The sequence below is a fragment of the Comamonas sp. 4034 genome (assembly GCF_050434545.1).
Classification (GTDB): Bacteria; Pseudomonadota; Gammaproteobacteria; order Burkholderiales; family Burkholderiaceae_C; genus Comamonas; species Comamonas odontotermitis.
Window position 1 is genome coordinate 342,645 of record NZ_JBNDIT010000001.1, and the last position, 55,961, is coordinate 398,605.

The 55,961-nt window shown below is 61.6% G+C and carries 52 protein-coding genes (2 of these 52 cut by a window edge); 35 read left to right on the plus strand and 17 right to left on the minus strand.

Annotated elements, in window-relative coordinates:
* Together ABIE32_RS01530 and rsmA are read left to right on the plus strand one after the other, a co-directional pair.
* Positions 1-1,129: the 3' portion of a peptidylprolyl isomerase gene (locus ABIE32_RS01530; RefSeq protein WP_224150792.1), read on the plus strand. Its footprint begins 272 nt before the window's first position; only the last 1,129 of its 1,401 coding nucleotides appear in the window; its start codon lies off the left edge, out of view; its stop codon occupies positions 1,127-1,129.
* A gap of 114 nt (positions 1,130-1,243) precedes the next feature.
* The gene (rsmA, locus tag ABIE32_RS01535; RefSeq protein WP_429013173.1) at positions 1,244-2,005 is read left to right on the plus strand and encodes a 16S rRNA (adenine(1518)-N(6)/adenine(1519)-N(6))-dimethyltransferase RsmA; all 762 of its coding nucleotides are present in this window, start codon (positions 1,244-1,246) and stop codon (positions 2,003-2,005) included.
* A 110-nt stretch (positions 2,006-2,115) separates the two neighbouring features.
* Here the strand turns inward: rsmA and ABIE32_RS01540 are convergent, their stop codons facing one another.
* From ABIE32_RS01540 to ABIE32_RS01550, 3 genes are all read right to left on the minus strand, one after another.
* Positions 2,116-2,541: a barstar family protein gene (locus ABIE32_RS01540; RefSeq protein ID WP_184711584.1), complete on the minus strand. Its 426-nt coding sequence runs from the start codon at positions 2,539-2,541 to the stop codon at positions 2,116-2,118.
* A gap of 129 nt (positions 2,542-2,670) precedes the next feature.
* Entirely contained in the window at positions 2,671-3,084 is a 414-nt protein-coding gene (locus ABIE32_RS01545) for a ribonuclease domain-containing protein (RefSeq protein WP_429013177.1), read from the minus strand.
* A 167-nt stretch (positions 3,085-3,251) separates the two neighbouring features.
* On the minus strand, positions 3,252-5,564 hold the full coding sequence (locus tag ABIE32_RS01550; protein ID WP_429013180.1) for an NADP-dependent malic enzyme: 2,313 nt from the start codon (positions 5,562-5,564) through the stop codon (positions 3,252-3,254).
* A gap of 459 nt (positions 5,565-6,023) precedes the next feature.
* Here ABIE32_RS01550 and ABIE32_RS01555 point away from each other — a divergent pair, with 459 nt between their 5' ends.
* Positions 6,024-6,626, plus strand: coding sequence for a hypothetical protein (locus ABIE32_RS01555; protein WP_429013183.1), 603 nt, complete (start codon positions 6,024-6,026; stop codon positions 6,624-6,626).
* Positions 6,627-6,772: 146 nt separating this feature from the next.
* Positions 6,773-7,141, plus strand: a complete 369-nt coding sequence (locus ABIE32_RS01560; RefSeq protein ID WP_429013186.1) for a hypothetical protein — start codon at positions 6,773-6,775, stop codon at positions 7,139-7,141.
* A gap of 220 nt (positions 7,142-7,361) precedes the next feature.
* On the opposite strand, the gene ABIE32_RS01565 is transcribed toward ABIE32_RS01560, so the two are convergent.
* Together ABIE32_RS01565 and ABIE32_RS01570 are read right to left on the minus strand one after the other, a co-directional pair.
* The gene (locus ABIE32_RS01565; RefSeq protein WP_429013188.1) at positions 7,362-8,879 is read right to left on the minus strand and encodes a CoA-acylating methylmalonate-semialdehyde dehydrogenase; all 1,518 of its coding nucleotides are present in this window, start codon (positions 8,877-8,879) and stop codon (positions 7,362-7,364) included.
* Between the two features lie 81 nt (positions 8,880-8,960).
* Positions 8,961-10,322 (minus strand): aspartate aminotransferase family protein, encoded by a 1,362-nt coding sequence (locus ABIE32_RS01570; RefSeq protein ID WP_224150798.1) that lies wholly within the window; start codon positions 10,320-10,322, stop codon positions 8,961-8,963.
* Positions 10,323-10,634: 312 nt separating this feature from the next.
* Between ABIE32_RS01570 and ABIE32_RS01575 the strand changes: the two genes are divergently transcribed.
* The 4 genes from ABIE32_RS01575 to ABIE32_RS01590 all read left to right on the plus strand — a co-directional run bounded on the left by ABIE32_RS01575 (position 10,635) and on the right by ABIE32_RS01590 (position 15,345).
* Entirely contained in the window at positions 10,635-12,242 is a 1,608-nt protein-coding gene (locus ABIE32_RS01575; RefSeq protein WP_429013191.1) for an alkaline phosphatase D family protein, read from the plus strand.
* A 195-nt stretch (positions 12,243-12,437) separates the two neighbouring features.
* Entirely contained in the window at positions 12,438-13,919 is a 1,482-nt protein-coding gene (locus ABIE32_RS01580; protein ID WP_429013193.1) for a flavin-containing monooxygenase, read from the plus strand.
* Between the two features lie 43 nt (positions 13,920-13,962).
* Positions 13,963-14,901: an alpha/beta hydrolase gene (locus ABIE32_RS01585; protein ID WP_429013195.1), complete on the plus strand. Its 939-nt coding sequence runs from the start codon at positions 13,963-13,965 to the stop codon at positions 14,899-14,901.
* 42 nt (positions 14,902-14,943) lie between these two features.
* Positions 14,944-15,345, plus strand: coding sequence for a VOC family protein (locus ABIE32_RS01590; RefSeq protein WP_429013198.1), 402 nt, complete (start codon positions 14,944-14,946; stop codon positions 15,343-15,345).
* Between the two features lie 19 nt (positions 15,346-15,364).
* Here the strand turns inward: ABIE32_RS01590 and ABIE32_RS01595 are convergent, their stop codons facing one another.
* Together ABIE32_RS01595 and ABIE32_RS01600 are read right to left on the minus strand one after the other, a co-directional pair.
* Entirely contained in the window at positions 15,365-16,231 is an 867-nt protein-coding gene (locus ABIE32_RS01595) for a methylglyoxal synthase (RefSeq protein ID WP_224150803.1), read from the minus strand.
* A gap of 143 nt (positions 16,232-16,374) precedes the next feature.
* Positions 16,375-16,923 (minus strand): cysteine hydrolase family protein, encoded by a 549-nt coding sequence (locus ABIE32_RS01600; protein ID WP_429013201.1) that lies wholly within the window; start codon positions 16,921-16,923, stop codon positions 16,375-16,377.
* Between the two features lie 131 nt (positions 16,924-17,054).
* Between ABIE32_RS01600 and ABIE32_RS01605 the strand changes: the two genes are divergently transcribed.
* Positions 17,055-18,035, plus strand: a complete 981-nt coding sequence (locus tag ABIE32_RS01605) for a LysR family transcriptional regulator (protein ID WP_429013203.1) — start codon at positions 17,055-17,057, stop codon at positions 18,033-18,035.
* A gap of 151 nt (positions 18,036-18,186) precedes the next feature.
* Here ABIE32_RS01605 and ABIE32_RS01610 read toward each other — a convergent pair whose 3' ends face one another.
* Positions 18,187-18,654: an Lrp/AsnC family transcriptional regulator gene (locus tag ABIE32_RS01610; RefSeq protein WP_429013205.1), complete on the minus strand. Its 468-nt coding sequence runs from the start codon at positions 18,652-18,654 to the stop codon at positions 18,187-18,189.
* 125 nt (positions 18,655-18,779) lie between these two features.
* Here ABIE32_RS01610 and ABIE32_RS01615 point away from each other — a divergent pair, with 125 nt between their 5' ends.
* The 9 genes from ABIE32_RS01615 (at position 18,780) to ABIE32_RS01655 (ending at position 27,137) form a co-directional block, all read left to right on the plus strand.
* Positions 18,780-19,631 carry an arginase family protein gene (locus ABIE32_RS01615; RefSeq protein ID WP_429013208.1) on the plus strand — a complete coding sequence of 284 codons (852 nt, stop codon included), beginning with the start codon at positions 18,780-18,782 and terminating at the stop codon, positions 19,629-19,631.
* 363 nt (positions 19,632-19,994) lie between these two features.
* Positions 19,995-21,062, plus strand: coding sequence for a LacI family DNA-binding transcriptional regulator (locus ABIE32_RS01620; RefSeq protein WP_429013211.1), 1,068 nt, complete (start codon positions 19,995-19,997; stop codon positions 21,060-21,062).
* Between the two features lie 115 nt (positions 21,063-21,177).
* Entirely contained in the window at positions 21,178-21,849 is a 672-nt protein-coding gene (locus ABIE32_RS01625) for an amino acid ABC transporter permease (RefSeq protein ID WP_429013214.1), read from the plus strand.
* A gap of 11 nt (positions 21,850-21,860) precedes the next feature.
* On the plus strand, positions 21,861-22,514 hold the full coding sequence (locus tag ABIE32_RS01630) for an amino acid ABC transporter permease (RefSeq protein WP_224150809.1): 654 nt from the start codon (positions 21,861-21,863) through the stop codon (positions 22,512-22,514).
* A gap of 53 nt (positions 22,515-22,567) precedes the next feature.
* A complete protein-coding gene (locus tag ABIE32_RS01635; protein WP_429013216.1) occupies positions 22,568-23,365 on the plus strand; it encodes a transporter substrate-binding domain-containing protein in 798 nt (265 codons plus the stop codon).
* A 52-nt stretch (positions 23,366-23,417) separates the two neighbouring features.
* Positions 23,418-24,173, plus strand: coding sequence for an amino acid ABC transporter ATP-binding protein (locus ABIE32_RS01640; protein ID WP_429013218.1), 756 nt, complete (start codon positions 23,418-23,420; stop codon positions 24,171-24,173).
* A gap of 158 nt (positions 24,174-24,331) precedes the next feature.
* A complete protein-coding gene (locus tag ABIE32_RS01645) occupies positions 24,332-25,138 on the plus strand; it encodes a sugar phosphate isomerase/epimerase family protein (RefSeq protein WP_429013221.1) in 807 nt (268 codons plus the stop codon).
* Between the two features lie 29 nt (positions 25,139-25,167).
* Positions 25,168-26,118 (plus strand): sugar kinase, encoded by a 951-nt coding sequence (locus ABIE32_RS01650; protein ID WP_429013224.1) that lies wholly within the window; start codon positions 25,168-25,170, stop codon positions 26,116-26,118.
* A 26-nt stretch (positions 26,119-26,144) separates the two neighbouring features.
* Positions 26,145-27,137, plus strand: coding sequence for a 2-hydroxyacid dehydrogenase (locus tag ABIE32_RS01655; RefSeq protein ID WP_377779689.1), 993 nt, complete (start codon positions 26,145-26,147; stop codon positions 27,135-27,137).
* A gap of 13 nt (positions 27,138-27,150) precedes the next feature.
* Here the strand turns inward: ABIE32_RS01655 and ABIE32_RS01660 are convergent, their stop codons facing one another.
* Both ABIE32_RS01660 and ABIE32_RS01665 read right to left on the minus strand, forming a co-directional pair.
* Positions 27,151-27,438: a hypothetical protein gene (locus tag ABIE32_RS01660; RefSeq protein WP_377779690.1), complete on the minus strand. Its 288-nt coding sequence runs from the start codon at positions 27,436-27,438 to the stop codon at positions 27,151-27,153.
* A gap of 189 nt (positions 27,439-27,627) precedes the next feature.
* Positions 27,628-27,885, minus strand: coding sequence for a DUF2061 domain-containing protein (locus ABIE32_RS01665; protein ID WP_377779691.1), 258 nt, complete (start codon positions 27,883-27,885; stop codon positions 27,628-27,630).
* Positions 27,886-28,093: 208 nt separating this feature from the next.
* Here ABIE32_RS01665 and ABIE32_RS01670 point away from each other — a divergent pair, with 208 nt between their 5' ends.
* From ABIE32_RS01670 to ABIE32_RS01690, 5 genes are all read left to right on the plus strand, one after another.
* Positions 28,094-29,647: a DUF4178 domain-containing protein gene (locus tag ABIE32_RS01670; protein ID WP_429013227.1), complete on the plus strand. Its 1,554-nt coding sequence runs from the start codon at positions 28,094-28,096 to the stop codon at positions 29,645-29,647.
* A 103-nt stretch (positions 29,648-29,750) separates the two neighbouring features.
* Positions 29,751-29,969: a DUF350 domain-containing protein gene (locus ABIE32_RS01675; protein WP_429013230.1), complete on the plus strand. Its 219-nt coding sequence runs from the start codon at positions 29,751-29,753 to the stop codon at positions 29,967-29,969.
* Between the two features lie 224 nt (positions 29,970-30,193).
* Positions 30,194-31,681: a polyamine aminopropyltransferase gene (locus ABIE32_RS01680; RefSeq protein ID WP_224152852.1), complete on the plus strand. Its 1,488-nt coding sequence runs from the start codon at positions 30,194-30,196 to the stop codon at positions 31,679-31,681.
* A gap of 52 nt (positions 31,682-31,733) precedes the next feature.
* Positions 31,734-33,449 (plus strand): FAD-dependent oxidoreductase, encoded by a 1,716-nt coding sequence (locus ABIE32_RS01685; RefSeq protein ID WP_429013619.1) that lies wholly within the window; start codon positions 31,734-31,736, stop codon positions 33,447-33,449.
* A 188-nt stretch (positions 33,450-33,637) separates the two neighbouring features.
* The gene (locus ABIE32_RS01690; RefSeq protein WP_429013233.1) at positions 33,638-34,480 is read left to right on the plus strand and encodes a siderophore-interacting protein; all 843 of its coding nucleotides are present in this window, start codon (positions 33,638-33,640) and stop codon (positions 34,478-34,480) included.
* Positions 34,481-34,573: 93 nt separating this feature from the next.
* Here ABIE32_RS01690 and ABIE32_RS01695 read toward each other — a convergent pair whose 3' ends face one another.
* Positions 34,574-37,252, minus strand: a complete 2,679-nt coding sequence (locus ABIE32_RS01695; protein WP_429013236.1) for a transglycosylase domain-containing protein — start codon at positions 37,250-37,252, stop codon at positions 34,574-34,576.
* A gap of 431 nt (positions 37,253-37,683) precedes the next feature.
* Positions 37,684-38,472 carry a 3-hydroxybutyrate dehydrogenase gene (locus ABIE32_RS01700; protein ID WP_429013239.1) on the minus strand — a complete coding sequence of 263 codons (789 nt, stop codon included), beginning with the start codon at positions 38,470-38,472 and terminating at the stop codon, positions 37,684-37,686.
* A gap of 285 nt (positions 38,473-38,757) precedes the next feature.
* On the opposite strand from ABIE32_RS01700, the gene ABIE32_RS01705 reads away from it, so the two are divergent.
* From ABIE32_RS01705 to ABIE32_RS01715, 3 genes are all read left to right on the plus strand, one after another.
* Positions 38,758-39,228 (plus strand): FKBP-type peptidyl-prolyl cis-trans isomerase, encoded by a 471-nt coding sequence (locus ABIE32_RS01705; RefSeq protein ID WP_429013242.1) that lies wholly within the window; start codon positions 38,758-38,760, stop codon positions 39,226-39,228.
* Between the two features lie 109 nt (positions 39,229-39,337).
* The gene (locus ABIE32_RS01710) at positions 39,338-39,931 is read left to right on the plus strand and encodes a GNAT family N-acetyltransferase (RefSeq protein ID WP_429013245.1); all 594 of its coding nucleotides are present in this window, start codon (positions 39,338-39,340) and stop codon (positions 39,929-39,931) included.
* Positions 39,932-40,101: 170 nt separating this feature from the next.
* Positions 40,102-40,464, plus strand: a complete 363-nt coding sequence (locus ABIE32_RS01715) for an HPF/RaiA family ribosome-associated protein (RefSeq protein ID WP_224150830.1) — start codon at positions 40,102-40,104, stop codon at positions 40,462-40,464.
* Positions 40,465-43,633: 3,169 nt separating this feature from the next.
* Here ABIE32_RS01715 and ABIE32_RS01720 read toward each other — a convergent pair.
* A complete protein-coding gene (locus tag ABIE32_RS01720) occupies positions 43,634-44,113 on the minus strand; it encodes an acyloxyacyl hydrolase (protein WP_224150831.1) in 480 nt (159 codons plus the stop codon).
* Positions 44,114-44,392: 279 nt separating this feature from the next.
* Positions 44,393-44,953, minus strand: a complete 561-nt coding sequence (locus ABIE32_RS01725) for a Spy/CpxP family protein refolding chaperone (RefSeq protein ID WP_429013249.1) — start codon at positions 44,951-44,953, stop codon at positions 44,393-44,395.
* A gap of 372 nt (positions 44,954-45,325) precedes the next feature.
* On the opposite strand from ABIE32_RS01725, the gene ABIE32_RS01730 reads away from it, so the two are divergent.
* A complete protein-coding gene (locus ABIE32_RS01730; protein ID WP_429013251.1) occupies positions 45,326-46,441 on the plus strand; it encodes a recombination-associated protein RdgC in 1,116 nt (371 codons plus the stop codon).
* 142 nt (positions 46,442-46,583) lie between these two features.
* On the opposite strand, the gene cueR is transcribed toward ABIE32_RS01730, so the two are convergent.
* The 3 genes from cueR to gstA all read right to left on the minus strand — a co-directional run bounded on the left by cueR (position 46,584) and on the right by gstA (position 48,049).
* Positions 46,584-47,078 carry a Cu(I)-responsive transcriptional regulator gene (cueR, locus tag ABIE32_RS01735; RefSeq protein ID WP_429013254.1) on the minus strand — a complete coding sequence of 165 codons (495 nt, stop codon included), beginning with the start codon at positions 47,076-47,078 and terminating at the stop codon, positions 46,584-46,586.
* Between the two features lie 2 nt (positions 47,079-47,080).
* Positions 47,081-47,275 carry a heavy-metal-associated domain-containing protein gene (locus ABIE32_RS01740; protein WP_429013257.1) on the minus strand — a complete coding sequence of 65 codons (195 nt, stop codon included), beginning with the start codon at positions 47,273-47,275 and terminating at the stop codon, positions 47,081-47,083.
* A 171-nt stretch (positions 47,276-47,446) separates the two neighbouring features.
* Complete coding sequence (gene gstA, locus ABIE32_RS01745) at positions 47,447-48,049, minus strand: glutathione transferase GstA (RefSeq protein WP_429013260.1); 603 nt, start codon at positions 48,047-48,049, stop codon at positions 47,447-47,449.
* Between the two features lie 241 nt (positions 48,050-48,290).
* Between gstA and mnmG the strand changes: the two genes are divergently transcribed.
* The 8 genes from mnmG to ABIE32_RS01785 all read left to right on the plus strand — a co-directional run.
* Positions 48,291-50,273, plus strand: coding sequence for a tRNA uridine-5-carboxymethylaminomethyl(34) synthesis enzyme MnmG (gene mnmG / locus ABIE32_RS01750; protein WP_429013262.1), 1,983 nt, complete (start codon positions 48,291-48,293; stop codon positions 50,271-50,273).
* Entirely contained in the window at positions 50,270-50,932 is a 663-nt protein-coding gene (gene rsmG / locus ABIE32_RS01755; RefSeq protein ID WP_429013265.1) for a 16S rRNA (guanine(527)-N(7))-methyltransferase RsmG, read from the plus strand. The genes mnmG and rsmG overlap by 4 nt, the downstream gene beginning before the upstream one ends.
* A 136-nt stretch (positions 50,933-51,068) precedes the next feature.
* Entirely contained in the window at positions 51,069-51,683 is a 615-nt protein-coding gene (locus ABIE32_RS01760; protein ID WP_429013268.1) for a LysE family translocator, read from the plus strand.
* 23 nt (positions 51,684-51,706) lie between these two features.
* Complete coding sequence (locus tag ABIE32_RS01765) at positions 51,707-52,480, plus strand: ParA family protein (protein WP_224150841.1); 774 nt, start codon at positions 51,707-51,709, stop codon at positions 52,478-52,480.
* Positions 52,481-52,662: 182 nt separating this feature from the next.
* A complete protein-coding gene (locus ABIE32_RS01770; protein WP_429013271.1) occupies positions 52,663-53,226 on the plus strand; it encodes an RBBP9/YdeN family alpha/beta hydrolase in 564 nt (187 codons plus the stop codon).
* An 8-nt stretch (positions 53,227-53,234) separates the two neighbouring features.
* Positions 53,235-54,152 (plus strand): ParB/RepB/Spo0J family partition protein, encoded by a 918-nt coding sequence (locus tag ABIE32_RS01775; RefSeq protein ID WP_224150843.1) that lies wholly within the window; start codon positions 53,235-53,237, stop codon positions 54,150-54,152.
* Positions 54,153-54,369: 217 nt separating this feature from the next.
* On the plus strand, positions 54,370-55,410 hold the full coding sequence (locus tag ABIE32_RS01780; RefSeq protein ID WP_395025688.1) for a peptidoglycan-binding protein: 1,041 nt from the start codon (positions 54,370-54,372) through the stop codon (positions 55,408-55,410).
* Positions 55,411-55,674: 264 nt separating this feature from the next.
* Positions 55,675-55,961, plus strand: partial view of an N-acetyltransferase gene (locus ABIE32_RS01785; protein WP_377779534.1) — the beginning only. The gene runs 343 nt beyond the window's last position; 287 of the gene's 630 nt are visible here — the first part of the coding sequence; its start codon is at positions 55,675-55,677; its stop codon lies beyond the right edge, outside the window.

Consider the following 55,961-nt stretch of genomic DNA (forward strand, 5'->3'; position numbering starts at 1 on the left):
CAGCAACGCGCTCTCTCCTTCCGCCATGCGCCGCCAGGCCCTGGAAATGCTGATCGCGCAGAAGATCCAGCTGCAGATGGCTGCCGAGCGCAACATCTCGGTGGACAGCTTCGCCATCCAGCAGGCCGAGGAAAACGTCGCCCGCCAGAACAGCCTGACCATGCCGCAACTGCAAGAACGCCTGCAGCGCGAAGGCATCGCACCCGCCCAGTTCCGCGCCGATCTGAAGAAGCAGTTGACGATCCAGAAACTGCGCGAAGTGGAAGTTGACGCCAAGGTCAAGGTCAACGACCTGGAAGTGGACCAGTACCTGCGCGAACAGAAGGCCAAGGCCGGTGTGGCCGATTCGGCGGTGCAACTGAACCTGGGCCACATCCTGGTGGCGGTGCCGGAAAACGCCAGCCCCGATGAAGTGCAGAAGCTCCAGGCCAAAGCCCAGGCTGCAGTGGACAAGATTCGCGGCGGCGAAAGCTTTGACAGCGCCGTGCGCGAATTCTCGGACGTACCCGACGGCAAGGGCGGCGGCGCCATGGGCCTGCGCCCTGCCGACCGCTACCCCGAGCTGTTCGTCAACGCCACCAAGTCCACGGCTGTTGGCGGCATTGCCGGGCCGATACGCTCGCCTGCAGGTTTTCACGTGCTCAAGGTGCTGGAGAAGAACACTGGCGAAGTACCCGCCATCGTCACCCAGAGCCATGTCCGCCACATCCTGCTGCGCCCCGGCCCCAAGCTGACCGAAGCGCAGGCGGTGGAGCGCCTTGAAGACTATCGCCGCCGTGTGATGGACCGCCAGGACACGTTTGAAGAGTTGGCGCGCCGCTACTCGGAAGACGGCAGCGCCAAGAGCGGCGGCGACCTGGGCTGGACCAACCCGCACCAGTTCGTGCCCGAGTTCGAAGAAGCCATGAATGCCTTGCAGCCCGGCGATATCAGCCAGCCCATCGCTTCGCGCTTCGGCATCCACCTGATCCAGCTGGAAGGCCGCCGCGAAGCCAAGCTGAACCAGCGCGAGCAGCGCGACCTGGTGCGCAACATCGTGCGCGAGAAAAAGCTGGAGCAATCCTTCAACACCTGGGCGCAGGAAGCGCGTGCCCGCGCCTATGTGGAATACCGCGATCCGCCACAGTAACCAACCTGGATGACCCTGCCTGCTGCTGTGGCAGTGCGGCGGTGTCATCATCGATAAAGGCCGCAGGTCTTCCCTTATTTTTCAGGCGGTGCTTTGGCACCGCTTTGTCATTGCATGAAACACATTCCCCGCAAACGCTTTGGCCAGAACTTCCTGACCGACGGCGGCATCATCGACTCCATCGTCCAGGCCATCCACCCGCAGCCCGGCCAGCCCATGGTCGAGATCGGCCCTGGCCTCATGGCGCTCACCCAGCCCCTCGTCGAGCGCCTGGGCAAGCTCACCGTGATCGAGCTGGACCGCGATCTGGCCGTGCGTCTGCGCCTGCGGCCCGAGCTCGATGTCGTCGAATCCGACGTGCTCAAGGTAGACTTTCGCGCCATCGCCCAGCACCTGGGCGTGCCCAAGCTGCGCGTGGTTGGCAACCTGCCCTACAACATCTCCAGCCCCATCCTGTTTCACCTGCTCGAACAGGTGGATGTGGTGCAGGACCAGCACTTCATGCTGCAAAAAGAGGTGATCGACCGCATGGTGGCCCGGCCCGCCACCTCCGACTACGGGCGCCTCACCGTGATGCTCCAATGGCGTTACGCCATGGAGAACGTGCTGTTTGTGCCGCCAGAGAGCTTTGACCCGCCCCCCAAGGTGGACAGTGCCGTGGTGCGCATGGTGCCGCGCGAGCAGCCTGCGCAGCTCAACCCCAAGGTGCTCGAAGAGATGGTGCAGGTCGCCTTCAGCCAGCGGCGCAAGATTCTGCGCAACACCCTGGGCAAATGGCTGGAGCAAAAAGGCTTTGCTGGCGATTTCGACCTGCAGCGCCGTGCCGAAGAAGTACCCGTGGCCGAGTACGAAGCGCTGGCGACCCATTTCTCGTGATTGAAAATGGATAGCAAAATGCGCTTGCCAGCTGTACGCTGGCAGCGTATTTCTCCCAAATAAAAACGCCCGGCTTAGCCGGGCGTTCTTGCAGGTGTAATCGTACCGTTCTACAGAAACGAGTAAAAGCAGCGAAACGGAATCTTGCGCTCTGCCCAGTACTCGGCCGCGTCCATGAAAACGTCGAGCAGTTGCTCACGCGCCTCCCGGTCAAACTTCATGGCGGTTGGAATCTGGTCCAGCACCACGACAAAGCCAGGTTGCGGGCCACTTTTGTGCAGCGGATCGGTCAGGCAGTCGTACAGCGCATCAAAGTTCTTGCCATAGTGCGGCGGGAAGTAGAACTGCATGCCGATCAACTCCAGCACATCGGCCTTTGACAAGGCATGCGCCAGATTGGCATACAAAAAATGCTGGCCCAGTGCCTGGGCCGCATCCCGCAGATCTTCCAGGCGGTAGGCGCGGATGGCCTGCACGATGTTCGGTCGCACAAAGCGCAGCGGCGTATCCTGTACCTGACGAAGTGGAGCGTCCATCTCCGTAGCTCTTTCCATTAGCATCTTGAAAAACCATGCCCCATCAGGGGTTCCATTGGCATTGTTGACCTACCCGATCCCTCAGCGCAAGCCGTTTCTTGCGGAAAAGCGACATAGGACGGTTCTGACTCACTCATTCACAATACGGCGAAAGCTGCTGTAGTGGTCGCTGGTGTAATAGCAGGTGTCCGGCACCGTGGGCACCTGGCCGCCGCAGACAATGCGGCGCGCGCCTCGGTCGCGTGAGCCCGGGGTTTTCACGGTGTATTCGCGGTAATAGCCCCGTTTTTGCCGGGGCAAAATACGTTCGCGGTTACCAAATACCACCCCATCCTTGTCGTGCGGAAAAGGGCCGCCGTCCAGAATCAATGCATAGGTCTTGCGGCCCTGAGCGGGCAGCTCTGCCAGCGCCACGGTATCCAGTCCATCACCGGAAAACATCCCACCGCGCGCCTGCGCCAAGCCCGGCGCCAGCATGACACCGGCGCTCGCCACACACACCATCACAGACCGGCGGGCTATCGAAGCCAGTGCATTCAGCATTCACGACACCTTTCAGAATTACGGGTTATCCCGAAAATTCAGCCAGCCAGTGTGACGGATTACCCCCCAAAATGCAAGAAGCCTGCCCAAAATTTGAGCAGGCATCTCAGACTTTCACCATTCAGCGGACCCGAGGCAGTCCACTGAGTGGTGTCAAATCGTTGCTATCAGCGTGCAAAATTCGCATCTGCCACTGCAATTGCCGTCATATTGACGATGCGGCGTACCGTGGCGCTTGGCGTCATGATGTGCACTGGCTGGGCAGCACCCAGCAGGATGGGGCCAATCGCGATATTGCCGCCAGCGGCCGTCTTGAGCAGGTTGTAACTGATATTGGCCGCATCGATATTGGGCAGCACCAGCAGATTGGCCCCGCCTGTCAGCGGGCTGTTGGGCATCACGTTGGCGCGTTGCTTGGGGTCCAGCGCCACATCGCCATGCATTTCGCCATCCACTTCCAGCCAAGGCGCCTGTACCCGGAGCAGGTCCAGCACCTGGCGCATCTTGATGGCGCTGGGCTGGTTGGACGAGCCAAAGTTGCTGTGCGACAACAAGGCCGCCTTGGGCTTGATGCCAAAGCGCGTCAACTCCTCGGCCGCCATGATGGTGATTTCGGCCAGCTGCTCGGCAGTCGGGTCGTAGTTGACATGCGTGTCCACCAGAAAGACTTGGCGGTCCGGCAGCAGCAGGCCATTCATGCAGGCAAAGGTGTCCACACCCGCGCGGCGGCCGATCACCTGCTCGATGTACTGCAGGTGATGCATGGTCTGGCCCCAGGTGCCGCAGATCAGGCCGTCCACTTCGCCCTTGTGCAGCATCATGCTGCCGATCAGGCTCAGGCGGCGGCGCATCTCGATCTTGGCAATCGGCACGGTCACGCCCTTGCGTTCCGTCATCTGATGATAAGTTTGCCAAAAATCACGATAACGGTGGTCTTGTTCCACGTTCACGATGTCGTAGTCCACGCCTTCCCGCAGGCGCAGACCGAATTTCTCGATGCGCTGGGCAATGATGGCGGGGCGACCGATCAGCGTGGGGCGGGCGACGCGCTCGTCCACCACGATCTGCGCTGCACGCAAGATACGCTCTTCCTCGCCTTCCGCGTAGGCAATGCGCTTTCTGGCGGCCTTCTTGGCTGCCATGAAGATGGGCTTCATGGCCGTGCCGGATGCGTAGACAAAGGTCTGCAGATGCTGGCGGTAGGCATCCATGTCCTGGATCGGGCGCTCCGCCACGCCACATGCAGCAGCGGCCTCGGCCACAGCCGGGGCGATCTTCATCATCAGGCGCGGGTCAAACGGCTTGGGGATCAGGTATTCTGGACCGAAGGACAGATCTTGGCCCGCATAGGCGTTGGCCACTTCTTCGGTCTGCTCTGCCTGTGCCAGATCGGCAATGGCGTGCACCGTGGCGATTTCCATCTCGGTGGTGATGGTGGTGGCGCCGCAGTCGAGCGCACCACGGAAGATGTAGGGGAAGCACAGGACGTTGTTGACCTGGTTCGGGTAGTCCGAGCGACCGGTGGCCATGATGATGTCGTCGCGCACCGCCTTGGCGTCTTCTGGCGTGATTTCGGGGTTGGGGTTGGCCAGCGCAAAGATGATGGGGCGCGCTGCCATGCGCTGCACCATGTCCGGCTTGAGCACGCCGCCCGCAGACAGGCCCAAGAACACGTCTGCGCCGTCGATCACCTGCGACAGCGTGCGCTTGTCGGTATCTTGCGCAAAAAGCACCTTATCTTCATCCATCAGCTCGGTACGGCCCTTGTAGACCACGCCAGCGATGTCGGTGACCATGACGTTCTCACGCTTGAGACCGATCTCCAGCAGCAGGTTCAGGCAGGCCAGCGCTGCAGCACCTGCGCCCGAAGCCACCAGCTTCACCTCGTCAATCTTCTTGCCCGCCACCTTGAGCGCGTTGACCATGGCCGCAGCCACGGTGATGGCCGTGCCATGCTGGTCGTCGTGGAAGACCGGAATGTTCAGGCGCTTGCGCAGTTCGCGCTCCACAAAGAAGCACTCGGGCGCCTTGATGTCTTCCAGGTTGATGGCACCAAAGGTGGGTTCGAGCGCGGCAATCACATCCACCAGCTTTTGCGGGTCTTTTTCATTGATTTCAATGTCAAAGACGTCAACACCAGCGAATTTCTTGAACAGAACGCCCTTGCCTTCCATCACCGGCTTGGAAGCCAAGGCGCCGATGTCGCCCAGGCCCAGCACTGCCGTGCCGTTGGAGATGACGGCCACCAGATTGCCTCGGCTGGTGTACTTGAAGGCCGCAGCGGGGTCCTTGACGATTTCCTCACAAGGGGCAGCGACGCCGGGCGAGTAGGCCAGCGCCAGATCGTGCTGGTTGGCCATGGGCTTGGTGGCCGCAATCGCCACCTTGCCGGGGCGGGGAAACTGGTGATACTCCAGTGCGGACTGGCGCAACAGGGCACGTTTATCCACCGCGGTCGGTGTTGAATTCTTATCAGTCATAGCGATCTCCGGCATCACTCAGCATTCAGCAATCACAAACAAGGCAACTGACGGGGATATGCACTCAAGGCCGGAAGCGATGCCGACAGCACCGCCGTTACGAGGCAGGCATTCCCGGCAAACCATCCACCGACGGTTGAAGGCAAATCCGTAAACAGGCCGCAAAGCCTTGCGGTCTGTACACAGCGCCACTGCAGGCCATTGTAGGCGCAGGCCTCATCATGCCGCATTGCGAAAGCCGCCAAGTCCCATGAAAAAGAGTTATGACCTTTTGTGATGGACTCGCTGCACTGCAACAAAGCGCAGTGCCTCCAGAGTGCGATTCCATTTCTTAAACCGCCATGAAACACATGCCCGGCCACACGGCAGGAGCCTGCTGCCGATAGAATGCATATTTGCGCTATTTCTGGCCGCTTGGGCCCACCTGTCATGGATTTGTTGCTACTGGTTCTTCTTATTTTGGTCGTAAGCTTTGTGCTGCGCACCAAGGCCCAAAAGCAGCGTATTGCCGTGCTGGCGCATTTTTTGCGTAATTACGACATTGAAAAGCTGATGGAGCGCCTGGTGGGCAGCTACATGCGTGCGCTCGATGAAAAGGACCCCGCGCGCCAGCAGCAGATCTGGGAGCTGCAGCAGCCGGTGGAAAACAGCCTGGCAAGCCAGTTCGGCAATTTTGCCGACGCGCTGGCCAAGGCGCCCGAGCCTGCCAATGGCGCCACCTTCCGCATCGGCACCCAGGCGCTGGGCTTTCCGTTTGCCCGGCTGATCGAAAAACTGCAGGGCGACCGGGGCAGTTTTGACCTGCGCACGGCCATTCGCATCCATGCGGACGGCATTGCCGCCGTGGTGGCCAATGCCGAGGGACGCAGCCCCAAGGAGCGCGCCTACACCTTGCTGGCCGAGATGTACCTGATGCAGCACACCTGCCACTGGTATTGCAAATCCAAGGCGGTGGCCTCCGCGCGCATGCAGCTGCGCAACCAGACCACCTACGAGCAGGTGGTGCAGAGCGTATCGCCCGCCACGCGCAATGCCTATCTGGCACTCACGGGCCAGCGTTAAGCACCCGTCGAAAGCCCCGTTTCACCCGCAATCCTGCGTGCAATTGCCGCCATCGGCTGACAACGCAATGGCCCCCGCCCCTGCACAATGGCTCTACCAAGCGTTTGCCGCAGGCACGCCTGTTGACTGGAAAAAAGGGGGAACATATGCCACGATCTTCGCAAACGGCCCTGGTGGCCCTGCTGCTGTCCAGCGCCGCACTGCTGAGCGCCTGCGACCAGGCGCATTCCGTCCATGCCTCGGCACCGCCGGGCACGGTGGCGGCACAGATACAGCCCGTACCTGACAAGCCCCTTTTCAACGACCCCATCGTCAAGTTGCATGACGTGCTGCCGCATGCCAAGGCCGATACCCAGGAACCCTTGCCGCCTGCGGTTGCACTGGCATCAGCCACGGCCCCCAGCGCGAGCGCAACCCCCACTGATGCACAGGGCGGAGGCGTCAACCCCGCCGCAGGCATGGGCGCTGCCATCACCGACAGCAAGGGCGCACAGCATGACGGGGACGGAAAATAGGCCATGCGGCGTAACGCGGCGTGGCTGACCACACCAAAGGAAATCAAAGCTATTATTTTTTATAGCTATAGGCACTTAATGGGTAAGTGCCGAGAGCCAATAACCCCATACCTGCATACCAGCACCATGGATCACGAACGCAAGCCGATCACGCCTGCACGCACCATGACAAAGGGCGCCCATTGGCGCCCTTGTGGTTTCTTGCTGGGCCAGACGGCGATCAGCGGCTGCTGGGGAAACTGAACACCGCGCCTTCGCGCACACCTGCCGAGGGCCAGCGCTGGGTGATCGTCTTGCGCTTGGTGTAGAAGCGCACGGCATCGGGGCCGTAGGCGTGCAGATCGCCGAACAGGCTGCGCTTCCAGCCACCGAAGGAATGGTAGGCCACGGGCACTGGCAGGGGCACGTTCACGCCCACCATGCCAACCTGGATGTGGTCGGTGAAGTAGCGCGCAGCCTCGCCATCGCGGGTGAAGATGCAGGTGCCGTTGCCGTATTCGTGGTCGTCGATGAGCTGTATTGCTTCCTGCAGCGTCTTCACCCGCACGATGCCGAGCACGGGGCCGAAGATTTCTTCCTGGTAGATCTTCATGCCGGGCTTGACGCCATCAAACAGGCAGGGGCCGAGGAAGTAGCCTTCTTCGTGGCCCGCCACCTTGAGCGTGCGGCCGTCGATCAGCAGTTGCGCGCCCTCGGCAACACCGCTGTCCACATACGCCTTCACCTTCTCGAAATGCGGTTTGGTGACCAGTGGACCCATGTCGTTGGCGTTGTCGGTGCCTGGGCCGACCTTCATTTTGGCGATTTCGGTCTTGAGGCCGGCAATCATCTTTTCGGCGACCTCGTCGCCCACGCAGACGATCAGCGGCACCGCCATGCAGCGCTCGCCGCAGGAGCCATAGGCAGCACCCATCATGGCGTTCACCGCGTTGGCGACATCGGCATCGGGCATGACCACGGCGTGGTTCTTGGCGCCACCCAGGGCCTGCACGCGCTTGCCGCTCTTGCAGCCTTCGCCATAGATGTATTCGGCAATCGGGGTCGATCCGACAAAGCTCACGGCCTTGACGCGCGGGTCGTGCAGCAGCGTGTCCACCGCTTCCTTGTCGCCGTTGACCACGTTCAGCACGCCGGGCGGCAGGCCCGCTTCCAGCGCCAGCTGGGCAATGAACAGGGCGCTGGTGGGGTCGCGCTCGGAGGGCTTCAGGACAAAGCTGTTGCCGCAGGCCACGGCCATGGGCCACATCCACAGCGGCACCATGGCTGGAAAGTTGAATGGCGTGATGCCTGCCGTGACGCCCAGCGCCTGAAACTCGCTCCAGCTGTCGATATTGGGGCCCACGTTGCGGCTGTGCTCGCCCTTGAGCAGCTCAGGCGCATAGCTGGCAAATTCCACGTTCTCGATACCGCGCTGCAGCTCGCCATGAGCATCGGCCAGCACTTTGCCGTGTTCGGCGGTGATCATGGCGGCAATCTTGTCGGCGTTTTCTTCCAGCAGCACCTTGAGCTTGCTCATCACACGTGCGCGCTTGAGCGGCGGCGTATTGCGCCACGCAGGGAAAGCCTTTTCGCCCGAAGCGATGGCCGCTTCCACCGTGGCCTTGCTGGCCAGCTCGACGCTCACAGTCGATTGGCCAGTGGCGGGGTTGAACACGGGCTGGGTGCGGCCGCCATCGTGCACGATCTTGCCGTCGATCAAGTGGCCAACGGTGGCGGTCACATTCTTGTCGTGGTTCATCACAATCTCTCTTGGATTCAAATCAAAAACGGCGCCAGCGCCCTACACAAGAGCGCCAGCAGCTATTGGTTTTATAGTAATTTAGTTCACTTCCGCCAGCGCATCGCCCAGGGCGTTGATCAGGCGGTCGATTTCGGCCTTTTCGCTGATGAAGGGTGGCGCCAGCTGGATGGTGTCGCCGCCATAGCGCACGTAGAAGCCTTTTTCCCAGCACTTCATCGCGATCTCATAAGGGCGCTTGGCAGGCTCGCCTGGCACCGGCGCAATGGTAAAGCCCGCTGCCAGCCCATAGTTGCGGATGTCGACGATGTGCTTGGCACCCTTCAAGCTGTGCACGGCATTCTCGAAGTAAGGCGCCAGCGCCTTCACGCGGCCGGGCATGTCTTCCTTCTCCAGAATGTCCATCACCGCCACGCCCGCTGCGCAGGCCACAGGGTGGGCCGAGTAGGTGTAGCCGTGGGCAAACTCCAGCATGTATTCCGGCCCGCCAGCGGCCATGAAGGTGTCGTAGATTTCCTTGGTGACCACGCAGCCGCCCAGCGGTTGCGCGCCGTTGGTCACCTGCTTGGCAAAGTTCAGGATATCGGGCACCACACCAAAGGCTTCCGAACCCGTCCAGGCGCCGCAACGGCCAAAGCCGGTGATGACTTCATCAAAAATCAGCAGGATGTTGTTCTGCGTGCAGATCTCGCGGATGCGCTCCAGATAGCCCTTGGGCGGAATCACCACGCCTGCCGAGCCGGAGAAGGGCTCGACGATCACGGCAGCGATGTTGCTCGCGTCGTGCAGGGCGATGACGTCAAGCAGCTTGTCGGCCAGCGCGCGGCCACCGTCTTCAGCCATGCCCTTCTGGAAGGTGCCTGCGGGTGGCTGGGTGTGGGGCAGATGGTCTGCCGCAATGCCCTGGCCAAACATCTTGCGGTTGCCGCCGATGCCGCCCACCGAGATGCCGCCGTAGTTGACGCCGTGGTAGCCCTTTTCGCGGCCGATCAGCACCGTCTTGCTGGCCTGCCCCTTGAGGCGCCAGTATGCGCGCACCATTTTCAGCGAGGTGTCGGCAGCTTCCGAGCCCGAGCCGGTGAAGAACACGTGATCCAGCCCGGCGGGCGTGTGTTCCTTGATCTTGTTGGCCAGTGCGAACGAGGCAGGATGGCCGAACTGGAAGGCGGGGGCGTAATCAAGCTGCAGCGCGGCCTTGCCGATGGCTTCTGCCACTTCCTTGCGGCCATGGCCAATGCCCGAACACCACAGGCCCGACAGGCCGTCAAAAATCTTGCGGCCTTCACCATCGGTGTAGTAGGCACCCTGGCCGCCCACGATCATGCGCGGCTTGGCCTTGAAGTTGCGGTTGCCGGTGAACGGCATCCAATGCGCCTCCAGCCAGGCGGCGTCGGTGCGCAGCGCGGCGCCTGCGGTCTTTTCGTCGATCTGCACAAAGCTCATGGTTTTCTCCTTGGAACGGCGGCGTCCCGTGTTTTCCAGTGTGGATGTGGCATTGTGGGCCGGTTTTTTTCTTATTCAAATATTGACATATCAAAGCTCACTTGCGGTTTTTTGCAAGTAAAAAAGGTGGCAAAACCGGCGAAAACGCCCCAGGGAGCCGCAGGCATGCGGCACCACTCACACGTTTTTCAGCTATCAATAATGTAGCTATTAGTGTGCATGCAGAAAGCGCCAAAGCATTGTTTTATGCTTCATCACGGCGTCACACGGCAAGGCTAAGGTGGCGGTTTTGCTGCCACCGATAAAACCGACATGTCCTCCCACGATCCATCCGCCCGCCGCCGCTTTCTGCTCTCGTCCACCGCCATGGCGGGCACCAGCCTGCTGCCGGGCATTCTGCGCGCGCAGACGGCGCCTGCTGCCATTACACAGGATGCCGCACGGCCCCTGCTGCTGTCAGGCCTGCAAAGCGGCGATGTGCTGGCCAACAGCGCCATCGTCTGGGCCCGCGCCAGCCGTGAGGCGCGCATGCGGGTGGAATGGTCCACCACCAGCAGCTTTGCCCAGAGCACCCTGGTGCGCGGCCCCGACCTGCTGCCCGATACCGACGGCACCGGCCGCGTCGATCTGCAGGGCCTGCCCGCCGGGCAGGACATCTTCTACCGCGTGGTGCTCGATGACCTGGCAAGCAGCAACACCCGCGCACCTGCCGTGCAAGGGCATTTCCGCACGCCGCTCGCAAGCCAGGGTCCGGCCACGCGCCCTTTCCGTCTGGTGTGGAGCGGCGATACGGTGGGCCAGGGCTACGGCATCAATGAAGGCATTGGCGGAATGCGCATCTATGACGAAATGCGCAAGACCAACCCCGATGTCTTTCTGCACAGCGGCGACACTATCTACGCCGACGGCCCCATCTCCGAGACCGTCGCCCTGCCCGATGGCGGCACCTGGAAGAACCTGGTGACGCCCCAGGTGGCCAAGGTGGCCGAAACGCTCGACGAGTACCGGGGCCGTTACCGCTACAACCTGATGGACCGCAACGTGCGTGCGCTGGGCAGCGAGGTCGCACAGATCTGGCAGTGGGATGACCACGAGGTCACCAATAACTATTCGGACAGCAAGAGCGTTGCGAACGACAAGCGCTACACCGAAAAGAACGTGCACCTGCTCACCGCCCGAGGCCGCCGCGCCTTCATGGAATACGCCCCCATACGCCCCTTCGGCGCCGCCGAGCAGCAGCGCGTATACCGCCACCTGCCCCAAGGCCCGCTGGCCGACCTCTTTGTGCTGGACATGCGCACCTACCGTGGTCCCAACACCCACAACCTGCAGACGGTGGAAAGCGCGGAGACGGACTTCCTCGGCCGGCCCCAGCTCGACTGGTTGCTGGCGGGCCTCAAGGCCAGCACCGCCACCTGGAAGCTGATTGCCGCCGATATGCCGATCGGCCTGTTCGTGCCCGATGGCAAGGACGCCGAAGGCCGCGACCAGTGGGAGGCGATTGCCAACGGCGAGCACGGCGTGCCCAAGGGGCGCGAGCTGGAGATGGCGCGCCTCTTGAAGGGCATCAAGGACGCAGGCATTCACAACGTGGTGTGGCTCACGGCCGATGTGCACTACACCGCCGCCCACCACTACAGCCCCGAGCGCGCGCAGTTCAAGGATTTTGCGCCGTTCTGGGAGTTCGTCTCCGGCCCCCTCAATGCAGGCGGCTTTGGGCCAAACGAGGTGGACAAGACCTTCGGCCTTGATGTCGTCTTCCACAAGGCACCGCCCAAGGCTAACTCGGCCCCGAGCGAGGGCTTCCAGTTCTTCGGCCAGCTCGATATCGACCACAAAAGCCGTGCGCTCACCGTGGTGCTCAAGGATTTGAACGGCGCCTCGCTCTATACCAAGACGCTGGAGCCGCAGCAGGCCTGAGCGCCGCCCGCCCGCCACCGACACGCCTTTCAGGAAAGCCGCAGATGCCTCGGGCGCTGCGGCTTTTCCTTTTACGCCGCCGTCACCACAGGCACAACTTGCACGACTGGCGCCAGCACGCCAGTCGCTCAAACGACAAGCGCCGCGCCTGACCGTCTCTATTCTCGTCAGCATCCCCGCACAGGAGACAAGTCCATGGCAACTGCACAGCACACATCCGAGCATGTGGATGTGCTCATCATCGGCGCCGGCGTTTCAGGCATCGGCTCGGCCTACCACCTGAAGGAACAGCACCCCGGGCGCAGCTTTGCCGTGCTCGAGCGCAACCCCGGCCATGGCGGCACCTGGTGGACGCACCGCTACCCGGGCGCACGCTCGGACAGCGACCTCTTCACCTATGGCTACCGCTTCAAGCCCTGGCGCGGCACGGCCATCGCCACCGCCGACGAAATCCGCAAGTACTTGACCGATGTCATCGAAGAAAACCAGCTGGCGCCCTATATCCGCTACCAGCACCAGATGACCGCCGCCAGCTGGTCCGCGCAGGAGCAGCAATGGACGGTGACGGTACGGCTGCTGGACAGCGGCGCCGAAAAAACCATCACCACCCGGTTTCTCTGGCTGTGCCAGGGCTATTACGACCATGAAAAGCCTTTCACCCCACACTGGCCGGGGCTGGAGAACTTCCAGGGCCGGATCGTGCACCCGCAGCTGTGGCCGCAAGACCTGGACTACCACGGCAAGCGCGTCGTGGTGATCGGCTCGGGGGCGACGGCGGCCACGCTGATTCCAGCCATGGCGCCCGATGCAGGCCATGTCACCATGCTGCAGCGCACACCGACCTTCTTCCTCTCGCGCCCGCGCAGCCACCCGCTGGAGGCGCCGCTGCGCGAGCTGGACCTCCCCGACGAGTGGGTGCACGAGATCCTGCGCCGCGCCCACATCTCCCAATCGACCAAGTTTGCGCACATGGGCAAGGAAGACCCCGAGGCCCTGCGCAAGCGCCTGCTCGACGACATCCGCGCACGCCTGCCCGACGGCTTTGATGTGGAAAAGCATTTCAACCCGGCCTACCGCCCCTGGCAGCAGCGCATCGCCGTGGTGCCCGACGGCGACATGTTCGACGCCATCAACAGCGGCAAGGCCTCGGTGGTGACCGATGGCATCGAGAATTTCGACGCCCGGGGCATCGTGCTCACTTCGGGCGAGCGGCTCGATGCCGACATCGTCGTCAGCGCCACGGGCTTCAACCTCAAGCTGTTTGACGATGTGCCTTTCACCGTCGACGGCGAGCGCGTCGATTTCAGCCAGCGCGTGCCGTACCGGGGCGTCATGATCAATGGCCTGCCCAACATGGCCTACGTGATGGGCTACTTCCGCTTCGGCTGGACCTTGCGGGTCGAGCTGGTGAGCGACTGGGTATGCCGCATGCTCGCGCACCTCGACCAGACGGGCAAGCGCTCGGTCACCGCCACCCTGCGCCCGCAGGATGCGGACATGGCGCTGCAGCCCTGGTGCGATGCCAGCAACTTCAACCCCGGCTACATCACACGCTCGCAGCATCTCATGCATCGCAGTGGAGACCGCGAACCCTGGACGCACCTGCACGACTATGACCAGGACCGCGACACCCTGCCCCAGGTCAGCCTGCAGGAAGACGTGCTCGTCTACCGCTGAGCCCCCGCGCTCCCCCTCCACCGCCGACAAGGACACCCCAGCCATGCCCCTCGAACCCGGAATTGCCGCCATCGTGCAGATGGTCAAGGACGCCAATGCCAAACCCCGGTGGGAAGGCACGCCGCAGGAAGGCCGCGACAGCTACCTCGCCTTCACCCATGGCACCCGCACGCCCGAGCAGACCGTACCCGTCTCCCGGGTGGAGGACATCCACATCCCCGGGCCAGCGGGTATCCTGAAGGCCCGCATCTATCGCCCCAAAGGCGTCGGGCCTTTTCCGACCATTGTGTACTTCCACGGTGGCGGCTGGGTGATTGGCGATCTGGACACGCACGACAACATCTGCCGCTCGCTGTGCAAGGGCAGCGTTGCCGTGGTCGTCTCGGTGGACTACCGCCTGGCGCCGGAGCACCCCTTTCCCGCAGCGGTGGAAGATGCCGTGGCCGCCACGCGGTGGATACAGGCCCAGACTGCTGGCCTGGGCGGCAACCGTGCCGTGGGCATTGCGGGCGACAGTGCAGGCGGCAACCTCGCAGCCGCCGTCTGCCAGTTGTTGCGCGGCACAGCGCCCGCCCTGCAGGCCCAGTTCCTGATCTATCCGGCGCTCGACCATCTGCAGGCAGGCCACCGCTCCATCGACGAGAACGGCACCGGCTACCTGCTCGAAAAACGCAGCATGGAATGGTTCTACGGCCACTATGCCGGGGACGGCACCAGCAGCGACGATGCGCGCCTGTTTCCGCTGCAGGCAAAAGATCTGACGGGCCTGCCGCCTGCCCTTATCGTGACTGCCGAATACGACCCGCTGCGCGACGAGGGCGAAGCCTACGGCCGTGCCCTGCAGGCTGCCGGTGTGCCCGTGGACACGCGGCGCTACGACGGCATGATCCATGCATTCTTCGACATGGGCCGCTGGTCGACGGGCGCGCAACAGGCCATCGATGAAAGCACCGCGCAGTTTGGGCGCATGTTGCGGCCCTGAGAACGTAAACACGTTCTGAGTGAATTCCCAGAAGAAAACCGTATGCCCCCCACCACCGAAACCCTGGTCGACGCCATCGACCACCTGGTGCTCACCGTGCACAGCATCCCGCGCAGCATTGCCTTTTACGAGCGGGTTCTGGGCATGAGGGCGAGAGAGTTCAAGCCCGGCCGCCACGCGCTGCACTTTGGCAGGCAAAAGATCAACCTGCACGAAGTCGATAAGGTTGTCGACCCAAACGTGAAGCATGCCACGCCAGGTTCTGCCGATCTGTGCTTTCTCACCCGCATGCCGCTGGCCGATTTCATCGCGCACCTGCAGCGCGAACAGGTTGCCGTCGTGCAGGGGCCGGTGCGTGCCACGGGCGCACAGGCAGTGCTGCAATCCGTCTATTTCTACGACCCCGATGAGAACCTGATCGAGGTGTCCAACGAAGTGGGCTGAAAGCCGCTAACCCGAGAGCCTACGCCCGCCTGACGGCGGCATCGCACCAGCGCTGCACCACGGCGGGCGAGGTCATACACACCACATCGAGCGTCTTGGTCGTCACCGCACGCTCCAGCAGCTGGATGTCGGCCTCATGCTGGCGGGCCACATGCGGGTCTTCAAAAAAGATGGCGCGCTGGCAGCGGCCTTCCAGCACCAGATCGGCAATCTGCGCGTCGCCCCCCAGCGGGCCGCTGTTGTAGCGGTCCACCCAGGGTGTGCCGGCGGGCCAGCCCTTGCTCCAGGCCATCTCGTTGAGCTTCTGGCCCGTGGTGCCCGTGCCCACGCGGCGGCTGTAGCGCGAGAGCAGTTCGAAATTCGCCGCCGCAAACTCCAGCATGGCGGGCTTCATCGCATCGTGGGCAATCAGCGCCAGGGTCTGCGATGCATAGCTGTGCAGGCTGTCTGCATGGCGGTCACGCGGCAGGCCTGCGTGGATGCGCTCCATCTCCACCCAGTCGCGCGCACTCGCCACGGTCGAGATGAAGGGCTTGCCGTGGATCACGCACTGGCGCTTGAGGGCCAGCGCTTCGGGGAAAATGGAGGAGGGATCGACCGGATCGGTCAGGTAGATGGCGCCGTCCAGCACCCGCCCCTCGCCGGGCATGCCCACCACTTCGGCCACCAGCTTCATCAGCCCGCCTTCACGCCCGTAGGGGTAGCGCACCAGGCCTTTGTGGCCCTTGAGCATTTCGGCGGCAGCAATCGCGTCGTAGGTGCGGCCCACGGCATGAAAGCCGATATTCAGCTCGCGGATGCCCTGCTCGCAAGCGCGCAAAAAGGTGAACAGCGCCGCATCATCGCTGCGGTGGTGCAAACGGTTGGCAGCAAGGCCCAAAAGCATGGTCAGTCCCGTGGTGTGGCAAGTGAGGGGAAAGCATAGCGCCAAAACCACACCAGGGCTGTGACGGCAGCAGCGGACAGGCGCCTCAATACTATTGAATTAATAGCTGTATGCGCTTAACTGGCTTGCGCTGAAAGGCATTTTTATCGATTTCTGACTGCACCATCCGCCCATTGCTGCGTCGTCTGCAGGCGCGCACGCGGGCCAAAGCTGCTGGTGGTGCTGAGGGTGATGTTGTGGTGCGCAATCACCTGCTGCGGGGTAACGGCGGCATTGCCGCAGGTGGTGTGTGCGTCTTCCACCAGCACCACCGGGTAGCCATGGCGCAGCGCGGCGCGGGTGGTTACATCCACGCAGTACTCGGTGTGCATGCCGCAGATCACCAGTTCCTGCACACCCAGGCCCTGCAGCGTAGGCAGCAGATCGGTTTTCCAGAAGGCATCGCCCGTGGTCTTGTTGCTGCGCAGATCGGCGCCCCCCACCTGCAGGCCCTGCGCCAGCTGCCAGCCGGGCGTGCCGGGTTCAAGCCCCGGCTCTGCGTGCTGCGCCCAGATGACGGGCATGCCAGCCACCCGTGCCGCTGCGGTTACCTGGTTGATGCGGGCAATCAGGCCTGCGCAATCCCAGGCAGCCCCGGGGCCTTCGCACAGCCCTTGCTGCACATCAATGACGAGAACGGCGGTGTGGGGCATGGCATTCCTATGGGTGGGTGGTACAAGCAGCCTGGATTCTAGGGATCCGCCGTAAACCCCTCGCCAGACGGGATGGACGCGGGCCTGCACCGCAAGCTGTTGCCCCGGCGCAAAGCCGCTAAGCTATGCACATGGCCGCCAACCCCCCTGTTTCCGCCCCCCTGCCCCATCCACCGGCAGCAGCGCGCCGCGCACGCGCGGTGCTTGGGCAGCTCAGCGACATGGATCTGCGGCTGCTGCAGGTCTTCAAGAGCGTGGTGGAATGCGGCGGCATGTCGGCCGCCGAGCTGGAGCTGAACATTGGCACCTCCACCCTCAGCCGCCACATGAAAGACCTGGAGACCCGGCTGGGCATGGTGCTGTGCAGACGCGGGCGCGCAGGCTTTGCGCTCACCCCCGAAGGCAACCAGGTGTACGAGGCCACCTTGCAGCTGCTAGGCGGGGTTGATCTGTTTCGCAGCCGCATCGACGACATCCACGCGCGCATGGGCGGCAATCTGGAAATCGCCGTGTTCGACAAGACGGTGAGCAACCCGCAGGCGCAGATCCACCGCGCGATTGCCCGGTTTCGCACGGTGGCGCCCGATGTGAACCTGCAGCTGCATGTCAGCTCCATCAACGCCATCGAGCGCGGGCTGATGGACGGGCGCTTTCATGTTGGCATCATCCCCGCGCACCGCAGCTCGGCCAGCCTGGTGTACCGCGACCTGTTTGGCGAAACCATGCAGCTGTACTGCGCCGCCGGGCATGACCTGTGGCACAAGCCCCATGACAGCCTCGACTGGGAGGCCCTGCGCCACTACCCCTTTGCCGGACTGGGCTACCACTCGCCCAACATGGAGCTGTCGCACAGCGTGCGCCTGCCCCGCGCCGCCACGGGTTTTGACCAGGAATCGATTGCAACCCTGATTCTGTCCGGGTGTTTTTTGGGCTTTCTGCCCGACCACTACGCCGCCCGGTTTGAAGAGCAGGGCCTGATGCAGGCGGTGGGCCCCGACCGCTTCCACTACCAGTGCCAATTCGTCGCCATGTGGCGCCTCTCGCCCGCCCCCAGCCGCGTAGCGCAGGCCTTTATCGACTGCCTGCTCCAGGCCCACACAACGCCTGCGTAAGTTGCTATCAAATTAACTTATCCACAGAAGTGCGCTTCCCGGTGTGTATTTTTTTCTCCGAGGGAGATCAAAGGGAGTTGATCCCGCAACGGCCCGAACATTGCACAAAATTATCCACAGGCTGATTGCGCATCTTGGACTGCGCAGTGCTTCAAACAGGAAGCTTGGCCGTGGCTTTCACTTCCCGCAGTGCCAGGCTCGACTGGATTGCCATGACGCCAGGCTGTCGACGGACCACTTTTTCGATGAATTGGCCATAGCTTTCGAGGTCGCGTGCGACGACGGTCAGCATGTAATCGGCGCTACCAGTTATCTCGTGGCAGGACAGGATTTCATCGTGCCCTTGAATTGCACGTTCAAAATTCTCCGGCGCCTGCCCAGATTGATCGCCGAACCGAACTTCTACGAACGCCAGGACACCGAGTCCAAGCTTTTTGCGACCCAAGGTGGCTCGCACCCCGGTAATGAAGCCGAGTTCTTCAAGCCGCTTTCGTCGGCGCCAACAGGCTGTGACAGTCAACGACAACATTTCGCTGAGGGTCGCGCTGCTTAGTGTTGCATCCGATTGCAAACTGCGCAGGATTGAGCGGTCGACATCATCAAGTTCAGCGTTTGACATAGAAATTCATCTTCAATACTTTATTTGAATTATTTTTTCATAATCTGCTAAATAGAGCGATTGATTCGCAAAATAAATTCAAAACAGCATGCATAAAATTTAGTCTCCTCCTGTCTCTGAAATCTATGACCATTGAGCTCACTCTCTTCGAAGGCCGCGTTGGTGATCACAACGATTTGGCTATGCTTGGAGCGCGGTCACTGGCCATGGCGATTAGCGATCTGCTCGGAATTGAACCAACTGTGATCGGTAGGCCGGAGCCCGCACTCAACGCCAACTGGGACATTGAGCTAATGCAAGCGCGACCGGCACTCCAGCAATTGCAGGCACGATTCCAGAACATTTACTCGCGCGGAGATCGCGCGATCTCAGCAACCAGTCGATGCGCGGCCTCCATTGCGACGCTGCCGATGGTCGCACTCCATCATCCAGAGGCATACGTCGTTTGGTTTGACGCCCATGCTGACCTCAATACCCCAGAATCGACGACTACCGGCTACCTTGGCGGCTTGGCGCTATCCGCCTCTTTGGGCCTCTGGGAATCAGGCTTCGGCAATGGGTTGAGCTTGAAGAACGTCGTTCTTGTCGGCCAGCGCGACATGGATCCGTTCGAAGTTGACCTCATGCAGCAGCGGAACATTGCACACGTTCGACCTGGCCCGGATATTGAATCCAGACTTCGCGCCGCCATTGCAGGACGCCCCGTGTACGTTCACCTGGATTGCGACGTTCTGAACCCCGGCATCGTGCCAACCGACTACGTGCACGAAGGCGGACTTTCGCTGGATGATCTGAGAAGCGCATGCAACACGATTGCAGATAGCAAAGTGATAGGCGTCGAGATTGCCGAATTCCAGAACTCTTGGGAGCCCGGAGGAGAGCCAGTGTCGCCACGCCAGTTGCTAGGCGCCCTAGTTCCACTCTTTCGCAGGCTTCAGAGTAGTTGCCCAGATCCGTCTGCATTTTCGGTGCTTTGAGGGATCGCTTCCACTGCATAACAGCCATTTACGGGCAGACATTGAGCGGTCTGCCGCGAGTCGCAAGCCGCCCTCTGCCAAAGCCAACCATGGGCCCGCGCATGAGCCTATGCCTATTGATGGACTTGGCAAAACCAATGAGACCCCATCACTTTTGATGCGCGTGCCGCTCCCCGAGCCTCCTATTCGGCGCTACTATCGCAGCCGAGGCATACACCGTTGCCCCTCCGTCCCTTTTCGGGGTTTTGGCCGTTTATCAATCTAGGAGCTGTTGGCGCTTGCTGGTGTTGGGTTTTGGCTGTTTTCTGGCTTTAAATTCAATAAGGATGCGCGCTGGCAGCTATGGTTTTTTTGGATACCGCTGTGTCTGATTCCGTGCAACGCCCCGCTTCGCCTCCGCCCCGCCCCAAGGCCCGTGCCACGATTGCCGATGTGGCGCAGGCGGCGCAGGTATCCAAGGCTTCGGTGTCGCGCTACCTCAATGGCCGCACCGACATCCTGGCACCCGACATGGCCGAGCGCGTGCAGCAGGCGATTGCCCAGCTCAATTACCGGCCCAGCCCCATGGCGCAGGCGCTCAAGCATGGGCGCACGCGCCTCATCGGGTTGGCGGTGGCCGATGTAACCAACCCGTTCTCGGTGGCGGTGCTGCAGGGGGCCGAGAAGGCCTGCCAGGCTGCGGGCTACCTGCTGGTGCTGTTCAACCTGGGCAATGAGGCTGGCCGCGAGCGCGATGCCATGCACGCGCTGTCGGCCTACCAGCTCGACGGCATGATCCTCAACCGCGTCGAGACCAGCGCCCAGCTGTGGCACGACGCGCAGCTGCACGGCAAACCCATCGTGCTGGTGGACCGTTTCATGGAAGGCATGGATGCCGATTTCGTGACGGTGGACAACCCCGGCGTCATCCAGCTCGCGCTCGACCACCTGCAGGCCCAGGGCTTTGACGAGGTTCTGCTGGTGACCGAGCCGATTGCAGGCGTCAGCTCCCGTACCGCTCGTCAACAGGCGTTTTTGCGCTATTTAAGCCTTAGCAAGGTACTGCAGGGATCGGTGTGGGAGAGCACGGCCCACAATGGCCAGCAACTGCAGCAGCAGCTGGCGCAATGGCAGAAGGCGGCTGTGCAGGCAGGCCGCAAGCCTGCCGTGCTGGCCGGCAATGGCGTTGCCAGCCTGCGGGCGGCCAGCGCCATCCATGCGCTGGGCTGGGTACCCGGGCAGGAACTGGGCGTGATCGGCATTGACGAAACCGACTGGGCACCCCTGGTGGGCCCGGGCCTCACCACGGTGGCCCAGCCTACCGATGCGCTGGGCCAGGCCGCCGCCCAGTGCCTGATCGAGCGCATTCAGGGCCAGCACAGCCCGGCGAGGAAGATCGAGTTACCGGGCACCATCATTGTGCGCGGCTCCACTGCATCACCAAATCGTTGATTTTTATCAGCTTCTGAAACTGTTACGAGGCATTCCAGGGGAAACCCTAGTAACCAAACCGTAACCTGCGATTACACTCCACGCACTGAAACCGGTTTCAAAGCGTCGCATCGCCATGAACTACACGTTCCAATTCGACCAGGTGCTGGCCGCCTGGCCCCAGCTTTTGCAGGGCACCTGGGTCACGATCCAGTTGTCCTTTCTGGCCATGGCCATAGGTCTTGCGGTGGCCATCGTCTGCGCCTGGGGCAAGACTTCGGGCCCGGCGCCGCTGCGCTTTGTGATCAACGCCTATATCGAGCTGATCCGCAACACGCCGTTTCTGGTGCAGCTGTTTTTCTTCTTCTTTGCGCTGCCCGCCATCGGCCTGCGCTGGTCGCCACAGACCGCCGCGCTCGTGGCGATGGTGGTGAACCTGGGCGCGTACGCGACCGAGATCATCCGCGCCGGGATCGAGTCGATTCCCAAGGGGCAGATCGAGGCAGGACTGGCGCTGGATCTCAAGCGCTGGGAGATTTTTCGCTTCGTCATCTTGAAGCCCGCGCTCAAGACGATCTACCCAGCGCTCACCAGCCAGTTCATTTTGCTGATGCTGAGCTCAGCCGTGGTGTCGGTGATCTCGGCGGATGACCTGACCTCGGTCGCCGCCAACATCCAGTCCGAAACCTTCCGCAGTTTCGAGGTGTACATCGTCGTCGCCATCATCTATCTGGCGCTGTCGCTGGCCTTCAACCTGCTGTTCAAGCTCATCTACCAGATGTTCCTGAACTACCCCGACCGTCGCTGAGGAATACAAACATGCGTACTTTTGGTTGGTCTGAGCTGTGGTTCATCGTGGAAGCGGCCAAGTGGACGGTTGCGCTGTCTGCCATCGCCTTCATCGGTGGGGCACTCGTGGGCCTTATCGTGGCGCTCTCGCGCACGTCTGACAACCGGCTGGCGCGCGGCGTCGCCACGTTCTTTACCCAGATTTTTCAGGGCACGCCGCTGCTGCTGCAGCTGTTTCTGGTGTTCTTCGGTGCGCCGATCCTGGGTTTTGAGATCAACCCCTGGGTGGCTGCCGCTGCCGCGCTGATTCTCAACAGCGGCGCGTTCCTGGGCGAAATCTGGCGCGGCTGTATCCAGGCTGTGCCGCGCGGCCAGTGGGAAGCGGCCGATGCGCTGTCCCTGTCGTACTACTGGCGCATGCGCGCCGTGGTGTTGCCGCAGGCCATGAAGATTGCCGTAGCGCCCACCGTGGGCTATCTCGTGCAGATCATCAAGGGCACGTCGCTCGCCGCCATCATCGGCTTTACCGAGGTGACGCGCGCCGGCCAGATCATCAACAACGCCACCTTCCAGCCGATGCTGGTGTTCGGGGTTGTAGGCGCCGTCTATTTCATTCTGTGCTGGCCCCTGTCGCTGTGGGCTGGCCGCCTGGAAAAGCGCCAGGCCAAGGCTCTGGCCCGGTGATTCTGCCTTCCCCTTTTTTCCTTTCCCGTTGCGTTATTCAACCCATAGGAGACATGAACATGCAACTCTCGCGCCGCACTTTCACCACCGCCGCTGCCGCCCTGGCTGCCAGCGCCCTCCTGCCCCTCAGCGCTTCGGCGCAGTCGCTGGCCGATCTCAAGAAAAAAGGCAAGATCACCATCGGCATGCTGGTGGATTTCCCTCCCTACGGCATTCTGAACACCAGCAACCAGCCTGACGGCTACGATGCCGATGTGGCCAAGCTGCTGGCCAAGGAGTGGGGCGTGACGGCCGACATCGTGCCCGTGACCGGCCCCAACCGCATTCCCTTCCTGCTGACCAACAAGGTCGACATGCTGATTGCATCGCTGGCCATCACGCCCGAGCGCGCCAAGCAGGTGCTGTTCTCCAAGCCCTACTCGGCCGCCTCGATCGTGCTGTTCGGCAACACCAAGACCGCCATCAAGGGCCCGGAAAACCTCAAGGGCCTGCGCGTGGGCGTGGCCCGTGCCTCGACGCAGGACGTGGCCGTGACCAAGGTGGCCCCGGAAGGCACGCAGATCCGCCGCTTTGATGACGATGCCTCGGCCATGCAGGCGCTGCTGTCCGGCCAGGTGGATGCCATTGGCTGCTCCATCACCGTGGCGGCCCAGATCGCCAAGCGCGCGCCTGCTGGCCAGTTTGAAAGCAAGTTCCAGCTGCTGCAGCAGAACATGGCCGTTGCCCTGCGCCCCGGCCAGGACGAAGTGGCCAATGCCGTCAACGATTTCATCGCCAGGAACACCGCCAACGGCGAGCTGAACAAGCTGTACCAGAAGTGGCTGGGCGCCGATCTGCCGAAACTGGATTGAGCACGCCTGCCGTCTGCCTGATTTGAACTGAAATACCCCGCGGAGCTAGACCATGACCACCCCTGCTGACCAGCCCATCATTCGCCTGCAAGGCGTGGAGAAATGGTATGGCAACTTTCAGGTGTTGACCGATATCAACCTCGACGTGCGCGCCGGGGAACGTATCGTCATCTGCGGGCCTTCTGGGTCGGGCAAATCGACGATGATCCGCTGCATCAACCGGCTCGAAGCCATCCAGAAGGGCCGGATCACCGTTGACGGCACCGACCTGACCGGCGACAGCAAGGCGATCGACACCGTCCGCAAGGAAGTGGGCATGGTGTTCCAGCAGTTCAACCTGTTTCCACACCTGACCATTCTGGAAAACTGCATGCTGGCGCCGATGCGCTCGCGCGGCCTTTCCAAGGAAGAGGCGCAGGAGCGCGCGATGAAATACCTCACGCGCGTGCGCATCCCCGACCAGGCAGGCAAGTACCCCAGCCAGCTCTCGGGCGGCCAGCAGCAGCGTGTGGCAATTGCCCGCGCGCTGTGCATGGCGCCCAAGATCATGCTGTTTGACGAACCCACCTCGGCGCTCGACCCCGAAATGGTCAAGGAAGTGCTCGACACCATGATCGGCCTGGCCGACGACGGCATGACCATGCTGTGCGTCACCCACGAAATGGGCTTTGCCCGCAGCGTGGCCGACCGCGTGATCTTCATGGCCGACGGCAAGATCATCGAGCAGGGCCCGCCCACCGAGTTCTTTGACAACCCCAAGCACCCCAAGACCCAGCAGTTCCTGGGCCAGATCCTCAGCAACCATTGACACCCCCTGTGGCGCTGCGGGGCGCCCTTGCCCGGTGTGCGCCGATGGGCCACGCCAGTGCCTGAGAACGTGCGAAGTTTCTGCCGACTGTTTGCTCACTTATAGATAGCTGCTAGCGCTTGATGGACGGGCGCAAACGGCAAAAATCACCAAAAACCATGGCCTTGTCTGTGCACAACGCTGGCGCGCCAGCCCTCATCTCCCTCACCTCATTCGGCAATGCCGAAGTGCGCCGCCACGGCCAGCTGTACTTTGCCCGGCTCTCCCACGCCGCTGGGGCGAGCGGGGTGGAGGTACGCGAAGAGCTGCTGATCGACGCCGCTGACGAGCTGCCCGCCATTGCTGCCTATGTGCGTGCGCAGGGCCTGGACGTCGTCTACTCCTGCCCGCAGCCGTTGTTTGCGATGGACGGCGCACTCGATACCGCCGTGCTGCAGCACGCCATTGCGGCCGCCCAGACCCTGGGCGCCAGCTGGCTCAAGATGTCGATTGGCGGCTTTGCCCGGCAATCGGTGGCGCATTCGGCCACCGGGTTTGCCGCGCTCAAAACCGCCATTGCAGAGGCTGGCATCACCTTGCTGATCGAGAACGACCAGACCGTGGGCGCGGGCACCGTGCAGGCCTTGCAGCGCTTTTTTGCCGCTGCCGATGCGGCGGGCCTATCCCTGCCCATGACTTTTGACATGGGCAACTGGCACTACCTGGGCGAATGCGCCTTGCAGGCCGCCCAGCTGTTTGCCAGCCGCGTGGCCTATGTGCATGCCAAGGGCGTGCAGCGCCTGCCTGCGAAATGGGTGGCCGTGCCGCTGGCCGAATCAGCCGCCGCCTGGCGCGCCATTCTGCGCGCCCTGCCCGGCGACGTGCCGCGCGCCATCGAATACCCGCTGATCGGCGACGACCTGCAGGCCGTCACCCGGCACGAGTTGGCCGTGCTGCGCGACGCCACTGCCCTGCAAAACCACTGAACCGCGAAAAAACCACAAGAGACACGGCCATGACCACCAAAACCTTCGACATCGCGACCTTCGGCGAAGCCATGATGCTGCTGATTGCCGACCGCCCTGGCCCGCTGGAGCAGGCCGAGTTCTTTACCAAGCGCATTGCAGGCGCCGAGATCAATGTTGCCACCGGGCTGGCACGCCTGGGTTTCAACACCCACTGGGCCAGCCGCCTGGGCGCAGACTCGATGGCCCGCTACCTCATCAACCAGATGAAGGGCGAAGGTGTGCATTGCGAACATGTGGTGCTGGACCCTGCGCAGAAAACCGGCTTTCAGATCAAGGGCCGCACCGACGACGGCAGCGACCCGCAGGTGGAATACCACCGCAAGGGCTCGGCCGCGAGCCTGATGACGCCTGCGGGCATCGACGAGCCCTGGCTTGCCGCAGCGCGCCACCTGCATGCCACCGGCGTGTTTGCCGCCATCTCCGATACCAGCCTGGCCACGGCCAAGCGCACGCTGGAAGTTGCGCGCGCATCTGGCAGCACCATCTCGTTCGATCCCAACCTGCGCCCCACGCTATGGAAGGACGAAGCCACGATGCGCCGCGAGATCAATGCACTGGCTGCAGGGGCCGACTGGGTCTTTCCGGGCCTGGCCGAAGGCGAGCTGCTCACCGGCCACAAGACGCCCGAAGCCATTGCACAGTTCTACCGCAGCCAGGGCGCACGCCTCGTCGTCGTCAAACTCGGCGAAGCGGGCGCTTACTTTGATGATGCGAAAGCAGGTACCGGCTATGTGGAAGGTTGCCCGGTCGACAAGGTGGTGGACACCGTGGGCGCGGGCGATGCCTTTGCCGTGGGGGTGATCAGCGGTCTGCTCGATGGCCGCACCGTGCCGCAAGCCGTCAAGCGCGGCTGCTGGATTGGCGCGCTGCAGGTGCAGGTGCTCGGTGATTCGGAGGGCCTGCCCACCCGCGCCGCGTTGACAGCCGCTGGCTACTGAACCCATTCCGACGCCCAGGAGCTGCCATGACCCCATCCACACGCCGCCAGGTACTGGTTTTCCGCGAACTGCCCGACGACCAGCTCGCCCGCCTGCAAGCCGCGCATGCGGTGACGGTTGCCAACCCGCGCGTACCGGGCGAGCGCGATGCCTTTTTTGACGCCCTGCCGCAGGCCGAGGCGCTGATCGGCTCCAGCTACCCCATCACCGACGCCCTGCTCGACAGCGCGCCGCATCTGCAGGCCATCTCCAGCATCTCGGTGGGTGTGGACAACTACCCCCTGGCCAGCCTGCAGCAACGCGGCATTGCGCTGTGCCACACGCCGGGCGTGCTCACCGAGACCACCGCCGACACCATCTTCGCGCTGCTGATGGCCACCAGCCGCCGCATTCCCGAGTTGGCGCTGTTCGTGCGCTCGGGGCAGTGGCAGCGCAATATCGGCGAAGACCTGTTTGGCTGGGACGTGCATGGCAAGACCGTGGGTATTCTGGGCATGGGCCGCATTGGCCTGGCCCTGGCCCGCCGCGCGGCGCTGGGCTTTGGCATGCCCGTCATCTACAACAACCGCAGCACCGTACCCGAAGCCGAGCTGGGCGCCCTCGCCGGCCATGTGCGCTTTGTGGAGCGCGAGGCACTGCTGCGCGAGGCCGATTTCATCGTCTCGATGCTGCCCTCCACCCCAGAGACCCGCCACCTGCTGAACGCCGACGCCTTTGCACTGATGAAGCCCGGCGCCATCGTCATCAACGGCTCTCGCGGCGCCATCATCGACGAAGCCGCCCTGCTGCACGCGCTGGATGCCGACCAGATCCGCGCCGCAGGCCTGGACGTATTCGCCACCGAGCCGCTGCCGGTGGAATCGCCCCTGCGCACCCACCCCAAGGTGGTGGCGCTGCCGCACATCGGCTCGGCCACCCACGAAACGCGCTACGCGATGGCAGAGATGGCGGTGACGAATCTGCTACAGGTGCTGGAGGGTGAAAAGCCCGCAGGATGGTTTGATTTGGGCAAAGCCTGAATCCGAACAGCGCTTACTGCCCCGCAGGGTCGCAGCGCACCTGGTTCATGTAGATGCTGCAGTTGTACTTGTTGCCCTGAAATGTGGCCTGGTAGCGCGTTGACTCACGGCGGCGGTCAAAGCCAAACACCTGTACATGCGCCTCGGTGCTGCTGAAATAATCGGCCGTCCTGTCGGCAATGGCCTGGTCCGACAGGACGGCGTTGCTGCTGATCGGGCCCACCACATCGCAGCCCGAAAGCGCCAGCACCAGAGCGCAGGCGGCAGCCAGGCCGCCCAGACGAAGGGATGTCGCACGCATGGGGTTTCCTTGGATCGAGTTCATGGCAGATGCGCAACTGTCGCACAAACCCCGGACCAGCAGCTGCAAACAAAGGTATCCGGGAGCCGCTCGCATGCGGCCCCAATCCCCTACGCCACCTGTGCCATAACCGCCAGCCGTTGCAGCGCCCACGCCCGCCAGGCTGGCTGCCCGCCTGCAGGTGCCTGCTTACGCCGCATGGGACAGCCCTGCGTTGGTGGCTGCGGCCTGCTTGCGGGCATTCCAGCGCTGCCAGGCCTTTTCGTGAAAGAAGAAGGCAAACGCCTGTACCGTGGGTTCGAGCAGACTGAGTGTGAGCGACGCAATCAGGTTGCCGGTGACGGCATAGGCCACCATGGCCGCCACCGTGATATGGATGACGTAATAGCTGGCGGTCTTGCTGAGCGTCTGGCGGTTGTTGTGGAGGAGGCTGCGGAACTTGGACATGGCGTGCTTTCTGGATGGGTGGGCTATCAGTGTTTTTTGATGATAATTATTCTTATTTGCACAGTCCAATGAATCATGGCTACGGCGCGCATAGCCGGACCTTATGGCGGTCGCAATACCGCTATGATGCTCGGCAGCCGGCCAGCCCTGTGAGGGACAGGGGCCTGCTGCAATAGATCCATTGCGCGCACCACATACACAACAAGCCATGACCACGGACCAGCAACGCAGCTACACCGCACCCTGCCCGGGTTGTGGCGCACCTGTCGAATTTGCCAGCGCGCAAGCGGCCTACGCGGTATGCCCGTACTGCCAAAGCTCCATCGTCCGCGAAGGCGATGTGCTCCAGCGCATCGGCAAGATGGCCGAAATCTTCAACGACTACAGCCCCCTGAAGCTGGGCCAGACCGGCCAGTTCCAGAAGGGCAAGGACGGCAAGCCCGAAGGCTTTCGCCTGATCGGGCGGCTGCAGTACAAGGGCGATACCGGAAGCTGGAACGAATGGCTGGCGCTGACCGACGGAAACGAGATGGCCGTGGTGAGCGAGGACAACGGCCAGTTTGTGCTCGCCCGCGCCAGCGACGTTCCCGCGCGCAACCTGCCCGACGAGAGCCGCTGGCGCCCGGGCCAGAACGTGGCCATCAGCGGCGTGCAGTACAGCGTGACCAGCGTGGTGCACGCCCAGTTGATGGCCGCCGAGGGCGAAATGCCCAAAAAGCCAGAGCTGGGCAAGCCCTTTACCGTGGTGGAGCTTCGCTCGCAGGACGACCGCGTGCTGTCCATCGACTACAGCGAAGCACCGCCCTCCATCTACCTGGGCGAGCCGGTCAGGCTGACAGATCTGAAGATTGCCGGGCTCAAGGACACCTCGGCCAAGAAGGACAAGGGGCGGCACTTCAACTGCCCGCGCTGCGCGGCGCGGGTCGAGATCAAGCTGCAAACCACGCAGAGCCTCACCTGCCCGAGCTGCGGCAGCATCATCGATGTGTCGCAGGGCATTGGCGGCGAGCTGCGCGCTGCGCTGCAGGACGAGCCGGTGCAGCCGCTCATCCCGCTGGGCAAGATAGGCACCTTTGCGGGCAGCAAATGGCAGGTGGTGGGTTTTCAGCACCGCATGGGCGTGGAGCCGGGCGACGACGAATACTTTGGCTGGGACGAGTACCTGCTCTACCACAGCAAGCAGGGTTTCCAGTTTCTGGTGAACAGCAGCGACGGCTGGAGCCTGGTCAAGACCCTGACGGGCGCGCCCAACTACCGTGCAGGCGCCAGCACCGCCACCTGGAACAAGCAGACCTACGAAAAGCAGTACAGCTACCTGGCGGAAACCACTTATGTGCAGGGCGAGTTCTACTGGCCGGTGGTGCGCGGCGACAAGACCGACAATGTGGACTTCGCGCGCGGCCAGGATGGCGTGCAGCTGCTCAACCTGGAGCAGGGCCGGCGCGAGGTGAACTGGTCGATGGGCCGCAAGCTGGCACCCGAGACCGTGGCAGCCGCCTTCGGCATGACCGACCAGCTGGCGCTGTTCAAGCCGACGAGCAGCTCGTTTTCCATGCCCAAGCTCGGCTGCATGCCGATCATCATCGGCCTGGTCATTCTGTTCTTTCTGCTGATCTGGCTATGGCCCAGCGGCTGCAACGCCGCCGACGAGCGGCGCAAGCTGGCGGCCGACCCCACCTACGTCAGCAAGTGCAGCACGGGCAGCAGCAGGTCTTCGGGCGGATCGTGGGGCGGCTACAGCTCTGGCGGAAGCCACAAATAGCGGGGCGCGCCCAAGCCCGTTACCGGGCGGGCGTGCCCTTGGTTTTGATACCGGCAAGCAGCGCCCTGGTGCGCGTAGCCTGCCTTGATAGAGGAGTGTTGTGATGAATCTCGATTGGTTTCACCCAAATGCGTTCTTTGGCTCCATCCTGTTTGCCCTGGTGGGCGTGCTGGTGTTCTGGATCTGCTTTCTCATCATCGACAAGCTCACCCCGGTGGACATGTGGGGCGAGATTGTCGAAAAGCAGAACCTCGCCCTGGGCGTGGTGGTAGCTGCCATGTGCCTGGGCATCAGCATCATCGTGGCGGCAGCCATCGGCTAGCCGCCATATTTACTATTAAATAAATAGCTATAGGCGCTTTCTAGTAGGGCGCCACTGGCTATTTCGACCTCTATCCCTGCAGCCCGCAGGCATCTCGCCCCGTGTCTTCTTCGCCCCCCGCCGAAACCGCCGCTACCGACCCGCACGACGCGCTGGACTTCGGCCCCGGCATCGCTGCCAATCCGCAGGATTTGCCCCGCCGCGCCAGCCCGCTGGAAATCGCCATGCTGTTCAGCGTGTTCGTCGTCGCAGCCTGCGGCCTGCTGTACGAGCTGGCTGCCGCCGCGCTGGCGTCTTACCTGCTGGGCGATTCGGTGCTGCAGTTCTCCACCATCATCGGCACCTACCTGTTTGCCATGGGCATCGGCTCGTGGCTCTCGCGCTACCTGGTGCGCGAGCTGCCGGCGCACTTTCTGCGCATCGAGCTGATGGTGGCCCTGGTGGGCGGCGCGCTGCCCGCCGTGCTTTCGCTCGTCAACGCCTACGTGCCCACGGCTTTCCACTGGATGCTGTACGGCACGGTGCTCGTGGTGGGTACGCTCGTGGGGCTGGAGATTCCGCTGGTCATGCGCATCTTGAAGCGCAACGTGGTGCTGCGCGATCTCGTCTCCAAGGTGCTGACCTTTGACTATCTGGGCGCGCTGGCCGTGTCGCTGGCGTTTCCGCTGCTGCTGGTGCCGCACCTGGGGCTGATCCGTACCGGCCTGGTGTTCGGCCTGCTGAATGCGCTGGTGGCTGTGTGGGCGCTGTTTCTCTTCAAGGATGAGCTGCGCCGCTTTGCCAGCCATGTGCTGGCGTGCCTGCTGGTGATCGGCGCGCTGATCGGCGGCCTGGCGGGTGCGGACAAGATCACCTCGCTCACCGAAGATCACTTCTACCAGGAACCCATCGTGCTGGCGCGCAGCACGCCCTACCAGCGCATCGTCGTCACCCAGGGCAAGCGCGGCACCCGCCTGTACCTCAACGGCAACCTCCAGTTTGCGCAGAGCGACGAATACCGCTATCACGAAGCCCTGGTGCACCCCGTGATGAGCCGTTTTGGCGCGCCGCGCAAGGTGGCGGTGCTGGGCGGCGGCGACGGCATGGCCGTGCGCGAAGTACTCAAGTACCCCTCTGTCGAATCGGTGACCCTGGTGGAGCTGGATCCGGCCATGACCGACCTGTTCAAGAACGTGCCCAGCATGCAGGCACTCAACAGCAATGCGCTGAACAACCCCAAGGTCACCATCATCAACACCGACGCCTTTCAGTGGGCGCAGCAGACCGAAGAGGTATTTGACGTCATCATCGTGGACTTTCCCGATCCCACCAACTTTGCCGTGGGCAAGCTGTTCACCAACAGCTTCTACTCCATGCTCAGCCAGCACCTGGCCGCCAGCGGTTTTGCAGTCATCCAGACCACCTCGCCACTGATTGCGCGCCAGAGCTTCTGGACTGTGGTGAACACCGTCGAATCGGTGGGCCTGACAGCCACGCCTTACCACGCCCATGTGCCCAGCTTTGGCGAATGGGGCTTCGTAATCGCCAGCCGCCGCCCCTGGAGCCTGCCCTCTACCCTGCCCGTCGGCATGCGCTTTTTGAGCCTGCCCAGCCTGCCACTGCTGTTCGATTTTCCGCCCGACATGGCGCGTGTGCCGACCGAAGTCAACCGCCTCTCCAACCAGGTACTGGTACACACCTACGAGCGCGAATGGGGGAAGGTGGCGCATTGATGGTGGAACACCCCCTTGAGGCGCTGCGGGGCGGATGGCCCGTATGACAGCCATGCAACGCCGCACCGTGTTGAAAGGCGCCGCCGCACTGGCGGCCAGCACGGCCCTGCCAGGCTGCAAACCCCAGGCGCCCTCCACCAGCGCCACCCACATCACCGGCGGCTTTATCGGCCAATCGTGGGACCGGGGCCATGCCATGCGCGACCGCCTGCGGCAAGGCCTGCCCCTGCCCGCGCCCAGCCGCACCCACCGCGTGCAGGTGCTGATTGCGGGCGGCGGCATTGCCGCACTGTCGGCGGCGCGCGCGCTGCGCCATGCAGGCGTGAGCGACGTGGCCCTGCTGGAGCTGGAAGACACTGCCGGTGGCAACAGCCGCGGCGGCAGCATGGAAGGCCTGCGCTGCCCGCTGGGCGCCCACTACCTGCCCGTACCCGGCGACGATGCCCCCGAAGTGCAGGATCTGCTCGAAGAACTCGGGGTGCGCGAACGTGTGGCGGGCCGCTGGCAGTACCGCGACGAATACCTGTGCTTCAGCCCGCAGGAGCGCCTGTTCATCCATGGCGAATGGGTCGAGGGCCTGCTGCCCACCCACGAAGTGCCCGCCAGCACCCTGGCCCAGTACCAGCGCTTTGCGCAACTGGTGGCCAGTGCCATGCAGGCGCAGCGCTTCACCATGCCGGTCGCGCGTAGCTGGCAAAAAAATCAAGGCCTGACGCCCGCCCATCAAGCGCTGGACGCTATTACTTTTGACACTTGGCTCGCCCAGCACCAATTGGACGACGCCCACCTGCGCTGGTACCTCGACTACGCCTGCCTGGACGACTTCGGTGCAGGCTGCAGCCATGTCTCCGCCTGGGCCGGCCTGCACTACTTTGCCAGCCGCCATGGCTTTCAGGCCCCCAGCCCCGCAGATGCGGCCACCGAAGAGCAGCACGACGCCGTGCTCACCTGGCCGCAGGGCAACGGCTGGCTGGCCGAGCAACTGGCAGCGCCCGCAGCGCAATCGGGCTGGCTGCACACGGGCCATACCGTGCTGCGCATTGCCGAAGAACCTGGCGGCGTCACCATCGACAGCTACAACAGCGCCACGCAGAGCATCGAGCGCTGGCAGGCCGCGCACTGCATCGTGGCGCTGCCCACCTTCATCGCCGCGCGCGTGGTGCGGAATGCGCCAGATTTTCTGCACGCCGCCGTGCAGGCGCTCGACTGGGCGCCCTGGCTCGTCACCAACATCCACATCCGCGAGCCGCTGGCCGACCGCCCCGGCGCCGAACTCGCCTGGGACAATGTTTTGTACGACGATGTGGCGCGCGGTGGCCTCGGCTACGTCAACGCCGGCCACCAGCGCCTCAATGCCCTGCAGCAGCTGCCCACGGTACTGACCTGCTACCGCGCCCTGGGCGGCATGGCAGCCGCAGACACCCCGCGCGCCGCGCGCCAGCAACTGCTGGATGCACCATGGGAAAACGTGCGCGACCAGACCCTCGCCACCCTGGCCCGCGCGCATGCCGACATCTACGAAAAAGCCACTCGCATTGACGTGATGCGCTACGGCCACGCCATGGCTATCCCCAAGCCCGGCGCGCAAACCGTTTTGAGCCAGATCGGCCACTGGCGCACAACAGGCGCGCGCCATTCGCTATCAAATTCAAAGTACCCCACCCCCGGCACCACCCGCCTGCACTTCGCCCACAGCGACTGGTCGGGCTACTCGGTGTTTGAAGAGGCTTTCACGCGCGGGTGGTATGCGGGGTTGGCGGCGGCCTAGGGATTGCCCAAAGGTTGCCCAGGGGCTGCGAAACGGGTTTTGAGAGCGTGCGGCACTCCGCATTGCCCGCCCAGACCAAAATGATTTGGAAAAACCATCAACTTGATAGGGAGAGCGCAGCCCTCTCGACATCAAGAATAATTCTCATTTATTATTAAGATATATCTTAATTACCCAATGAGCTGTCCATGACCTTGCAACTGAGCCTGCCTACCCCGTCTTCTGCCGAGCTGATGACTGCCCGTGCGCCGCAGCGCGTGCGCCATGACATTCAACTGCGCCGCACCACGGTTCAATCCGTTCGTCGCATCACGCCACACATGCTGCGCATCACCCTCCAGGGCAGCGATCTGGCCGGGTTTGCCAGCCAGGGCTTTGACGACCACGTGAAGCTGCTTTTTCCCGATGCCAGCGGCCAGTTGCAGGTGCCGCCCATGGAATCCGACGGCCTGCCCCCGGCGTTGCGCGCCTCGATGCGCGATTACACGCCGCATTCGTATGACGCGGATGCCCAGCAGCTGTCCATCGACTTTGCCGTGCATGAGGCAGGCCCCGCCACTGCGTGGGCGCTGCAGGCCAGCCCTGGCCAGCAGTTGGGCATTGCCGGGCCACGCGGCTCTTTCATCATTCCGGCTGCGTTTGACGGCCACCTGCTGATTGGCGACGACACCGCCCTGCCCGCCATTGCCCGCCGCCTGCAGGAGCTGCCCGCAGGCACGCGCGTGGTTGCGGTGGTGGAAGTGGACAGCGCCGCCGACGAGCAGGACCTGCCCAGTGCGGCCCAGGCGCAGATTCACTGGGTACACCGCAATGGCCGCCCTGCGGGCGACGCGGAAGGCATTTTGCAAGCCCTGTCGCAGCTGAATGCACCTGCAGGCGACTATTACTGCTGGGTGGCACTGGAGTCCGCGGCTGCCAAGACGCTGCGCCACGCGCTCGTCACCCGGTACGCTGCCCACCCCAAATGGACCAAGGCGGCCGCCTACTGGAAGCGCGGCAGCCAGGGTGTGCATGAGGTGATCGAGGAATAAGCAGAGAACCTCACGCAAGGGGCGTAGCCCCGGCGCTGGGCTCAAGACACCGGGCGATGCGCCAGCACCCCGGCAAATGCCTCCGCAGACGCCCTAGCGAACCACTTCGCCCGCAGAAATACCGGCCTCGCCCGTCTGAGACTGGGGAAGCGGTTGTGCCGACGCGGGCGTAGCGCGGCGCCACACCACATCGCCGCCTGCCGAAGGCTGCTGCGCGGGCACCCCGGAGTTGACGGGAGACACGACCACGCCGCGCTCGATGGGCGGCGGGTTGCCGCGCGGGGCAGGGGCCGTGCCGCCGAGCGAAGGAGCAGGAGCCGCCTGGGCACCGTCACTTCCTCCCGCCGCACCCGGCCCGGGTACCACTACACCCGGTTGGGGGCGTACTGGGTCATTGGGGCGAGGCGCCTGGGGCTGCACCACTTCGCCATTGAAGGCGGGGTAATCGCCTTCGCCGCTGGGGCCCCGAGTGCCGTAGTCGGGCTGGGCAGGCGTGCCAATAGGGCGCGCTTCCGGGTCGTCCACCACAGGCGGGCGGTGGTCGCCACCGTTGTTTGCAGGGCCTTGCACGGCGGGAGGCTGCTCGAAGGGGTCCACCGGCTCCTTGCTGGTGCCAAAGCCCAGCATCCAGCTGCGCAGGCGCTGTACAAAGGTGTTGTTCTCGGCTGGCTGCTCAAAGCGGGCTGCGGCATCGACCAGTTTGGTTCGCTGCGCGGCAGCGGCAATATCGGCCACGATGGGCAGTGCGCTGTGCGCGCCTTGGCCCCAGTAGTCGTTCAAGGTGACGCGGCTGTCGTTGAAGCCGACCCAGGCCCCGGCCACGAGGTCGGAATGCATGAGCATGAACCAGCCATCGGCGTTGTCCTGTGTGGTGCCGGTCTTGCCAGCCCAGTCACCTGTTACACCGTAGCGCGCCACGCCTCTGCCAGTGCCTTTGCTGATGACGCCGCGCATCATGTCCACCAGCGCATAGGTCACACCGCTGTCAAGTGCCAGCTCGGTCGGCTGCGGCTCGAACTCGGCCAGCACCTTGCCTTCGCGGTTGGTGATGCGGGTAACCATGACGGGGGCCCGGTAACCGCCGCCGTTGGCCAGCGTGGCATAGCTGGTCACCATTTCCTGCAGGGTCACGGGGCTGGTGCCAAGCGCCAGCGACATCACCTCATCAAGCTTGCTGTCGCGCACGCCCAGCGCGCGGGCCAGTTTGGCCACCTTGGCGGGGCCGACCTTGGCCATCACCTGCGCGGTGATGGTGTTCTTGGAATAGGCCAGGCCATCGGCCAGCGTCATCGGCTGGTTCGAGGGCGGGCCGCCATCGGTGGGGCGCCAGTGCTGGCCGCCGGGCAAGGCAATGTCCACCGCTTCGTCCATCAATTGGTCGCTGGGCACGGCGCCGTTCAGCAAGGCCGCGCCATACACAAAGGGCTTGAAGGTGGAGCCGGGCTGGCGACGCGCCTGGGAGACATGGTCAAACGGGTCGATGGCAAAGTCTCGGCTGCCCACCCAGGCCAGCACATGGGCGTTGCGCGGGTCCATGGCCATGAAACCGGCCTGCACGCGCACCTTGTCCTGACGCAGGTCGGCCATGAAGTCGGCGTCGGCCAGCAGGCGCTTCAAGGCTTCGTCCTTGTCTTCGCCGCCCTCCACCGCCTGGCGGTAAGCCTTGCTTTCACGTACAAAGCTTTGCACCAGCGGGTTCTTGGCCGAAAAGGCCGCGCGCGGGCTCCACAGCCCGTTGGCAGTCACCTGCAGCTGGCGGCCGTGGCGGGCAACGGCCTGGTTGGCCCACTGCTGGATGCGCGAGTCGATGGTGGTCTGCACCACCAAGCCGTCGGCATAGAGGTTGTAGTCGTTGGCGTCGGCCCAGTCGATGAGCCATTTGCGCAGCGCCTGGGCAAAGTGCGGCGCCATGCCGACAGCTTCGTCCTGGCGCTCGAAATCGAGCTGGATAGGGCGTTTTTTCAGCGCCTCGAAATCCTTGTCGCTCAGCTTGTCGTGCTTGTGCATCTGCGCCAGCACGGTGTTGCGGCGCGATACCGCACGCTCTGGGTTGTTGACCGGGTTGTAGTAGCTGGTGCCCTTGAGCATGCCCACCAGGGTTGCCGCCTCGATCACGCTAAGTTTGCTGGCCGGTTTGTCAAAGTAGGTGCGGGCCGCCATCTCGATACCGAACGCGTTGTAGAGAAACGGTACGGTGTTCAGGTAAGTCTCCAGGATCTCGTCCTTGGTGTAGGCCGATTCGATCTTGTAGGCGGTCACCGCCTCCTTGAGCTTGCGGTTGAGCGAGCGCGCGCGGCCGATCTCCTCGGGGAACATGTTGCGCGCCAATTGCTGGGTAATCGTCGATCCGCCCTGCGGCCGCCCCATCGCCGTGTGGATGACCGAGCCGAAGGTGCGGCGCCAGTCCAGCGCCCCGTGCTCGTAGAAACGGTGATCTTCCGTGGAGATGAGCGCGTTGATGACGTTGGGCGAAATGTCCTTGAGCGCCACCCATTCGCGGTTGGACCGCTTGTACTGCGCCAGCACTTTCCCGTCTGCCGACATCAGCTGCGTGGGCGCCTCCACCTTGGCTTTTTGGATATCGCTGATCGACGGCGTCAGCGGTATCAGGAGCAGAACGTACAGCAGCAGGGCCACCGGCAGGGCCAATACGGCCATCAGCCATTGCTTCCTGCTGCGGGAAGCCACCCAGGCGCGCAAGCGGGCGGCTTGGGGAGCTAGGGCATGGGCCACGCGGATGGCCGTATTTTTGAGTGCGGAAAAAAGAGGCATCGCCTGGGTATCTCGTCTGCAGAACGGGGCTTGCCGGGGTGCTTCAATCTCGCATGCCCGCAAGCGAATCGCACATTGTCGGGCAGGAGCAGTGGTACGGTAGCCCCCTGTGCCAATACTGCCGCAGGCGCTGTAACAGGCACGCAAAGGGGTATCTACCCGCCCTTACTCTTGTTTTGATAGCTGTCTGCGCTTTACCTCTGTACACCAAAGGCATTTTTCGCCACTGTTTTGGCGGTGCACACTCTGTAATGCCCGCCCATGCAGTTGCAACGGCAGCGCGAAGGCTTTACGTTTGGCCATAAAAGCCATGGCAGCGGGCTCTTTGGCAGCCCCACCGCTGCGGGCCCCGAAGCGGCCCACGCATCAACACATGGAGGCAGGGAAAACAGGGCGCTTTGCGCCCTGTTGCGATCCAGCCATTTGCCGTGTTACTGCATGAACCAGCCGTGGCTCACCACCATCGACTGGCCGGTCAGCGCATTGGTCGGGAAGGCTGCAAAAAACAGCGCCACGCGCGCCACATCGTCCAGCGTGGTGAACTCACCGTCCACCGTCTCCTTCAGCATCACGTTCTTGATCACTTCCTCTTCGGAAATTCCCAGCTCCCTGGCCTGCTCCGGAATCTGCTTGTCCACCAGGGGCGTGCGCACATAGCCCGGGCAGATGACGTTGGCCCGCACACCCTGCGGCCCGCCCTCTTTCGCCACCACCTTGGCCAGACCTTCGAGCCCGTGCTTGGCCGTGACATACGGTGCTTTCAGCCGCGAGGCCTCCTTGGAATGCACCGAACCGGTGTAGATGATGCTGCCGCCCCGCCCCTGTGCATACATATGCTTGATGCAGGCGCGCGTGGTGAGGAAGGCGCCATCCAGCTGGATCGCCAGCATCTTCTGCCATTCGCCCAGCGAAAAATCCTGCACCGGCTTGACGATCTGGATCCCTGCATTGCTGACCAGGATGTCGATGCCGCCATAGGCCCGGACCGCCGCCTCCACCGAGGCGTCGACTTGCGCCTCCTGCGTCACATCCACAGCCACGCCCATTGCCGTGCCGCCCCTGCTTTGGATATCCTGGGCCGCGGCATCGGCCGCTTCCTGCTTCAGATCTGCAATCACCACCTTGGCACCTTCCTGTGCATACAGATCGGCAATTGCCTTGCCAATGCCACTGGCGGCGCCTGTCACATAAGCCACCTTGCCTGCGAGTTGCTGAGCCATTGTTCATGTCCTTTCGATAGAAAACAGATATCGCCGGGCCATGCTGCGCCGGCCTGGGTGCACCTGTCGTAGGAGCACAGGCCATTTGCACAAGTACACAGAGCCGGACTTGCAGCGGATGGGCAGTTGAGACCGCCATCGCTTTATCAGCCAATCTGCTGCGCTTCAAAATCAGGATGGCGACCGCCGCCCTGGTTCGCAGACGCCAGCGGCGCGGCAATGCGTTGTGCAAGGCTTCGCACCAGCCTCTACACTTGCACTTTTGCCAGATTGCATGACACCACCATGAACATCACCAAAGACAGCGCCGTCACCATCCAGTACAAAGTGACCGACGACAAGGGCAAGCCGCTCGACAGCGGCAACCTGGCCTACCTGCACGGCGGCTATGAAAACATCTTCCCCAAGGTGGAAGCTGCTTTTGAAGGCCAGTCCGCAGGCTTCAGCACCACCGTCAATCTGGCCGTGGAAGACGCCTTCGGCGCCCGCGACGAAAGCCTGGTACGTGCCATTCCCAAGGCCGAGTTCCCGCCCGGAGTGAAGGTGGGCGGCCAGTTGCAGGGCGCCAACGACAAGGGCGAACCCCAGGTCTATTACGTCAAGAAGATCAAGGGCCCCGAGGTGCACCTGGATGGCAACCACCCGTTGGCAGGGCTTGCGCTGCGCTTCAGCGGCAAGGTGATCGATGTGCGCGCCGCCAGCGCAGAAGAAATTGCCCATCGCCACGTGCATGGCGCGCACGGCCACCACCATTGAAGCCCTCGGGGGCGCTGACATCCGGTGCGGGCGCCCCTCCACCTGAAGCAAACAAGCGGCTGGCGCACATCCTTTGTGCACCAGCCGCTCTTTTTTGGATAGCAAAACCATGTCAACTGCACTGATCGAACCCCGCACCGCCCGCCTGCAGCTGCGCCAGTGGCGTGCGCAGGACCGCGATGCATTCGCTGCCATGGTCGCCGACCCGGAAGTGATGCGCTATTTTCCGGCCCCGCTGACGCGCACGCAAAGCGATGCCATGGCAGACAAATGCGAGGCACTGATCGCCGAACGCGGCTGGGGCATATGGGCGGTGGAGCGTCTGGCCGACCAGCAGTTCATCGGCTTGGTGGGCCTGCATGTGCCACAGCCCGATCTGCCGTTTTCGCCCTGTGTGGAAATCGCCTGGCGTCTTGTACAGCACGCCTGGCACCAGGGTTTTGCCACGGAAGCCGCGCGGGCGGCTCTCACCGTCGGCTTTGGCCCGCTGCAACTGGCCGAAATCGTCGCCTTCACCACGCAAACCAACACCCCGTCACAGGCGGTGATGCAGCGCCTGGGAATGGAACGCGACAGCGCTGGCGATTTTGACCACCCTGCCCTGCCTGCGGGCCATCCCCTGCGCCCCCATGTGCTCTATCGACTGCGTGCGGCACATTTTGGCGAGCCGGCCGAGCGCCAAGCGCCTCCAGCGCCCCTGTAGGACGATTGATATTTCTCAGGGCTTTTACCGATAAGCCGGGGTATACGGTCAACGCTCCACATTTGCGCGCTACGATGGTACGCAACCTGGTGTAGCAATGCATCGCCATTGCGCCACCCCGTTGCAATGGCCGGGCGGGGGCCCGGCAGGTTCGAGAAAGGAGCACATCTATGCAAGTTCAAGTGCACGCTGGCGACAATGTCCAAGGCGGTGAATCCCTGGCGCAATGGGCGCAGACCGAAGTACAGGACAAGCTCTCACGCTTTCGCGAATATGTGACACGCGTCGAGGTCTACCTGACCGATGTGGATGCACTGAAAGACGGCGGCAAAGGCAAGCGCTGCGTGATGGAAACCCGTGCCACTGGCCGCCAGCCCCTGGCTGTGAACGCCGAAGCCGAGAAAGTGGCGGAAGCATTCAACGCTGCCCTTGAAAAATTGCACCGCGCGCTGGACACCGACATCGCCAAGATGCGCGACAAGAGCAACCGCGACACCATCCGCTCCGGCAATGAACTGGACAGCGAAGCCTGATTCCAGCCTCTCCATTCAGCTTCCAGCAAAAGCACCGCCCAGCGGTGCTTTTTTATTGCCCATAGGCTCGCAAAGCTGCTTCAGACAGCAACCACTGCGCCACCACCACTGGGTTTCTTCATGGGCGGCCTACATGCAAACGCCCATGACAAGGACAGAACCTGCCCCCCAGGGACTTGCGGCGCTTCCTGCAGGCACTGAAGAGCGATGCCACCCTGCACCCGTACCAGATAGCCCTCAGTTCTGATCCTTTCACTGACAGGGCAAGCGTTTTTACGAACCCTCTGCCCTGCTCTCCATTGCGCCCTATGCCTGTGCCGTGAAGCGGCCCGGTCTCCGGTGGCCAGCCCGCTGCGCCGATAAACACCGTTCCACACGGTCAGGCCCCGCAGATCACATGCGCTGGTGCTTCTTCAGCCGATCAGCGTTCATGTCCATCCGAGCCATCAAAACATGTATCCACAAGTCTCTATGGGCAACGGCATCCGCCTGCCGCTCACGGAGGCCACGCGTCCCGGAAATGGCTCGTCAACGCGCCAGGGGCAAGGCATCGCCGCTTCTTTGCGAAAAACCTCTATTTAATAACAAGTTATCAACTTATCAACATACCGACGCACAAACGTTAGATTTCATCAATGTTATCAACAGATGCAAAAATACTATAATTTCCATCAAAAACCTCTTAAATACTGCCAAATACTGCCTATTTTTCGACTTTGTCTAGAATTTTTTCATTTCCCCATTGCCGTTGATAGAGTTTTTATCCACTGAAATTTTCTTTTAAACTCAACAGCATGTGCATAACATGATGTGCCATATCGACCATCATGCTTATCATATTTTTTTGTTGATATCTTTGTATATCATTGGTTTAACTAAAAAATTTCGAAGTACGCTGTTGAAAACATAGGCTCATTGCATGCCGGAAGGATGTTCTACCGCTTATTCACATAGCAAATTAGAAAATTGTGCATAAACGATGTAGCTGTTGTATCTGCTCATTTTTTGTTGATAACCTCTACATAACTTCTGTAAGATTGCCAAACTTCATTTGAGGACCCTTGTGGTTTCATTGTGAATAAAATTGAATTGGATCGGACGCTTCCCTTTGGCATTTTTTGTGGAATGAAAGTTATCCACTGACAGCCATGGTATAAATTGTGCATGAATCAGGCCCATCCACTGGTAAAAAATGCTTGTTTTTTAAGCATTCAGTGGCTGCCCGTGGTTCCAATCTGTTCATCCAGAATTGCATATGACTTCCACTCTGATTCAATTTTTTTGAATTCTATTTTCAAAAAAACGCCTTTCCAGGCTCGAAGCTGAATTGCCGATTTTGAAAAAAGGCGGCGATAAGAGAGAGCGCAAGCACACTTTCCTGCGCAGTCAGCGAATACCGATGGCCCTGACTTGTGCAGCGTTTCGTTGCGAAATGGGAAATCGCCCAATGACGAGAAGCTGCGCACCGATGGGCGGATGAGAGGCGATAGCAGGAGTCACCAGCGTGGCTCCTCATGGCCGCATCCCGTTCCACGCGCCATACAGATACTTACGAATAACCAGGTGGCAGGTTCGTGCAACTGAAGGCCGACGGCCTCGTCGAAGTCCGCTCCACTTCCCCCAAAGGCGCCAACCCCGGGGACAGGCGAGAGCCCTCTGCAGCACCTGGTACACAAGCCGCATTCGGCCAGGTCAAGCCACACCAAATTCCTTTGAAGACTTGCTCCGGATCCTTCTTGCAAAGGATGCAGTGCAGCTTTCCACCCATCGAAACAAGAGATCCGGCGCCCTCCTCCCTCGTCCTCACCAAGGAAGACACGTGCGCGCGTAGTCTTCTGTTCTGTTGTGAATATTTCTGTGCATAAGTTCCCTCTGCAGAGAGATTGCCCACACCAATGAGAGACTGCACATTGTTGTCCCGGCCTATCCCTTGTACCTGGCGGGCCAGCGCACATGCCTATTTATTCTTATCTATTTGATTTTTATAGAAAAATGGATTTATGCACAGGCATGCCTCATTTTTTAAGCCATTTCTTTTGTGGATAACTCTCATGGCCGCCGTGGAATATCTGCTGCGGAAAGCGAAGCATGCACTCACTCCTTGTCGAAACGTAGCTTCAATTGATTAATAATTAAGCAATAGATCTGCTGCTCAATAAATTTTCACGAAATATCATAAGGTTATACTTCACCGCATCGCTGGCGCTATCTGTGGGTAACCATATGGTCCACAATAACTTATTCACAGAGGCGGAGCTTCCAGGCTACTTATCCACTTTGGAGTGACAGCAGCAGCAGTGACCCACACACAGGGTTGAAGAAAACGGAAGCCATTGAGAAAAAATGCGAATTGCAAGTTATCCACAAAAAGAAGCGCCTTCTACTACTACCTACTATTCTTTTAAACCTCTTAAAAGAAAAACAAAAAAGCAGTTTGGCAAGATTTCAAGATGCGGAAAATTTCACAATGCAGAAGAGAAATACAGATCTCGCTGCTTCGTGAATCCATGGAAGACGGAACCACACAGCAGTCAGCACCCTGGTTTCATCCACTGCACTGGCAGGCATTCCCATTTCTGTGGAAAACCATGTCTGTGTTCATGCGCTGTAGGTACTGGTCACCGTGCTGCAGTTGTGCAAACATGCACATTCACGCATAGGATGTGCCTATGCTCCGGTTCGGCCGAAAGGCCGGACGCCCTCCTGCGGGCTTTCGGGTCTGTTCAATGTGTCCGTGTACAAGGCTTTCGCTGGCAATAAGGGGGAAGAGGCGGTATATGCGATGCCCAGCCCATGCACTGCTTGGAAGGTATTCACGACGGCACCTGCATTGGAGCGGAGCATGCGGAGGCACGACGGGCCAGACAAGGCTCTGGCATACGCCTATGGGCCCTTCAGGCCGCTTTGCAGGGCCTGGGAAGGTCGTCCCCCTGGGATGGGGTGCCGAGGGTTGCGGAGGCGATTGCAGCAGGGTGCAAGCAAGGGTGAGTGAGAAGAGATCGCTCGATTTCACTCCAACCCACTGTTGCAGCGCGAGGCGCTCGTAAACACGTTCTTAGGTGGCAAAGAGGCGTGAGCCTGCATGCCCAAAGGATTGCGGATAAAAAAACCGCCAGGCAGTGCTGGCGGCATGTTTTGAGAGAAGGGTTTGAGGGCAGGGGCCTTGTGCCTAGAAATGGCGCGCATAGCGCAGCTGTATGAAGTTTTCTCCAGGGTTGGGCCGTTTGATTGAAGCATTGGAGAAGTGCTCGATGCGCAGCATCCATTCGTTTTCACGCTTCATGCCGGTGAAATAGCCCAGGCCCAGATGCGAGCCGAAGTTGAACGCCGTGGAGAACCGCTTGTCGCGATTCTCGTAGAGGTGGTTGGAAACATAGCCACCAATGCCTGCTTCCACGAACCAGGGATACTGGCTTTTGCTGTGGAATCGCAGAACGGGCGTGAGGCCAAGGACAGCGATGTTGCGCCGGCCAGCCTGGTTGTCGCGTTCGGCATTCCACATGCCCACGCTCAGATCCCAGTGGGCCGTGACCGCGTTGCCCCACCAGTAGGTGCGCCATTGCATGGGAATGGTGGAGCCAACGGTCACGGAGCGTCCATTGCTCTCGGCCAGGCCACCTTGCAGGTAGAGGGTTGGGCTTTGGCGCATGTCAGCAAACTGCGCATGCGCTGCTGCACTGGCACCGAAAAGGGCGCATGCACCCATAACAGAGATCAAGGTTCGATATGACATGACGTTGATGTTACATGCTGTCAAGCGAGCTGCCTGTCAGTGGAAGCTGTGTGTTGGCGGCGGTGTACGAGCCAGGCAACAGGCGCAGATGGAAGGCGCAGAAAAACGCCCTCCGGCCGTGGGGCGAGAGGGCGTTCCAGTGCCTGCGCAGGCCCGTGCCTGTTGGCTGGCAGCGCAGAGGAAGAGGGTGTGGTTCTATTTGCTGTCGGTTGCTGGAACAGTCTGTTCTGCATTTGCACCTTGACGATGGCCACGCCGCTCGTGCTGGCCTTTGCCACCAGGGCCATGGCGGTCATGCATCTTCAGCGTTTCGGCATCAAATGTCTTTTGCTGCTCGGGCGTCAGTGCGGCATAGAAAGTCTTGGTGGCCTGGTGGCGCTGGTCCATCGCTGCCTGGCGTTTGGCGTGCATGGCCTGCATGGCGTCGATGCGCTCGGGGGTCGTCATAGCGGCAAAGGCCTTGCGGTCCGGATGGGCGGGGCGCTCTCCATGCATGGGGGGCTGCAAGGCTGCCACGTAGCTGTTCCACGCGCCTTCCTGGCTGGCGTTGAGCTTGAGCGCGGTTTTGAGCGCCTGCATGCGCTGCTCCATGCGCGCTTTGCGGGCCTGTGGGTCGGGGCGGTGGTGCTTTCCATGGGGTGCAGCCTGGGCGGTGGTGGCCGCTGGTGCATCGGCAGGGGAGGGTTGCGCGAACGCGGGTACCGACAAGGCGGCAAACATAGCGGTCACGATGGCGCTGCGTTGCAGGAGGGACATGGTGGTTTCCTTTCTTGTTGGGAAGGGCGGTGGCGGCGCCACTGCGATGGATGCAGTGTCCCGTGCAGATGTAAGAGTGCCGTGCCTGCTTGGTATGGCTGTGTAAAGAATTGCCAATTTGTTTGATGTCTCAGCACCGCTGAGTTTCAGTAAAAATGGCCGATAGCGCCCGTCAGGTGGGCGGTAATGCATCAAAAAACATAGCAATTGAGCCGCTTAGCAATGCTTCCCGGAGCCACACCCACGCACGCAGGCCGGAGCCTGTCGGATTCGCGGCACAATGGGTGGCAGATGAATGCGGCTGGTGATGGCCGCTTGTGTTTTTCAAGGCTGGCGCCTGCAGGCGGTCAGTCTCCCGAACAAAGGAATTGCATGTTCAAGAACATGATCTTCTACCGCATCTCCGAAGCCTGGCAGCCGGACTGGACCCAGCTGGATGAAGCGCTGGCCAAGCAGCAGTTTGAAGAGTGCGGCGCGACGCAGGAAAAATCCGTGGGCTGGGTGCCTCCGCGCGGCGAGGACAACGGTGCCATGGTCGAATCCGTAGGCGGCCAATGGATCATGCGACTGATGAGCGAGAGCAAGATGCTGCCCGCCAGCGTGCTCAACCGCAAGCTGGGTGACAAGCTGGCCCAGATCGAGGCCAAGGAAGGCCGCAAGCCAGGCAAGAAGGAAAAGCAGGAACTCAAGGACGAATGCAAGCTCGACCTGCTGCCCATGGCCTTCACCAAGCAGGGCGGCCTGTGGGTCTGGATCGATCCGCAAGCGCGTCTATTGGTGCTGGATACCGGCAGCCAGGGCAGGGCGGATGAGGTGGTGACCATGCTGGTGGAGGCGTCACCTGGCTTTGCAGTGGCTCTGATCGATACGCAGACCAGCCCGCAGGCGGCCATGGCAGGCTGGTTGCACAGCCATGATGCGCCAGCAGGCTTCAGCATCGACCGTGAGTGCGAACTCAAGAGCGCCGATGAATCCAAGGCCGTGGTGCGCTATGCGCGTCATCCACTCGATATCGACGAGATCCGCGAGCACATCGACCAGGGAAAGATGCCCACCAAGCTGGCCATGACCTGGGATGACCGCGTGAGCTTTGTGCTGACCGAAGGCCTGCAACTCAAGAAGGTGGCCTTGCTGGATGTGGTGATGGAAGGCCAGGGCCAGGACGATGCGGGCTTTGACGCCGATGTGGCGATTGCCACGGGCGAGTTCAGCCAGCTGATTCCCGACCTGATCCAGGCGCTGGGCGGAGAAGGCCGTACCGAGCTGGGCCAGTTGCCTGATCGAGGTGACCGGGGAGATGCCAAAGGCCCGGCAGGCGGCGTAAACAGCGCTACAGCGGCTGAAAAGGCGGCAGGCCAGGGTGCAGGTGCCACGCAGACCAATAATGCGTCTGGCAACGATTTTGCGCGCCGTGCAGCCAGTGGTGGTGCCCATACAGGGCCGAGGCAGGCGCCGGTCGATGAAGACCCGGCCACTGCGCCGTTCTGATTCCCTGGGCCACTCCTGCACGCTGCAGGCCCTGGTGTGAGCACCTGGCGAAGAGGGAGTGACATTTCCCTGGTTGTCTGCCAAAGAAAAGAAAAAGAGCATCACGATGGATGCTCTTTTTTTATGAGCGCAGACAGTGCTTTCAATGGCAGCAGCCGGAGCTACCGTCAGTGGCGGGATCGGCCAGATTGTCCAGGATCGGGCAGTCGGGTCGGTGATCACCATGGCAACTGTGCACCAGCTGTTGCAGCGATCGCTGCATGGACTGCATGGCAGCAATCCGTTCGCTGAGCACTTCGATGTGCTTCTGCGCAATCTCCTTGACGGAGCTGCTGGCGCGCTGCTTGTCGTTCCACAGGTTCAGCAGGGTTTCGATCTCCTCCATGGAAAAACCCAGATCGCGACTGCGGCGAATGAAGCGCAGCGTATGCACATCTGCTTCGCTGTAGAGCCGGTAGCCGCTGTCGGTGCGGCCCACATGGGGCAGCAGGTTCAACGATTCGTAGTGCCGCGCCATACGGGCAGAAATACCTGCCAGCTGCGCAGCCTTGCTGATGGACACGGGCCATGCAATCGATGCGGCACCGGTTGCCTTGCGCAAACCAGATGCCAGTGGCGCTGCGCTGCTGTGAGCCATGTTCATTGCACCTGGTAGCCTTCAGCAGCGATGGCTGCTGCGATGGAATTGGCGGGCTGCACGGAATCCACGACCACCTTGCCCTGGGCACGGTCGATCTGCACCTTGGCATCGGCGTCCAGTTGCTTGACCGCATTGGTCACGGAACGCTCGCAGTGGCCGCAGGTCATGCCCTGTACGTGGAAGGTGTTTTGCATGGTGTTTCCTTTCAGTGGAAGTTGTTGATGTGCTTATGTTGAAAGTTAACACGATGTGAAGGTCAAGCGTGGGGGCATCTTTTTGATGGAGGTCAGAAACAAGGCTGCCCGCCCAAGAAAAAAAGCCTGTTTCACGTGAAACAGGCCTTGTGATGGGTGGAAGAAAAGCAGTTATTGCTTTTCGTCGGCAATCGCCTTTTGCACGGATGGGCGGGCACCCACACGTTCCAGGAACTTGCCGAGATTGGCCAGGCCCGAAACATCGACGCCTACGAACTTGGTCCAGCCGCACACCGTAAACAGATAACCATCGGCCACAGTGAACTGGGCACCCGTCAGATAGTCCTTGCCGGCGAGCTGCGAATCCACCCACGTCAGGCGCTTGAGGATCTGCGCACAGAACAGTTCCTTGGCGGTATCCGGCATGTTGGGGTTGAAGAGGGGCGAGAAGGTCTTGTGGATCTCCGTGCCGATGAAGGTCAGCCATTCCTGCAACTGGTAGCGCTCCCAGGTACCGTTGGCAGGTGCGAGCTTGGAGGCTGGCGCCTGATCGGCAATGTATTGCACGATGGCAGGGCCTTCGCGCAGCCGCTGGCCGTTGTCCAGTTCCAGCACCGGCACATAACCCAAGGGGTTGATGGTGTAGAAATCGGTGCCGTCCTTGAGCTGGTGCGTTTTGGTGCTGGCCAACTCCAGGGTGAAGGGCAGGCCGGATTCCAGCAATGCGATGTGGGGCGACAGCGAGCAGGCGCCGGGAGAGAAATACAGCTTCATCTACATTCTCCTGTACAGGGTAAAAAGCCAAATGATGCTAGCGTGTTTCATAAAGCTTTGCAGGCCGGGTTCATCGGCACTGTTTCACGTGAAACAGCAATAACACGGCCCGAAGCGTGAAAACCCTCAAGTCATTAAAATACCAAGCCAATCCCCGCATATTCGCCGCTTTTGCCCAAGGGCTGCAGAAGGGCATGAAACTGGCAAAGCGCATGCTTTGCGAGCCCTGAAATGAGGCTGTATGAGCCAGACCCCCTCTTATATCTATCCGCAAGAATTTGATGTCATCGTCGTTGGCGGCGGTCATGCCGGCACCGAAGCTGCGCTGGCTGCTGCACGCATGGGTTGCAAGACGCTGCTGCTGTCCCACAATATCGAAACCCTGGGGCAGATGAGCTGCAACCCCTCCATTGGCGGTATTGGCAAGGGTCACCTGGTCAAGGAAGTGGATGCGCTGGGCGGCTCCATGGCATTGGCTACCGACAAGGGTGGAATCCAGTTCCGTACGCTCAATAGCTCCAAGGGGCCCGCCGTGCGGGCCACGCGTGCCCAGGCAGACCGCATTCTCTACAAGGCCGCCATTCGCGAGGTGTTGGAGAACCAGCCCAACCTGTGGCTGTTTCAGCAGGCGGTGGATGACTTGATGGTGGAGGGCGACCGCGTGGTCGGCGCCGTCACCCAGGTCGGCATCCGTTTTCGCAGCCGCACGGTGGTGTTGACGGCCGGAACCTTCCTCGACGGCAAGATCCATGTGGGACTGAACAACTATGCAGCTGGCCGCGCGGGAGACCCGCCAGCAGTCAGCCTGTCTGGTCGCCTCAAGGAACTGAAGCTGCCGCAAGGACGCCTGAAGACCGGCACGCCGCCGCGTATCGACGGCCGCAGCATTGATTTCAGCCAGTGCGAGGAGCAACCTGGTGACGGCATGCCCGGTGGTGTGAACGAGGGCCATGTGCCAGTGTTCAGCTTCATGGGCAACACCGCCATGCACCCACGCCAGGTTCCGTGCTGGATCACGCACACCAATGCACGCACCCACGAGATCATCCGCAGCGGCTTTGACCGCAGCCCCATGTTCACGGGAAAGATCGAAGGCGTAGGCCCGCGCTACTGCCCCAGTGTGGAAGACAAGATCAACCGCTTTGCCGACAAGGAAAGCCACCAGATCTTCCTGGAGCCCGAAGGCCTGACCACCCACGAGTTCTACCCCAACGGCATCTCTACCAGCTTGCCGTTCGATATTCAGTACGAACTGGTGCGCTCGATGAAAGGCTTGGAGAACGCCCACATCCTGCGTCCCGGCTACGCCATTGAATACGACTACTTCGATCCACGCTCGCTCAAGAGCAGCTTCGAGACCAAACAGATCCAGGGCCTGTTCTTTGCCGGACAGATCAACGGTACGACGGGCTATGAAGAGGCGGCGGCCCAGGGCCTGTTTGCGGGCCTGAATGCTGCCCTGCAATGCCGGGGCGAAGGCCCCTGGATGCCGGGGCGCGATGAGGCGTATCTGGGTGTTCTGGTGGACGATCTGATCACCAAGGGCGTGACCGAGCCCTACCGCATGTTCACCAGCCGCGCGGAGTTCCGCCTGCAGTTGCGTGAAGACAATGCCGATATGCGCCTGACCGAAGTGGGTCGCAAGATGGGCCTGATAGATGACGCGCGTTGGGATGTCTTCAGTCGCAAGCGTGATGCTGTTTCACGTGAAACAGAGCGCCTGAAAGCCACTTGGGTGAATCCGCGCATCGTGGCTGCCCAAGAAGCAGAGCGTGTACTGGGCAAGGCCATGGAACGTGAATACAACCTGTTTGACCTGCTCCGCCGCCCAGGGGTGGATTACGCCACGTTGATGAGCATGAACGAAGGCGCCTACCGCTCGGACGCTGTTTCACGTGAAACACTGGGCGATCTCGGGGACTCTGTGGTGGAGCAGGTGGAGATTGGTGCCAAGTACTCAGGCTATATCGATCGCCAAAAGGACGAGGTGGAACGTGCGGCCCACTACGAAAAACTGCGCCTCCCGGCTGAACTGGACTATATGCAGGTGACGGCTTTGTCTTTTGAAGTGCGCCAGAAGCTTCAGACACACCGGCCCGAAACACTGGGTCAGGCATCGCGTATTTCCGGTGTCACGCCTGCCGCCATTTCTCTGTTGATGGTGCACTTGAAGAAGGGCGGCTTCAAAGGATTCTCAGCAACCGAAGAGGCAAGCATCGCATGAGCGCGGCATTGGAAAACAAGCTGCGTGACGGAGTGCTGCAGCTGGGATTGGCGCTGGATGATGGCCAGATCGGGCTGCTGATGGCTTTTCTGGACTTGCTGCAGAAATGGAACAAGGTCTACAACTTGACCTCGGTGCGTGATCCGCAGGAGATGCTGACCCACCATTTGCTCGACAGCCTGGCAGCCGTTGTGCCCTTGCAGCGTTATCTGGCAGGCAAGGCATTGGTGGAACCCAAGCTGCTGGATGTAGGCTCGGGTGGTGGATTGCCGGCCGTGGTGTTTGCAATCTGCCTGCCACAGCTCGATGTGAGCTGTGTGGACACCGTGGGCAAGAAGGTCGCTTTCATTCAGCAGGTGGCAGCCAATCTTCGGCTGCGCAATCTGCGCGGTATCCAGTCGCGGGTCGAGAACCTGGCGCAGCAGTACGACGTGGTCAGCTGCCGTGCCTTTGCTGCGCTGCAGGATTTCACGGCCTGGTCGCAGCAGACCTTGAAGGCTTCCGGCATCTGGCTGGCCATGAAGGCCAAGCGTCCCGATGATGAACTGACATTGCTGCCTGCCGGTGTGCAGGTGCTGCAGATCGAGCCACTCGTGGTGCCGGGACTCGATGCCGAACGCTGCATTGTATGGATGCAGAAAACGCCAGCTGCTGCATAAGCCGCTGAAAACCAATGTGAACAAGGCCCCGGTTTCGGGGCTTTTTGCTGACGTTTCGGGCCGTAACGGCGCGCTTTTGCTGGCTGGAAGGCGGGGGTGTCGTTTACACTCAGGGTTTCATCGCAGCAGGTGGGATATGTTTGGCATTTCCGACTACGGTGCATTCGTGGTGGCCGTAATCCTTTTCTTGATGATTCCGGGACCGGGCAATCTGGCGCTGATCACCTCCACCGGCAAGGGTGGAGTCTGGGCTGGGATGGCCGTATGCCTGGGCTGCATGGCCGCCGATCAGGTGCTGATGTGGCTGGCAGTGGCCGGTGTGGCTGCAGTGATGACGGCCTACCCTGCGGCTTTCCAGGCCGTGCAATGGATAGGGGCGGTCTACCTGGCATGGATCGGCTACAAGCTGATCACCGCCAAGCCAGGCGATCAGCCGGTCATCAGGATTGAGCCGCGCCACTATTTCAAGCAAGGCTTCCTCATCACCTTGATGAATCCCAAGGCCATTGTTTTTTACATGGCGTTCTTTCCGCTGTTTGTCGATCCGGCAACGCATCGCGGCATTCCGACGTTTGCCCTGATGGCGGCGACGGTGGCGGTGATCAGTCTGGTGTACTGCACGATCGTTGTGCTGATCACCAAGACCCTGGCCGAACGTTTGCGCGCCAATCCGTCGGTCGTCAAATGGCTGGAGAAGACCGCCGGTGTGTTTTTGATTGGTTTCGGCCTGAAGCTGGCCCTCACCAAGTAAGTATTGGATTGAAGCGAACTTTCATGGCAAAAATCTTTTGTATCGCCAACCAGAAGGGCGGCGTGGGCAAGACGACCACGGCAGTCAATCTGGCTGCAGGCCTGGCCAAGGTGAAGCAGCGGGTGCTGCTGGTGGATCTCGATCCGCAGGGCAATGCCACCATGGGTTCGGGCATTGACAAGCGCGCACTCGAAACCTCGGTCTACGATGTGCTGCTGGAGTCGAACACCATCAAGGAAGCGGCCGTGTACTCAGACAAGTGCGGCTACTGGGTGCTGGGAGCCAACCGTGAGCTGTCAGGTGCCGAGGTGGAATTGGTGGAGCTGGAGCGCCGTGAAAAGCGCCTGAAGGCTGCGCTTGACGCCGCCAATGGTGACTTTGATTTCGTGCTGATCGATTGCCCGCCCAGCCTGTCGATGCTGACCCTGAACGGCCTGTGCTCGGCCCATGGCGTGATCGTTCCGATGCAGTGCGAGTACTTCGCGCTCGAAGGCCTGACCGATCTGGTCAACACCATCAAGCAGGTGCATGCCAACCTCAACAAGGATCTGGAGATCATCGGCCTGCTGCGCGTGATGTTTGATCCGCGCATCACCTTGCAGCAGCAGGTGAGCGACCAGCTCAAGGACCATTTTGGCGACAAGGTGTTCGACACCGTCATTCCGCGCAATGTGCGCCTGGCCGAGGCACCCAGCTATGGCCTGCCCGGTGTGGTATTTGACCCGTCTGCCAAGGGCAGCAAGGCATTCGTCGAGTTTGCCAAAGAGATGGTCAAGCGCATCAAATCGATGAAATGAGCCAGCCCTGCTTGCCAGGGAAGCGGGCCTCCACATGCATCGCATGGGAGGCCTTTTTGTTGGCAAGTGTGGCGGCGCATTGCAGCGGGCAGACAATCAGGCACAATAAGCGCTTGATATTTTGAAAGAAATTGGCCTGTAGCGTATATCTGTAAAGCGCTGATAGCTATAAAAAAGAGAGTATGCAATCCTTGTCCGTCAAACTGCTGCCAGGCTGGCAAAACAGCGGCCCGGGCCACTGGCAAACCGTGTGGGAAGAAGAATTTGGCTACGAACGCGTACAGCAGCACGATTGGATGCGCCCCAAGCGCGGGGATTGGACGGCACGGCTGCAGGAAGTGATCGTGGATGCGCCAGAGCCCGTGGTGCTGGTGGCGCACAGCCTGGGCTGCATTCTGACCGCTTGGTGGGCCGCGCATTCGCCGCAGGCGGCGCACAAGGTGCGTGGCGCACTGCTGGTGGCGCCTGGTGATGTGGAGCGGCCGGATCTGGCCGAGTTGATTCCCGGCTGGTCGCCCATTGCACTGCAAAGGCTGCCGTTCCCCTCCATCCTGGTGGGCAGCCAGAACGATCCGTACTGCAGCGCAGAGCGCTCCAGGCTGCTGGCAGACAGCTGGGGTGCCCGCTGGGTGGACCAGGGCAACTGCGGCCACATCAACGCGGAATCCGGGCTGGGCAACTGGCCACTGGGGCAAGGCCTGCTGGCCGAACTGAGCGCCGTTGCGGCAGCCAAAAACCAAAGGTGAACAAAACCATGGCAACCAAAAAACCCAAGGGCCTGGGACGCGGCCTCGAAGCATTGCTCGGCCCCAAGGTGGAAGCAGCGCCGCAGACCACAGAAGACAAGGGCCACAACCCCCACCAGCTCGCGCTGGAAGACATGGTGCCCGGCATCTACCAGCCGCGCACGCGCATGGATGAAGGGGCGCTGTACGAGCTGGCCGAAAGCATCAAGGCCCAGGGCATCATGCAGCCGATTCTGGTGCGCAGGCTCACGCAGGGCGAGCATGCGGGCAAGTACGAAATCATTGCTGGCGAGCGGCGCTTTCGTGCGGCGCGCATTGCAGGCCTCGCTGAGGTGCCGGTGCTGGTGCGCGAAGTGCCTGACGAGGCAGCCGCTGCCATGGCACTGATTGAAAACATCCAGCGCGAAGACCTCAATCCGCTGGAAGAAGCACAAGGCCTCTCGCGCCTGGTGGGCGAATTCAACATGACGCATGAGCAGGCCGCGCAAGCCGTTGGCCGCTCGCGTTCGGCTGCATCCAACCTGCTGCGCCTCTTGAATCTGGCCGAGCCGGTGCAGACCATGCTGATGGCTGGTGACCTGGACATGGGCCATGCCCGCGCCCTGCTGGTGCTGGACCGTGCCGCGCAGATCACTGCAGCCAACCAGATCAATGCGCGCAAGCTGAGTGTGCGCGAGGCTGAGAGTCTGGTCAAAAAGGTGAGCGCAGAGTTCTCGGGCGAAACCCCGGTCAAGGCCAAACCAGCCAAATCGCGCGATTTGAAGCGTGTGGAAGAAGAGCTCTCCGACCTATTGATGGCAGAGGTGGAGGTGCGCGTGAAAAAGCGCGTCAAACGTGCCGGCAAGGTGGAGGAGATGGGGGAACTCGTGATCCAGTTCGGCTCGCTCGATGCCCTTAATGGATTAATTGATAAATTACGCGGATAATTCTGGCTCTGCGTAATTTGCAAAATTGTTTGTCTTTGCAACATTTTGTCGCAATTTACGCGCCGTTGCCACCCTGATCGAGAGCAAATCTTGATGCCATTCGGCGAGGGATTTTCTACAATTGACGGCGTTTATCGGACCGATAGTGGTGGTTTGAACCCAGGCAGTGCTCCTGGGTTTCTTTGTAAAAGTAATTGAAAACTTGCGGGAGCTACACATGAAGAAACTGGCATTGGCGGCACTGGCCGTATTGGCATTGGCAGGCTGCGAATCCACGGGCATGAAGCTGGGCGGTGGCACCAACAACACCGTGACCGGTGGCGCCGCAGGCGGCAGCAGCCAGGGCGAGAACAGCCAGTTGGAAAAGTGCGACTCTCCCGTGGGCACTGTCTCGCTGGTGGAGAACCAGCAAGCGGGCTGGTACACCATCCTGCGCAACGAATACCGTCTGCCTCCCACCGCCAATCTGCTGCGTGTGCTGATCCAGCAATCGAACTGCTTCGTGGTGGTGGAGCGCAGCGCTGCCGGTATGAACGCGATGAACCGCGAGCGTGCCATGATGGACAACGGCGAAATGCGCAAGGGCAGCAACTTCGGCAAGGGCCAGGTGGTGGCTTCGGACTACGGCCTGACGCCTGAAGTGACCTTCAGCGAGGACAACGCAGGTGGCTTTGGTGCTGCCCTGGGCGGTATTCTGGGTGGCCGTGGTGGCAGCGCCCTGGGTGGCGTTGCCGCCAACAGCAAGACGCGCGAGGCCTCGGCCATGTTGACCCTGGTGGACAACCGCTCGGGCGTGCAGGTGTCGTCCTCCACCGGCAACGCCAGCAACACCGACTGGGGTGGCTTTGGCACCCTGTTCGGTGGCTCGGCGGGCGCCAGCATCGGCGGTTACTCCAACACCTCGCAAGGCAAGGTGGTGTCGGCCGCGTTTGTCGACGCCTACAACCAGATGGTGCGCGCGCTGCGCAACTACAAGGCACAGGCTGTCAAGGGTCAGGGCCTGGGCGGCGGCGGCCGCCTGTCGGTGGACGGCTCGGCAGCGCCCAGCCAGACGTCGGCCCCCGGCGCCAAGACCAATGTGCGCATGACCATGAAGCAAGCCCAGCAGCGTTTGAACGAATTGGGCTTTGATGTGGGCACGCCCGATGGCTCCGCAGGCCCGCGTACGCAGAATGCACTGCGCACCTTCCAGCAGGACCAGGGTCTGCCCGTGACCGGCCGCCTGGATCAGGCCACGATGCGTCAACTGTCGGAATAACATTTTCCGCGCCTGCAGGCACAGGCCTCCAAAACCCGCTCAGGCGGGTTTTTTCACGTCTGGGCTGCCTAGGGGGGCATTTGGACGCTGAGGCGCACCAAGCAACTTCTGGAGCGCTTGGTGAGGCATGGAATGGTGGGAGAGTGGGGAGAGGGTAGCAGCAGCAATCTCGCACCCTTTGCGTGCGAATTGTGCACTGGGCTACTCTCAATGGCTTTGTCATTGGAGCGGCCAGACACAGGCCGCGCACAAGGAGAGAGAGCCATGCTGACCGCTATGCCGCCCTTCTGGGCATCCTGGCTGTACCGGCCGGTGGAATTGCGCATCGATGTGAGCCCGATTCCACCCAAGCAACTGGAAGGCGAATGCGCCTCCATCCATGATCGCATCAACACCCCGGGTGATTGCCTGCACGGGATTGCTGAAATTCCGCTGTCCGATCCCCGTTTCGCCATCCGCTACCGCGCGGCCGATGGTGAGTTTTACGTCTACGTTGAAGACCTGCAGGCGCACCGCATTGCAGGTTTCACCGTGTTCAACCGCCTGATCGA

What these genes read in the sequence shown, in the direction of transcription:
- rsmA (WP_429013173.1), top strand. Translation starts at nt 1,244, where the DNA reads ATGAAACACATTCCCCGCAAACGCTTTGGCCAGAACTTCCTGACCGAC.
- ABIE32_RS01540 (WP_184711584.1), bottom strand. Translation starts at nt 2,541, where the DNA reads ATGGACGCTCCACTTCGTCAGGTACAGGATACGCCGCTGCGCTTTGTG.
- ABIE32_RS01545 (WP_429013177.1), bottom strand. Translation starts at nt 3,084, where the DNA reads ATGCTGAATGCACTGGCTTCGATAGCCCGCCGGTCTGTGATGGTGTGT.
- ABIE32_RS01550 (WP_429013180.1), bottom strand. Translation starts at nt 5,564, where the DNA reads ATGACTGATAAGAATTCAACACCGACCGCGGTGGATAAACGTGCCCTG.
- ABIE32_RS01560 (WP_429013186.1), top strand. Translation starts at nt 6,773, where the DNA reads ATGCCACGATCTTCGCAAACGGCCCTGGTGGCCCTGCTGCTGTCCAGC.
- ABIE32_RS01565 (WP_429013188.1), bottom strand. Translation starts at nt 8,879, where the DNA reads ATGAACCACGACAAGAATGTGACCGCCACCGTTGGCCACTTGATCGAC.
- ABIE32_RS01570 (WP_224150798.1), bottom strand. Translation starts at nt 10,322, where the DNA reads ATGAGCTTTGTGCAGATCGACGAAAAGACCGCAGGCGCCGCGCTGCGC.
- ABIE32_RS01575 (WP_429013191.1), top strand. Translation starts at nt 10,635, where the DNA reads ATGTCCTCCCACGATCCATCCGCCCGCCGCCGCTTTCTGCTCTCGTCC.
- ABIE32_RS01580 (WP_429013193.1), top strand. Translation starts at nt 12,438, where the DNA reads ATGGCAACTGCACAGCACACATCCGAGCATGTGGATGTGCTCATCATC.
- ABIE32_RS01585 (WP_429013195.1), top strand. Translation starts at nt 13,963, where the DNA reads ATGCCCCTCGAACCCGGAATTGCCGCCATCGTGCAGATGGTCAAGGAC.
- ABIE32_RS01590 (WP_429013198.1), top strand. Translation starts at nt 14,944, where the DNA reads ATGCCCCCCACCACCGAAACCCTGGTCGACGCCATCGACCACCTGGTG.
- ABIE32_RS01595 (WP_224150803.1), bottom strand. Translation starts at nt 16,231, where the DNA reads ATGCTTTTGGGCCTTGCTGCCAACCGTTTGCACCACCGCAGCGATGAT.
- ABIE32_RS01600 (WP_429013201.1), bottom strand. Translation starts at nt 16,923, where the DNA reads ATGCCCCACACCGCCGTTCTCGTCATTGATGTGCAGCAAGGGCTGTGC.
- ABIE32_RS01605 (WP_429013203.1), top strand. Translation starts at nt 17,055, where the DNA reads ATGGCCGCCAACCCCCCTGTTTCCGCCCCCCTGCCCCATCCACCGGCA.
- ABIE32_RS01610 (WP_429013205.1), bottom strand. Translation starts at nt 18,654, where the DNA reads ATGTCAAACGCTGAACTTGATGATGTCGACCGCTCAATCCTGCGCAGT.
- ABIE32_RS01615 (WP_429013208.1), top strand. Translation starts at nt 18,780, where the DNA reads ATGACCATTGAGCTCACTCTCTTCGAAGGCCGCGTTGGTGATCACAAC.
- ABIE32_RS01625 (WP_429013214.1), top strand. Translation starts at nt 21,178, where the DNA reads ATGAACTACACGTTCCAATTCGACCAGGTGCTGGCCGCCTGGCCCCAG.
- ABIE32_RS01630 (WP_224150809.1), top strand. Translation starts at nt 21,861, where the DNA reads ATGCGTACTTTTGGTTGGTCTGAGCTGTGGTTCATCGTGGAAGCGGCC.
- ABIE32_RS01635 (WP_429013216.1), top strand. Translation starts at nt 22,568, where the DNA reads ATGAACATGCAACTCTCGCGCCGCACTTTCACCACCGCCGCTGCCGCC.
- ABIE32_RS01640 (WP_429013218.1), top strand. Translation starts at nt 23,418, where the DNA reads ATGACCACCCCTGCTGACCAGCCCATCATTCGCCTGCAAGGCGTGGAG.
- ABIE32_RS01645 (WP_429013221.1), top strand. Translation starts at nt 24,332, where the DNA reads ATGGCCTTGTCTGTGCACAACGCTGGCGCGCCAGCCCTCATCTCCCTC.
- ABIE32_RS01650 (WP_429013224.1), top strand. Translation starts at nt 25,168, where the DNA reads ATGACCACCAAAACCTTCGACATCGCGACCTTCGGCGAAGCCATGATG.
- ABIE32_RS01655 (WP_377779689.1), top strand. Translation starts at nt 26,145, where the DNA reads ATGACCCCATCCACACGCCGCCAGGTACTGGTTTTCCGCGAACTGCCC.
- ABIE32_RS01660 (WP_377779690.1), bottom strand. Translation starts at nt 27,438, where the DNA reads ATGCGTGCGACATCCCTTCGTCTGGGCGGCCTGGCTGCCGCCTGCGCT.
- ABIE32_RS01665 (WP_377779691.1), bottom strand. Translation starts at nt 27,885, where the DNA reads ATGTCCAAGTTCCGCAGCCTCCTCCACAACAACCGCCAGACGCTCAGC.
- ABIE32_RS01670 (WP_429013227.1), top strand. Translation starts at nt 28,094, where the DNA reads ATGACCACGGACCAGCAACGCAGCTACACCGCACCCTGCCCGGGTTGT.
- ABIE32_RS01675 (WP_429013230.1), top strand. Translation starts at nt 29,751, where the DNA reads ATGAATCTCGATTGGTTTCACCCAAATGCGTTCTTTGGCTCCATCCTG.
- ABIE32_RS01680 (WP_224152852.1), top strand. Translation starts at nt 30,194, where the DNA reads ATGCTGTTCAGCGTGTTCGTCGTCGCAGCCTGCGGCCTGCTGTACGAG.
- ABIE32_RS01685 (WP_429013619.1), top strand. Translation starts at nt 31,734, where the DNA reads ATGCAACGCCGCACCGTGTTGAAAGGCGCCGCCGCACTGGCGGCCAGC.
- ABIE32_RS01690 (WP_429013233.1), top strand. Translation starts at nt 33,638, where the DNA reads ATGACCTTGCAACTGAGCCTGCCTACCCCGTCTTCTGCCGAGCTGATG.
- ABIE32_RS01695 (WP_429013236.1), bottom strand. Translation starts at nt 37,252, where the DNA reads ATGCCTCTTTTTTCCGCACTCAAAAATACGGCCATCCGCGTGGCCCAT.
- ABIE32_RS01700 (WP_429013239.1), bottom strand. Translation starts at nt 38,472, where the DNA reads ATGGCTCAGCAACTCGCAGGCAAGGTGGCTTATGTGACAGGCGCCGCC.
- ABIE32_RS01705 (WP_429013242.1), top strand. Translation starts at nt 38,758, where the DNA reads ATGAACATCACCAAAGACAGCGCCGTCACCATCCAGTACAAAGTGACC.
- ABIE32_RS01710 (WP_429013245.1), top strand. Translation starts at nt 39,338, where the DNA reads ATGTCAACTGCACTGATCGAACCCCGCACCGCCCGCCTGCAGCTGCGC.
- ABIE32_RS01715 (WP_224150830.1), top strand. Translation starts at nt 40,102, where the DNA reads ATGCAAGTTCAAGTGCACGCTGGCGACAATGTCCAAGGCGGTGAATCC.
- ABIE32_RS01720 (WP_224150831.1), bottom strand. Translation starts at nt 44,113, where the DNA reads ATGCGCCAAAGCCCAACCCTCTACCTGCAAGGTGGCCTGGCCGAGAGC.
- ABIE32_RS01725 (WP_429013249.1), bottom strand. Translation starts at nt 44,953, where the DNA reads ATGTCCCTCCTGCAACGCAGCGCCATCGTGACCGCTATGTTTGCCGCC.
- ABIE32_RS01730 (WP_429013251.1), top strand. Translation starts at nt 45,326, where the DNA reads ATGTTCAAGAACATGATCTTCTACCGCATCTCCGAAGCCTGGCAGCCG.
- cueR (WP_429013254.1), bottom strand. Translation starts at nt 47,078, where the DNA reads ATGGCTCACAGCAGCGCAGCGCCACTGGCATCTGGTTTGCGCAAGGCA.
- ABIE32_RS01740 (WP_429013257.1), bottom strand. Translation starts at nt 47,275, where the DNA reads ATGCAAAACACCTTCCACGTACAGGGCATGACCTGCGGCCACTGCGAG.
- gstA (WP_429013260.1), bottom strand. Translation starts at nt 48,049, where the DNA reads ATGAAGCTGTATTTCTCTCCCGGCGCCTGCTCGCTGTCGCCCCACATC.
- mnmG (WP_429013262.1), top strand. Translation starts at nt 48,291, where the DNA reads ATGAGCCAGACCCCCTCTTATATCTATCCGCAAGAATTTGATGTCATC.
- rsmG (WP_429013265.1), top strand. Translation starts at nt 50,270, where the DNA reads ATGAGCGCGGCATTGGAAAACAAGCTGCGTGACGGAGTGCTGCAGCTG.
- ABIE32_RS01760 (WP_429013268.1), top strand. Translation starts at nt 51,069, where the DNA reads ATGTTTGGCATTTCCGACTACGGTGCATTCGTGGTGGCCGTAATCCTT.
- ABIE32_RS01765 (WP_224150841.1), top strand. Translation starts at nt 51,707, where the DNA reads ATGGCAAAAATCTTTTGTATCGCCAACCAGAAGGGCGGCGTGGGCAAG.
- ABIE32_RS01770 (WP_429013271.1), top strand. Translation starts at nt 52,663, where the DNA reads ATGCAATCCTTGTCCGTCAAACTGCTGCCAGGCTGGCAAAACAGCGGC.
- ABIE32_RS01775 (WP_224150843.1), top strand. Translation starts at nt 53,235, where the DNA reads ATGGCAACCAAAAAACCCAAGGGCCTGGGACGCGGCCTCGAAGCATTG.
- ABIE32_RS01780 (WP_395025688.1), top strand. Translation starts at nt 54,370, where the DNA reads ATGAAGAAACTGGCATTGGCGGCACTGGCCGTATTGGCATTGGCAGGC.